Below are 57,671 nucleotides of genomic sequence, written 5' to 3' on the forward strand. Positions count from 1 at the left end.
CGGCAGCAGGGTCATGCCGATGCCGGCCACCTGCGCCGCGGCCGCCGCGCGCGCCGCCATTTCCGCGCGGTCGGCATAGGGCGCGCCGTCGGCGGCATGGTGCAGGTAGTGGAATTCGCCGACGCGGGTGAAGCCGGCTTCCAGCATCTCCACGTAGGCCTGTTCGGCGATGGCCTGGAAGCTGTCCGGATCGAGCCGGTCGAGAAAGCGGTACATCAGCTCGCGCCAGCTCCAGAAGCTGTCGCCGCGACTGCCGCCGATCTCGGCCAGCCCCGCCATCCCGCGCTGGAAGGCGTGGCTGTGCAGGTTGCCCAGCCCGGGCACGGCGATGGCCAGGCGCTGGTCGCCGGGCTGCGCCCCGGTGCCGGCGGCGACCGAAACGATGGCGCCGCCCTGGACCCCGATCCGTACCGACTGCGCCCATCCGGCGGGCAGCAATGCCTGCTCCGCCCAGAAATGCGTTGTCGTCCCGCCTGCGTTTGCCGTCACTGGACACTCTCCGATTTGCGCTATTATTGTATATACAAATAAACCGGAAAAGCCCCGCCATGCGCTGCGACACCCTCTGGCACAACGCCCACCTGATGACGCTGGACGCTGGCGACGGCGGCCTGGGCATTGTCCGCGACGGCATCGTCGCCAGCCGCGACGGTCGCATCGTCCATGCCGGCCCGGCCGCCGATGCCCCCGGATTCGAGGCGCCCCACCGCATCGACTGCGGCGGCCGCTGGATCGGCCCCGGGCTGGTCGACTGCCACACCCACTTGGTCTACGCCGGCAACCGCGCCAACGAGTTCGAACAGCGCCTGCAGGGCGTGAGCTACGCCGACATCGCCCGTGCCGGCGGCGGCATTGTCTCAACCGTACGCGCCACCCGCCAGGCCAGCGAGCAGGAACTGCTCGACGCCAGCCTGCCGCGGCTGGACGCGATGCTGGCCGAGGGCCTGACCACGGTCGAGATCAAGTCCGGCTACGGCCTGACCCTGGACGACGAACGCAAGCAGCTGCGCGTGGCGCGGCGGCTGGGCGAGGTGCGTCCGGTGGAGGTGGTGCCGACCTTCCTCGGCGCGCATGCGGTACCGCCGGGCCGCGACGCGCAGGACTACATCGACGAGGTCTGCGAGGTGATGATCCCGGCCATCGCCGCCGAAGGCCTGGCCGAGGCGGTGGACGTGTTCTGCGAGAACATCGCCTTCTCGCGCGGGCAGGCCGCGCAGGTGTTCGAGGCCGCCGCGGAGCGCGGGCTGGCGGTCAAGATCCATGCCGAACAGCTGAGCAACCAGCACGGCGCCGAACTGGCGGCGCAGCGCGGCGCGCTGTCGGCCGACCATATCGAACACCTGGACGATGCCGGCATCGCCGCGATGGCCGCCGCCGGCACCGTCGCGGTGCTGCTGCCCGGCGCGTTCTACTTCACCCGCGACACCACCCTGCCGCCGATCCAGGAACTGCGCGCAGCCGGCGTGCCGTTGGCGCTGGCCACCGACAGCAATCCCGGCACCTCGCCGCTGACCAGCCCGCTGCTGGCGATGAACATGGCCGCCACCCTGTTCCGGATGACGGTGGACGAATGCATCGCCGGCTTCACCCGCGACGCGGCGCGCGCGCTGGGCCGGCACGACCGCATCGGCCGGCTGGCCACGGGCCTGGATTGCAACCTGGCCATCTGGGACATCGAGGCGCCGGCCGACCTGGTCTACCGCATGGGCTTCAATCCCCTGCACGCCCGCGTGTTCCGCGGCGTACCAACACCGTAGGTGCGGGGCTTGCCCCGCACCTCGCGAACAGCCGTGCGGGGCAAGCCCCGCACCTACCCTGACAAACCTGGAGTAACCCGATGAATTCCCCCCTCGTGCTTCGTCCCGGCCACGTTCCGCTGGCGCAATGGCGGCAGGTCTACCGCGGCGCCCATGTGCGGCTGGACGATTCGGCGCATGCGGCGGTGCTGCGCAGCGCGCAGACCGTCGAGGCGATCGTCGCCCGGGGCGAGCCGGTGTACGGCATCAACACCGGCTTCGGCAAGCTGGCCAGCGTGCGCATCGAGCGCGAGGACCTGGAAACCCTGCAGCGCAACATCGTGCTGTCGCATGCCGCCGGCGTCGGCAAGCCGATGCCGGCCAGCGTGGTGCGGCTGATGATGGCGCTCAAGCTCACCAGCCTGGCCCAGGGCGCCTCGGGCATCCGCCCGCAGACGCTGGCGCTGCTGGAAGCGATGCTGCAGAAGGACGTGGTGCCGGTGGTGCCGTGCCAGGGTTCGGTCGGCGCCTCGGGCGACCTGGCGCCGCTGTCGCACCTGGCCACGGTGATGATCGGCGTCGGCGAAGCCTTCCTCGATGGCGAGCGCCTGCCCGCCGCCGACGCACTGGCCCGCGCCGGGCTGGAACCGCTGGTGCTCGGCGCCAAGGAAGGCCTGGCCCTGCTCAACGGCACCCAGTACTCGACCGCCTATGCACTGGCCGGTCTGTTCGAGATCGAGACCGTGTTCCAGGCCGCGCTGGTCGCCGGCGCGCTGTCGGTGGAGGCGGCCAAGGGCTCGGACACCCCGTTCGATCCGCGCATCCATGCCATCCGCGGCCAGCGCGGGCAGATCGCCGCCGCCGCCGCGCTGCGTACGCTGATGCAGGGCTCGGCCATCCGCGAATCGCACCGCGACAACGACGTGCGCGTGCAGGACCCGTACTGCCTGCGCTGCCAGCCGCAGGTGATGGGCGCGGCGCTGGACGTGATGCGGCAGGCGGCGACCACGCTGGAAATCGAGGCCAACGGCGTCTCCGACAACCCGCTGGTGTTCACCGACACCGGCGAGGCGTTGAGCGGCGGCAACTTCCACGCCGAACCCGTCGCCTTCGCCGCCGACATGCTGGCGATGGCGGTGTGCGAGATCGGCTCGATCAGCGAGCGCCGCACCGCGATGCTGGTCGACCCGGCGCTGTCCGGCCTGCCGGCGTTCCTGACCCCGAAGCCGGGCCTGAACTCCGGCTTCATGATCCCGCAGGTCACCGCCGCGGCGCTGGTGTCGGAAAACAAGCAGCGCGCCTATCCGGCCAGCGTCGATTCGATCCCGACCTCGGCCAACCAGGAGGACCACGTGTCGATGGCCGCACACGGTGCGCGTCGCCTGATCGCGATGGCCGAGAACGCCGCCAACGTGGTCGGCATCGAACTGCTGGCCGCCGCGCAGGGCTGCGACTTCCATGCCCCGTTGCGTTCCAGCGAGGCATTGGAAAAGGTGCGCGCCACCCTGCGCGCGCAGGTGCCGACGCTGCAGGACGACCGCTACTTCCACCCGGACATGCTCGCCGCCACCGCGCTGGTGCGCAGCGGTGCGCTGGCTGTTGGCCTGCACGCGGTGCTGCCGCAGGTGGAAATCTGAAAGCCCCTCTCCCACCGGCGACCGAAGGACGTCCCCATGGGAGCGAGGGGTCGGGGTGAAGGACGAACGGAGTCCGGACAGTTCAATCGTTACCGACTCCATCCACCCCTCATCCGCCCCCCGCCTTCGCGGGGGCAAGCTCTACGGGCACCTTCTCCCGGTGGGAGAAGGGAAAAGCCGTCACCTTCGCCACAACCTGCCGCCCCTGCCGAACATAGGTTTGCAGATGACCCCGATTCCCGACTGGCTCCACCTCCACCAGGGCGACGCCCCGCTGGTCGTCAGCTTCCCGCACACCGGCACCGACCTGCCCGGCGAACTGGCCGGCAATTTCGTCTCGCCGTGGCTGGCCCAGCGCGATGCCGACTGGTGGGTGCACGAGCTGTACGCCTTCGCCCGCGAACTCGGCGCCTCCACCGTGCGCTCGGCGATCTCGCGCTCGGTGATCGACCTCAACCGCGATCCCTCCGGCGCCTCGCTCTACCCCGGCCAGAACACCACCGGCCTGTGCCCGCTGACCACCTTCGACAACCAGCCGCTGTACCGCGACGGCATGGCGCCGGACGAAGCGGAAATCGCGCGCCGCCGCGATACGTACTTCGCGCCCTACCATGACGCGCTGGCCGCGCAGGTCGCGCGGCTGCGGCAAAGTCACGGCACCGTGGTGGTCTATGACGCGCATTCGATCCGCTCGCGCATCCCGCACCTGTTCGACGGCGAACTGCCGCAGTTCAACATCGGCACCAACAACGACACCACCTGCGACAACGCCCTGACCGACGTGGTCGAGAACCTGTGCGCGATGAGCGGCATGAGCCACGTGCGCAACGGCCGCTTCAAGGGCGGCTGGATCACCCGCCACTACAGCGACATCCCCGGCGGCGTGCACACGCTGCAGATGGAGCTGGGCTGCCGCGGCTACATGCGCGAACCGGTGCAGGTGGACGAGCGCAACTGGCCCACGCCCTACGACCCCGACCATGCCGCCCCGCTGCGCGACACGCTGCAGCAGGTGCTCAAGGCCTGTCTTGAATTCGCCGTTTCCCGGAGTACCCCATGAGCCGCAACGATCCGACCCGCACCATCGCCGCGCCCACCGGCACCACCCTCAACGCCAAGAGCTGGCTGACCGAAGCGCCGCTGCGCATGCTGATGAACAACCTGCACCCGGACGTGGCAGAACGCCCGCAGGAACTGGTGGTGTACGGCGGCATCGGTCGCGCCGCGCGCGACTGGGAAAGCTTCGACGCCATCGTCGAAACCCTGAAGCGGCTGGACGACGACCAGACCCTGCTGGTGCAGTCCGGCAAGCCGGTCGGCGTGTTCCGCACCCACGCCGACGCGCCGCGCGTGCTGATCGCCAACTCCAACCTGGTGCCGCGCTGGGCCAACTGGGACCATTTCAACGAGCTGGATAAAAAGGGCCTGGCGATGTACGGCCAGATGACCGCCGGCAGCTGGATCTACATCGGCGCGCAGGGCATCGTCCAGGGCACCTACGAGACCTTCGTCGAGATGGGCCGCCAGCACTACGGCGGCGACCTGGCCGGCAAGTGGCTGTTCACCGGCGGCCTCGGCGGCATGGGCGGCGCGCAGCCGCTGGCGGCGGTGATGGCCGGCGCCTCCTGCCTGGCGGTGGAATGCCGCAAGAGCAGCATCGACATGCGTCTGCGCACCGGTTATCTCGATACCTGGACCGACAACCTGGACGAGGCGCTGCGACTGATCGACGAATCCTGCAAGGCGAAGAAGCCGCTGTCCGTCGGCCTGCTCGGCAACGTCGCCGACGTGCTGGCCGAACTGCTCAAGCGCGGCGTCAAGCCGGACCTGCTGACCGACCAGACCTCCGCGCACGACCCGGTAAACGGCTATCTGCCGCAGGGCTGGACGGTCGAACAGTGGGACCAGAAGCGCGTCTCCGCGCCGAAGGAAGTCGAAGCCGCCGCACGCGCCTCGATGGCCAACCATATCCGCGCCATGCTCGGCTTCCACGCGCTCGGCGTGCCGACCGTGGACTACGGCAACAACCTGCGGCAGATGGCGCTGGAGGAAGGCGTGGCGAATGCCTTCGACTTCCCCGGCTTCGTCCCGGCCTACATCCGCCCGCTGTTCTGCCGCGGCATCGGCCCGTTCCGCTGGGCCGCGCTCAGCGGCGATCCGGAAGACATCGCCAGGACCGACGCCAAGGTCAAGGAGCTGATCCCGGACAACCCGCACCTGCACCGCTGGCTGGACATGGCCGCCGACAAGATCAAGTTCCAGGGCCTGCCGGCACGCATCTGCTGGGTCGGCCTGGGCGACCGCGACCGCCTGGGCCTGGCCTTCAACGAGATGGTCGCCAAGGGCGAGCTCAAGGCTCCGGTGGTGATCGGCCGCGACCACCTGGACAGCGGCAGCGTCGCCTCGCCCAACCGCGAGACCGAAGCGATGGCCGACGGCAGCGACGCCGTGTCCGACTGGCCGCTGCTCAATGCCCTGCTCAACACCGCCAGTGGCGCCACCTGGGTCTCGCTGCACCACGGCGGCGGCGTCGGCATGGGCTTTTCGCAGCACGCCGGCATGGTCATCGTCTGCGACGGCACCGAAGCGGCGGCCAAGCGCATCGCCCGCGTGCTGTGGAACGATCCGGCCACCGGTGTGATGCGCCACGCCGATGCCGGTTACGGCATCGCCATCGACTGCGCGAAGGAAAAGGGACTGGACCTGCCCGGCATCCTCGGCTGATCCGGTCGCGCGTTCGACCGGGGCAGCCATGCGCTGCCCCTTCTTGCAGATAACTCACCCGTAATCCCAAGGCCTGCCCGGAAAGCTCGCGACTGATGTCGCTCCCACTGCAGGAGCGACGCAGGTCGCGCCGGAGGGACCGCGATCCATCCCTCCTCCTGCGGGGTTGCAGGAGGAGGGAAAACGCCACTCACCAGCCGATGGTGAACGTCACCGTGGTCGGCGAAGGCGTATACAGCGAAGGACTGTGTCCGCCGACGTCGTCGTAGGAAAAGCCGTACGACAGGCGGTGGTGCGAAATGTCCTCGTTGTGCCAGAACCACGCGTAGTAGTTGGCGAGCTGGCCCCACGGATAGTGGTGGCCCGCGTCGTACCAGTTCGACGGGGTTTCGATCACGTGGCGGTTGAACGCCGCGGCGACCTGGGCCTGGATCTGCAGCTGCGTGTCGACGTCCTGCGGCGCGGCATTGGCGGCGTCGGCCAGCAGGCCGGCGCCGAGCAGGATCATCTGCGTGTCCGGCTTGCCGTTGATGTAGAACGTGCCGTTCTGGTTGCCGCCGGTGAAGCGGAACGTATCGCCTTGGACCCGGCCGCTGAAGGTACCCAGGTTCTGCAGGGTGAAGGTCAGGTTCTCGTTGCGGTAACGCGCCCACACCGCGTCGATGTACGGTTGCAGGTAGTTCGCGTACTGCTTGCCGTGGTTGAAGTTGCCATGGCCCGGCGCGACGATGCGGTACGGCGCGTACGGCGCCTGCCCGAGGTGCTTGAACTCGTTGGGCACGCGCGACACGTAGCGGGTGAACACCTGGTCGCGGGTCAGCTCGGCGACCTTCTCGCCGACGGTCTCGTCGTAGCCGCCCAGCCCCTGCACCCGCAGCTGCAGCGGGAAGCCGAAATGGTCCACGCGCGAAGTGTTGACGTAGATGCCGCGGTTGTCGTGGCTCTTCGGCAGGATCGCCATTTCGCCGAAGTCGAAATACACGTCCAGGTTGGGATCGGTCGGGTTCTGGATGTTGGCGCCGGCGTAGCCGATGTTGCCGTTGGCGTCGACCACCACCTTGATGTACATCGGGCTGCCGACCGCGAACAGGATGCGCGCCGAGTTGAGCGGCGCGATGGTCACCGATGGCAGGTCGGACAGGCGATGGAAATAGTTGGTGTAGCCCTCGCCGTTCTTCACCAGCGCACCGTTGTCGGCGACCGACATCGGCACCTGCCGGCCCTGCGCGTCGATCCAGACGAAGCGGTCGGTTTCCCAACTCTTGCCGATGATGGCCCAGTAGACGTCGCGGTCGCCCCACATGCCGCGGGTCTGATTGACGATGTTGAAGGTGGTCCTTTCGTTCCAGTCGCCACCGCCGCCGATGGCCTGCACCTTGAACGAGGACATCGCGTCGTTGAACCCGCGGGCGGCCAGGTTGGGCTCGTCGCCGGTCACCGTGATCGAACCGCCGCCGTAGTCGATGTCGCGGAACAGCTGCACCTGCTGGCCGGCCTGCACCTTCAGCGACGAGGCCTTGTCGTTCCACGCCGCCCCCACCCAGCTGGAGTCCGTATCGGCACAGAAACTGGCGCCGGCATAGTTGGCGTGTTCGTAGAAGCAGACCTTGCCCGTGCCCGGACCGCCACCATCGCCGCCGCCGGAGATGGTGTACGCGAACCACGGCGTGTCGTGGGCCGGCGTGCCGTTGTTGTAGGTGAACGAATAGGACAGCGACTGCCCGGCAGACACCGGGGTCACGACCTGCTCGTGGCGGCCCAGCGCACCGTTGTAGGCCATGCGGAGATTCTGCTGGTCGCCGCCGGCAAGGACATAGTGGGCGTCGACCCATTGCGTATCGACGTTCGACTTGAACCAGATCACGGCGGTATTGCCGGAGACATCGACTCCACGGCTGTAATCCGAAGACGATTGCGCGTATGCGGCGAAGACCAGAAGCGTCAGCATCAACAGGCTGACCAACCTGAGATACATGCGTTGCATTGCCGTTCCCTCCAATAGATTGGTGGCGGCGCCAGCGATCCGCCGGCGCATTTCGATGCCGTCCTTGCAGGAATCCCCCGATCCCGTAGAGCGCAGCGACCGTAGCACCGGGGGTACGGGGGAAACGTGACAGCGTTGTCAATTGCGAGCATCCGATGATCTGGAACCATGCAAGCGATTGAAATTCATGGACCTCCACAGGTCCCGGACGAGGAAGAAAAGAGACCGCCGCCGGCATTCGCGGCGCCCCGGCATGTCAACGTGGTCATTCCCCGCGATCCGGGTGCGGCGGCACTTGCCCGCCCGGCGCTGGCGTGACGCCGGGACAGGAAGGCCGGCTGCGACGACACCGCCTTCGACCGCATGCGACAAAGATCCGATGCTTCACCGGAGCGGCCGGCTCCCCGGCGGTCGCGAACTTTCCGAACGGCAACAGCGCCCGGCCTGGCCCCTTTTGCGATCCGATAGACTGCGCTCCCCGGCATGGAAGGCTTGCAATGGCGTACGACAGGATCGACTGGCATTCGGGTGGCGAATATCCGACGGACCTGCCGCCCGAGAATGGCGGCATCCATATCGGCATGTTCCTGGCCTGGGCGTTCGCGCACGGCATGGCCGGCGGGTTTCACCACGAAGAATCGGCGCACTGGCTGGAACAGCTGCAACGACGCCGCATCACCGGCCTGGATTTCCTGCTGCAGGCCTGCGACGGCAAGTTCTGGGAAGACGACCTGGACGACGAGGGCAATGCCTTCGCCATCGATTACTACCGGGCCGATTCGGCGTTCGCCCGGCAGCACGGCAGCTACCTGGACGACTACTGCGACGTGTTCAACCGCCATGCCGAGGCGAACGGTTTCGAATACGAGAGCACCTACCACGTCGAGAATACCTGGGAGAATTTCGACCGGATCGCTCCCGTGCTCGACCGGCGCCATGCGCAATGGCAGGCGTGGCGCGAGCAGGAAGGCAACCGCGCGCTCGATCCCAAAGTCCAGTTCCAGCAGGCCTGCATTGCCGTCGGCGATTCGCTGTCGGCATGCGGCTTCAAGCCGAACAAGGATGGCACGACATGGAAGAAGACCGCCGCCGACCGCGATACCACGTTCGAAGTCGTCTTCGCAGCGGAACGCTACAACACCCGCGCCAACGTGCGGGTGACGGTACACCTGCACATCACCAGCAAGAAACTCGGGCAGTGGCGGACGCAACGCACCGGCCGCAAGGAGGAAAGCGGCTACGTGCTGTCCGGCTCGCTGCGCCGGCCGCTCAAGGCCGCCAACGCCATCGTCTGGCAGGTGGCAGGCATCCAGAGAACCGAATCCCTGCGGGCGATGGCAGCCGCCATCGGACAGTACCTGCTGCCCGTAGTCGAACTGTTCGGCGAGCGCGAACGCGCACTGGAACAGCTGGCCGCCCAGGGCGGTGGCTTCACCGGCGTCTGCGATGCGGAATCCACGCCTCTGGCCTTCATGCTGTGTTTCGGCACCCAGGAGCAGGCCCAGCGTTTCTTCGCGCATTATTTCAACAGCCGTCCCGGCCCATGGCGCGGCAATATCCGCAAGACCTTCGCCCTTCTCCGGGAAGGCGGCGGGATGGACTGGGACCATCTCGCCTATTCCGGCGAACAGGACATCAAGTTGGCCTTCGCTCACGGGCTGGCACTGCCGGAAGACCTGGCAAGCCATTGATCGGCCGGGCGCGGCCTGCCCGCATTGCAAACAAGGCAACGTCGATGCGGCGATGCCGGAACCGGACCGCGACACCCGATTGCCCGGGCGCAACCGGCCTGCTTATCGTCCGCGACCGGCAAGCGCAAAGTGCCCCGCCCCGATGACAACCAGCAGCAATAGGCCGCCGACGATGGACAGGTTCTTCAGGAACCGGGTCATGCTCGCGGCCCGTTCGGCGCCTTCCATCGACCAGAACGGGTGGCCGAGCACGCCGGTGCCCAACACGAACAACACATACAGCAACGCCAGCGGCCGTACCCAGAGGCCCAGGACCAGCGCCAGCGCGACGAACAGCTCCATGGTCACCGCAACCGCGGCGGCGACCTGCGGCAGCGGCGCATGCACCGACGCCATGTAGTCCACCGCGCCGTGGAAGCCGGTCAGCTTCGACCCGCCCGAGACCATGAACAGCACCATCATCAGGATGCGGGCCAGCAGGATCAGTACGTCGCGGTTCCTTTCGATGAGGCTGTCGGGCATGGCGCCACTCCCGTTGGATTGCGCCGGCCGGGAAAACCGGCGGCGGCGCAAGACTGTGAAGGGACCAGCACGCGGGTCGTCCCGTCCGCTTCCCGTCCACACGGAAGCACCCGGGACAGCACGATGGCAGCGCCATACCGCCGCCATGCCGGCGCCCGGCGATACCGGCACATGGGTACACTGGCCCGCAACGACGGGAGGTCTCATGTACCGGTTTCTGGAGACGTTGTTCGGCGGCAACATGATCGCGGGCACGCTCAAGGCCCTGCTCTGGGTGTTCGCCTATGTCGCCCTGCTGACCTGGCTCTGCATCGGCCCCGGGCACTGATCGCCGGACCCGCAGCCGGCAAGCCTGGCCCGGTTTCCGGGCACGCCGAACGTCGCCCGGCCCTTACGCGGGATCGGCCACCAGGTGGCGCGGAAGGTCGATCGTGAACACGCAACCGGACCCGGGGATGTTGCGGACGCTGAGCACCCCGTGGTTGGCTTCCACGCTGCGGCGCGAAATGGACAGCCCCAGGCCCAGGCCGCTGTGGTCGTCGCCTTCCTGCACGAAGGGCAGGAATATCCTCTCGGCGGTGCCCGCGGCAAGGCCGCCGCAATGGTCCTCCACGTCGATCAGGATGCGGTCGGCCACGGCGTAGGCATTGAGCGTGACCTCGCTGTGCGGATGGGAGAACTTGAACGCGTTCTGCAGCAGGTTGCCTGTCGCCGAGAGCAGCAGGTCGCGGTCCACGTCGATGGCCAGCAGCGGGTCGACTTCGGACACCGTCAGCACGCAGCCCTTGACGTCCGCCTGCAGCGAGGCGGAAAGCTTGATCTCGGCGATGAAGTCCGCGAGCGAGTACAGGCGGTTCTGCACCGGAATGCCCGCGGTCATGCGGACCTCGGCAAGCGAGCGGTCTATCAGGTTGCCCAATCCGACCAGGGCGCGATCCAGCACGCCACCGGTAGCGCCCGACAGGCCGACGTTGCCCTGCTTGATGATGGAGAGGGCAAGCGTCGCGATGCACAGCTGGTTCCTCAACTCATGGGCAAAGAAGCCCAATCGCTCGTTCAATGCGACCGCCTGCTTCGCGGCCAGGGCGAAGTCGTGCTGGTAGCCGAACTCGGTGACGGCGTTGGCGATGGCATTGTCCAGGCAGCGGTTGAGCGTCGTGAACTCGTCGATCTCGATGATTTCGCCGCGTTCGAAGGCCAGGTCGGAGATCGCCTGGCAAAGGTCGCCGTAGTCGTGGACCACCTCGTTGATGGTAAAGCCGTGCTGCAGCAGTTCCCTGCCATGCAAGGCGGCAGACTCGCTGATCTCGGACAGCTGCGGTTTTCCGCCGCCGCTCGGACCGGACACCTTGCGGCTGCGCTTCGGCTCCGGCGTCCTTTCGATTTCCAGCGTCCTGATGAGCTGGTCGAGAAAGACGCTCACGCCGAAATCCAGCTCTTCGCCCATGCTGCCGGAGGGCGACCGTTGGGCCACCTTCTCCCGGCAGCGAGCGATCAACTCGGCACGATTGTCGATGAGGAACCGATGCATCATCGTCACACCATACGCGTCTTGTGCGTTGCCGGACGGGTTTGAACCGGGAAAGCCTGCCGTTCATCGGCTATCCCCTCCAATTCGCTCGCTGAACGGATCGATCGGCGCCCACGCTGGCGGCCCCCGGGCTCAGCTATTCCGCCCTCGGCGAGCGGGCCGCGCAGCTCGCACGCGAAGGCAAGGTGAAGGCGGCACTCGCCGAATTGCCGTCGGGCTGACCTTCAAAAGCCCGATCCTCGGCGAGGCGGGAAGCCGTCGCGCCCTGGCCGGGCTTCTCCCGGAGGCGTCGCGTCGTCGTTCCGGACCGGCCTTGATCTCCTGCCGCCAAACGACGGGCCCGCGGCGGTGGACCGGGGTCCGGCAACGCCACCGGTCGCTTCCAGCATCCGACGATGAGGAATCGCCCGCGGCATGAGAGACTCCGTCCCACACAGTCAGGACGACGGCAGGGGGCCAGATGATCGTTCCGGAGTTCTGGGCGGAAGCCCGCAGGCAGGTACGGCACAAGCGGCGCAGCATCACGGTCCGCCGCTTCGGCTGGTCGGACGAAAGCGAAGCGGCGGCGCAGGCGCATGCCGAGGCGCGCGTGCAGGAGGCGCTGGACGCGATCCTGGCCGGCGGGCAACTGCGCCGGCGCGAGCAGCTCAGCAACTATGGCATCGAAGGCGTGCCCATCCGCGAGCAGATCGTGTCGCGTCACGGCGACGCGGTGATCACCCGCAACAGCTACGGCGCGCTGTGCCTGAACACTCCGGATGTGCTGTTCGGCGACATCGACTTCGAGTCCCGGCCCGAAGGATGCGTGCTGCCGTTCGCGGCCAACATCGCGTTCTGGGCTGCCATCACGGTCGTGGGCGGGCTGCAGTGGAACTGGCTGGTCGGCGCGATCCTGGCAACCGCATCGACGTGGGGGCTCAACGCATTGCTGCTGGCGCGAAAGCGCCGGGCCTTTGCCGACAAGGGCGGCGCCGAAGCCCGCGCATCGGCGCGGGTGCAGGCGTTCTCGTCCACTCATCCGGACTGGCACCTGCGCGTGTACCGGACTCCCGCCGGGCTGCGGATACTCGCCATGCACGACACGTTCTCCCCCCGGGACGAGGCAGTGGCGTCGTTCTTCAACGCGCTGCACGCCGACGCGCTGTACTCGAGGATGTGCAAGGTGCAAGGCTGCTTCCGTGCGCGGCTGACGGCCAAGCCATGGCGGGTCGGCATGCGTCGCCGCATCCGGCCACCGGTGGCGGCATGGTCGCGCGAGCAGGCGCAACGCCCGGACCGCCTGGCATGGATTGCCGACTACGAGCGCAAGGCGGAAGGATTCGCCGCCTGCCGCTACCTGCACTCGCTGGGCGACGAAAGCCGACGCCATCCCAGGGCCGAGGAGGTACGCGCACTGCACGATGCCCTCACCCGCGCCGACTCCACGCTACCGCTCGCCTAGGAAACCGGCCCTGCGCCCGCGAAGCCCCATCCGGGATGCGCTAGCATGCCGGCCTTCTCCCGAGCCGACCTGCACCATGCGCCTGCTGCCCGTCCTCGCCCTGCTCATCGCCTGCACCCGCCCCGCCCTGGCCGAAGGCGTGGAGGAAGTGCGGCCGCCATCGGACGACGCACTGGCGGACATCGCCAAGCCGGAAATGCTGCACATGTTCGCCCTGGGCAACCTGGTCGCCTCCAGCTGCAGCGGCCTGTCGCTGGAGAGCGGCGATGCGGCGTTGATCGCCGCCACCGGCCAGCGGCTGGCGGAACTGCTGCAGGTCGACAGCAATGCCTACCACCTCGCCTACCTGGAACCGGCACTGCTGGAAATGGCCCTGCCCGACACCTGCGAGAAGTACGGCGAGGAAACCCGGGTGCTGGCGCAGCAGCTCAGGGCCATGGGCGGCGCCACCGGCTCCCGGCCCTGAGCGTCGCGGCACCGCGCGCTCGCACGCCTCAAGACGCGGCGCGACCCGGCCTGGCTGCGCTGTTTCCGGCCGCAACGACGCATTCGATCGCCTGTTCTCCCACCTGACGCTTGCCGCGCCGGGCGAACCGGGTGCACCCGACCTTCGCGACCGCAACACCACGCCCGGCTCCCGGCACACAGGCAACGCATGACCGCCGCCACCGCGTTCGGCTAGGCTTGTCGCCCATGCCCGCAGACATTGCTCCCTTGAGAACCGTCCACGCCACCCGCTATGTCACGCCGCTGCGCGAAGGCGGGTCGCTGCCGGCGATCGTCGAGGCCGACGACGACGGCCTGTACGTGATGAAGTTCCGGGGCGCCGGCCAGGGACCGAAGGCCCTGGTGGCCGAGCTGATTTCCGGCGAACTGGCACGCCTGCTGGGCCTGCCGATGCCCGAGATCGTGTTCGCCGAACTCGACCGCGAGTTCGCCCGCACCGAGCCCGACCCGGAGATCCAGGACCTCATCCGCGCCAGCGAGGGCCTCAACCTGGCCATCGACTACCTGCCCGGCGCGATCAACTACGACCCGGCGGCGATGCGCCCGGACCCGGCGCTGGCCTCGCGCATCGTCTGGTTCGACGCCTGCATCAGCAACGTCGACCGCACCACCCGCAACACCAACCTGATGGTCTGGCACCGCCAGCTCTACCTGATCGACCACGGTGCATCCTTGTACTTCCACCACGACTGGGCCACGGCCGCCGATGCCGCCGCCAAGCCTTTCGCGCTGATCCGCGACCACGTGCTGCTGCCGTTCGCCGACGACATCGCCGGCGCCGATGCCGAACTGTCCGCGCGGCTGGACGACGATGCCATCGACCGCATCGTCTCGCTGGTGCCGGACGGCTGGCTGCCGCCCGACCCCACCCTGCCCAGCCCGGAGCTGCAGCGCCGCGCCTACGCCGACCACCTCAAGCAACGCCTGGCGCAGCGCCAGGTCTTCGTCCAGGAGGCCCTCCGTGCCCGCGCTGCATACCTATGACTACGCGGTCATCCGCGTGGTGCCGCGGGTGGAGCGCGAGGAATTCCTCAACGTCGGCGTGATCGTCTCCTGCCCGGGCGCCGGCCACCTGGAGGCGCGCATCGAGCTGGACGAGGCGCGGCTGCGCGCCTTCGCGCCGTCGCTCGACATCGACGCGCTGCGCCCCTACCTCGATGCGATCGAAGCCGTCTGCCGCGGCGAAGCGGGCGCCGGCCCCATCGCCGCGCTGCCGCCACGCGTCCGCTTCCACTGGCTCACCGCCAAGCGCAGCTCGATCGTGCAGATATCGCCGGCGCATGTCGGCCGCACCCATCATCCGCAGCAGATCGTCGAACACCTGCTCGACCGCATGGTGCGGACGCCGCGCTGACTGCGGGATTCCGGGGGACTGCGTCTCCGGCAGGCGTTCTCCGCCGGGATACCGGCGGAGGCCCGCGATACGAGCCGGCGGGTGCCGTTGCCCGATCCGGTCGCCGCATCCGCACGGCGACCGCGTTCCGCCCGCCTGTCGGCCGCCCCCCGGTCCGGGCGCTCCGCCACGCCCGGACTCCCACGCCTCAACTCTCGGGCAATGCGTAGGCGATGACGTAGTCGCCGGCAGGGGTCTCCATGAAGTGGTGGCCGCCGGCCATGATCACCACGTACTGGCGGCCGTCGTGCTCGTAGATCATCGGGTTGGCCTGGCCGCCGGCCGGCAGCTTCGTGCGCCAAAGCTCCTTGCCGGTCTTCAGGTCGATGGCGCGGAACAGGTCGTCGGTCGCCGCGGCGATGAAGATCAGGCCGCTGGCGGTGACCGCCGAGCCGCCATTGTTGGGCGTGCCGATCTCGATCGGCAGGCCGGAGCGGATGCCGAACGGGCCGTTGCCGCGGGCGCTGCCGAACGGCCGGTCCCACAGCGTCCGGCCGCTGCGCAGGTCGATGGCGCGGATGCCGCCGTAGGGCGGCTGCTTGCACAGCAGCTTGGTGAACGGCAGCCGCCAGCCGGCGTTGACGTTGATCGCGTACGGCGTGCCGACCTGCGGATCGCCCGCGCCCTCGGCCCCGCCCATGTCGCCGCGCACGTCCTCGCGCGGCGCCCAGCCCATCCTGTCGGCCTTGGCGCGCGGCACCAGCAGGTTGTAGTTGGGCATGTCGTTGTAGTTGGCCACGATCACGCCGTGGTGCGGGTCGACCGCGACGCTGCCCCAGTCCGAACCGCCGTTGTAGCCGGGATATTCGATGGAATGGCGGTCGGCGGTCGGCGGGGTGTAGATGCCCTGGTAGCTGGCGCGGCGGAACTGGAGCCGGCAGACCAACTGGTCGATGGGGGTGATGCCCCACATGTCGCGCTCGCTCAGGTCCGGCTTGCGCAGCGTGTGGTACAGCGAGAACAGCTGCCGGGGCGAACGCTGTTCCGGCTCCACCCCGCCACCGGGCACGTCGCGCTCCTCGGCGCGGGTCAGCAGTTGCCCGCTGCGGCGGTCGAGCACGTAGATGTCGCCCTGCTTGCTCGGCAGCAGGATCGCCGGCACCGCACCGGCCGGCGTCGGGTAGTCGACCAGGGTCGCCTGCGAGCCCAGGTCGTAATCCCACACGTCCTTGCGCACCGTCTGGAAATGCCAGGCCGGCTTGCCGGTGGTCACGTCGATGGCCACCAATGAGGTGGAATAGCGGTTCTCGATCTCGCTGCGCGAGCCGCTCCAGTAGTCGGCCGCCGAGTTGCCCAGCGGCAGGTACACCATTCCCAGCGCGTCGTCGCCGGTGGCCATGGTCCACATGTTGGGCGTGCCGCGGGCGTAGGTCTCGCCGGCCGGCGGCAGCCCGTCGCGCTCGGGGTGCAGCATGTCCCAGGCCCAGCGCAGCTGGCCGGTGACCGCGTCGTATGCCTGGATCACGCCGGACGGCGCGTCGCGGCGCTGCCCGTCCAGCACCTGGTGGCCGGTGACGATCACGCCGCGCACGATGGCCGGCGGCGAGGTGATCGAGACGTAGCCCGGCGGGGTATCGCCCATGCCGACGGTGATGTCGACCTGGCCGTTGTTGCCGAAGTCCGCGCACGGCTGGCCGGTGGCGGCATCGACCGCGATCAGCCGGCCGTCGAGGGTGCCCTCGATGATGCGCGCCGCGCAGGCCGCGCGCGGCGACGGCATCGGCACCGCCGAGCCGTCCGGTTGCGCCAGGTCGGCGGCGGCATCGGCGAGCCGGGGATCGGGCGCCGGCGCCGGTGCCTCGTAATAGGCCACGCCGCGACAGGCGGCGGTATACGGGATCGATTCGTCCTTGACCCCGGGATCGTAGCGCCAGCGCTCGCTGCCGTCGGCGGCATCGAGCGCGATGAGCTGGTTGCGGGCGGTGCACAGGTAGAGGCTGTCGCCCACCTTCAGCGGCGTGGTTTCCGCGCCCCAGCGGCGGTCGGGCAGGTCGCCGGTGCGGAACATCCAGGCCTGGCGCAGCTGGCCGACGTTGTCCGGCGTGATCTGCCGCAGCGGCGAATAGCGGGTGGCGGCATTGTTGCGGCCATAGGCCGCCCAGTCGCCGTCGGCCGGACTGTCGGCCGGTTGCCGTGCGGCAGGCGCGGAGCCGGCCCGGCCGGTGTTGGGGTATGCATCGGGGAACGCGCCCGTGGCGGGGGTGACGCCATGCGGAACGAAGGCCAGGGTGAAAGCCGCCACGAACACCAGCGCCAGGCCGGCGGCGATGGCGCGCGACAGCCTGCGCGACAGCGGCCGCTCCAGGGTGGGCAACAGCAGCGCCAGCACGAAGGCCAGCGCCACGATCAATCCCAGCCGCGGCACCCAGCGCCAGTAGTTGCTGCCGGACTCCCACCAGGTCCACAGCAGCGTGCCGACGAACACCACGCCGAACCAGACCGCGCCCGAGCAGCGCCCCCGCCACAGCTGCACGCCGGCCACCAGCAATCCCACGCCGGCCAGCACGTAGTACCAGGAGCCGCCGATGGCGGCGAGCCAGGCGCCGCCAACGGCCAGCACCAGTCCCAGCAGCAGGATGACGACGGCCAGCACGGCAAGCAACCAGTGGCGGCGGTGCCGCGGCGAAGCGATCGTGGACATGGCGTTCTCCTTGTTCCCCAGCATCACCGGCCGCACGACCGCCGGACCCGCCGGCCCTTATCCCACCGCGGGTGTGAAAGCCGTGCGTTTTATGCGCCTGCCGTGGCCGGAAAACGAAAACGCCGGCACAGGCCGGCGTTCTCGTTCCACAACGGGCGATGCAGCGGCTATTCGGCCGCAGGCGGCGTGGTGGCCGCGGCTTCCGGCGTGGCGGCATCCGTCGCCTCGGCGGCGTCCTCGCTGCCCTCCTCGCCCGCATCCAGCGACGCATCCAGGCGTTCGACCGCCTGCAGCTTCTCGTCCTTGGACAGGCGGATCAGGGTGACGCCCTGGGTGTTGCGGCCCACGCGCGAGATTTCCGAACCGCGCGTGCGCACCAGGGTGCCGCCGTCGGAGATCAGCAGCACCTCGTCCTTCGGCCCCATCAGCACCGCGCTGACCAGCTTGCCGTTGCGCTCGGTGGTCTGGATGCCGATCACGCCCTGGGTGCCGCGGCCCTTGCGCGGATATTCCGGCAGCGGGGTGCGCTTGCCATAGCCGTTCTCGGTGGCGGTCAGGATGTACAGCGCGTTGTCGTCGTCGCCGTTCTCGATCACGGCATCGCCGTTGTCGATCGCGGTCTCTTCGACCTGCGCGTCATCCTCGTTCTCGTCCTCGCTGCCGCCGGCGCTCTCGGCCACGATCAGGCTGACCACTTCCTCGCCCTTGGCCATCTTGATGCCGCGCACGCCGGTGGCGGTGCGGCCCATCGAGCGGACCTTGTCCTCGCCGAAGCGCACGGTCTTGCCGTTGGAGGCGAACAGCAGGATGTCGCGCTCGCCGTCGGTCAGGCCGACGCCGACCAGCGCATCGCCCTCGTCGAGGTTGATGGCGATCTTGCCGCGCGCCAGGCGGAACGCGAACTCGCTCAGCGGGGTCTTCTTGACCGTGCCGTTGCGGGTGGCGAAGAACACGTACTGGCCCTCGGCATACTCGCGCACCGGCAGCACCGCCTGCACGCGCTCGCCGTTCTCCAGCGGGATCCAGTTGATGATCGGCCGGCCGCGCGCATTGGAGCCGGCCTCGGGCAACTGGTGCACCGGCAGCCAGAACACCTTGCCGGAGCTGGTGAAGGTCAGCAGCGTGTCGTGGGTGTTGACCAGCCACAGCTGCTCGATGAAATCCTCTTCCTTGGTCGCCGCCGCGCTGCGGCCGCGGCCACCGCGACGCTGCGCGCGATAGGCGCTGACCGGCTGGCGCTTGGCGTAGCCGGCGTGCGACAGCGTGACCACCACGTCTTCCGGGGCGATCAGGTCGAGGATGTCCAGGTCTTCCTCGCTGTGGCGGATCTCGGTGCGGCGCTCGTCGCCGAACTCGGTACGCACGTTGATCAGCTCTTCGCGGATCACCTGCAGCAGGCGGTCGGGGTCTTCCAGGATGTGGATCAGGCCGGCGATGGCTTCCAGCAGCTGCTTGTACTCGTCGGTCAGCTTGTCCTGCTCCAGCCCGGTCAGGCGGTGCAGGCGCATCTCCAGGATCTGGGTGGCCTGGATCTCGGTCAGCTGGTAGCCGCCCTCGATCAGGCCCACGCCCTTGGGCAGGTCTTCCGGGCGCGAGGCCTCGGCGCCGGCGGCACCGAGCAGCGCACCGACCAGGCCCGGGTCCCAGACCCGCGCCAGCATGCGTTCGCGCGCTTCGTTCGGGTTGGGCGACGACTTGATCAGCTCGATCATCTCGTCGATGTTGGCCAGCGCGACGGTCAGGCCTTCCAGCACGTGCGCGCGGGCACGGGCCTTGCGCAGTTCGAAGATGGTGCGGCGGGTGACCACTTCGCGGCGGTGGCGGACGAAGGCCTCGAGCATCTGCTTGAGGTTCATCAGCTGCGGGCGGCCGTCGACCAGCGCCACCATGTTGATGCCGAACACCGACTCCATCTGGGTCTGCTGGTACAGGTTGTTCAGCACGACCTCGGCCGACTCGCCGCGCTTGACCTCGATGTAGATGCGCATGCCGTCCTTGTCGGACTCGTCGCGCAGCTCGCTGATGCCTTCGATCTTCTTCTCTTTGACCAGCTCGGCGATCTTCTCGATCAGCCGCGCCTTGTTCACCTGGTACGGGATCTCGGTGACGATGATCGACTCGCGGCCGTTGTCGGCCACCTCGATGTCGGCCTTGGCGCGGATGCGCACGCGGCCGCGGCCGGTGCGGTAGCCGGCGACGATGCCGGCAGTGCCGTTGATGATGCCGGCGGTCGGGAAATCAGGGCCGGGGATGTACTCCATCAACCCGTCGACGTCGATCTCCGGATTGTCGATCAGCGCGATGCAGGCGTTGATCGATTCGGTCAGGTTGTGCGGCGGGATGTTGGTCGCCATGCCCACCGCGATGCCGGCCGAACCGTTGACCAGCAGGTTCGGGAACCGGGTCGGCATGACCGACGGCTCCAGTTCCTTCTCGTCGTAGTTCGGCTGGAAATCGACGGTTTCCTTGTCGATGTCGGCGATCAGCTCGTGGGTCAGGCGCGACATGCGGGCTTCGGTGTAGCGCATCGCCGCGGCGGAGTCGCCGTCGACCGAACCGAAGTTGCCCTGGCCGTCCACCAGCATGTAGCGCAGCGAGAACGGCTGCGCCATGCGCACCAGGGTGTCGTACACCGACTGGTCGCCATGCGGGTGGTACTTGCCGATGACGTCGCCGACGATACGCGCCGACTTGTAGTAAGGCTTGTTGCTGTGCGCGTTCAGCTCGTTCATCGCGTACAGCACGCGGCGATGCACCGGCTTGAGGCCATCGCGCGCATCCGGGAGAGCGCGCCCCACGATCACGCTCATGGCGTAATCGAGGTAGCTCTTGCGCATCTCGTCTTCCAGGTTGACCTGGATGATTTCCTTGGCGGTTTCTGCCATTCGGGTTCCGTATTCTGGTAGCGGTCCGGCCCGGAAACCGCCTGTTCAGGCGGGCATTGCCGGTCTGCGTGGCCGGCATATCCGGACGATCGGTTGAACCCATGGATTCTACCACGAACGGCCATCCGCCGCCGGCATTTGCCGGCTCGAAACAAGTACTTGCGGCCGTCGTCGGGGCCGCCCGGGCCTGCCCCGGCGATCCGCGCCCGGATCCCGCCCGCGCCCGCCCGCCGTCCGTCGGCATGCCGGGCGCATGACAGTCGTCAATTACCTTCGGCCGCCGGCGCCGGGACAATCCCCGGCATCCGCCCAAGGGAGAATCCGCATGCCGTGGAGCACGCTGGCGTTGCGCCTGGCGCTCGTCGCCATCGCCATCATCGGCATCTGGCGTGGCACGTCCATGCTGTCCGGCAGCGATGCCGGCTACGACCCCACGACCCACCTGCTGCGGGGCGCCGCCATCTCCGCGATGGTGCTGGCGCTGGTCCTGCTGCTGCTTCGGCTCGACCGCCTGCGCTGGCGCGACATCGGCCTCCATGCTGCCGCCGCCAACGCCCGCGCCTTCGCGTTGGGCGCCGGCCTGTGGCTGCTGCCCGCCCTGCTCGGCACCGCGGCCTGCATCGTGTTCGGCTGGAGTTCGATCACGCTGCTGTCCACGCCCTCCGCCCTGCTCGCCGCGCTGCCGCCGCTCGCGCTGGGCGTGTTCCTGGTCGAGGCGTTTCCCGAGGAACTCGCGCTGCGCGGCTACGTGCAGGGCCTGGTCGCGCGCCGTGCCGCGCAATGGATCGCGCTGCTGCTGCAGGCGGCGTTGTTCGTCGCCTTCGCCTGGGCGGTCGGCGCGCTCGGCTCCGCGCAGCAGTGGACGTTCATTCCCTGCCTGGCCCTGATCCTGGGCTACGTGCGCGCCATGACCGGCAACGTCTGGGCCGGCATCGGCGTGCACACCGCATGGATGACCAGCGCCCAGCTGCTGCACGGGCATGCGGCGGTGGACGGGATGCAGACCTTGCAGTTCGTCGCCTTCGCGCTGCTGCCGTCGGCCACCCTCGGCGTCGCGCTCGGCCTGCTGCGGCCGGACTTCGACTGGCGCCGGCCGGCCCCCTGAGGCCGGTGCTCAATCGCCGAACAGCGCCCGCATCGCCGCCGCGTCCGGGCGCTCGACCACGCCCTTCTCAGTGACGATGGCGTCGATCAGCTCGCCGGGAGTCACGTCGAACACCGGATTCCACGCGGCGATGCCTTCGGCGACGGTGCGGCTGCCGCCCACGCCGAACAGTTCGCCGGGATCGCGCTGTTCGATCTCGATCTGCCCGCCATCGGCGGTGTCCATGTCCACGGTCGACGACGGCGCCACCACCATGAACCTGACGCCGTGGTGGCGCGCGGCGATGGCCAGCTGGTAGGTGCCGATCTTGTTGGCGGTATCGCCGTTGGCGCAGATGCGATCGGCGCCGACGATCACCCACTGCACCGCGCCGGTCTTCATCAGGTGCGCGGCCGCCGAATCGGCGATCAGGGTGGCGTCGATGCCGTCCTGCTGCAGCTCCCACACGGTCAGCCGCGCGCCCTGCAGCCACGGCCGGGTCTCGCCGGCGAACACGCGCGCGATGCGCTCCTGCGCCATGCCGGCGCGGATCACGCCCAGCGCGGTGCCGAAGCCGGCGGTGGCCAGCGAGCCGGTGTTGCAATGGGTCAGCACGCCGCTGCCGGGCGCGATCAGGCCGGCGCCCAGCGCGCCCATGTGGCGGTTGGCGGCTAGGTCCTCGTCGGCGATCGCCTGGGCCTCGCGCTCCAGTACCTGCCGCCAGTCGCTGCCGGCGGCGGCCAGCACCCTGCGCATGCGCGCCAGCGCCCAGGCCAGGTTGACCGCGGTCGGGCGCGCGGCGTTCAGGCGCTGCAGCGCGGGCTCGAGTTTCTGCAGGGCCTGCGCGCCGTCGAGCGCGTCGATAGCGCGCGCGGCCAGCACCGTGCCCCAGGCCGCGGCGATGCCGATGGCCGGCGCACCGCGCACGGTCAGCGCGTGGATGGCCTCGGCAACGGCGTCGCTGTCCTGGCAGCGCACGTGCTCGACCACGAACGGCAGCTTGCGCTGGTCCAGCAGTTCCAGCGCCTCGCCGGTCCACAGGATCGGGCGGATATGGTCGTAGCGGGCGTAATCGATGGCATGGGAATCGTTCATCGCGGCATTGTAATCGGCGTGCGCGCCGCGCCGCTCAATTCACCGAGAACACCGCACGACAGCCGTCGTCCACCCAGACCCCATCGCGGTTCCAGCCCCAGTTCTGATCCTCGACGCAGGGCGTGCCCGACAGCTGCCGGACCAGCACCGCCTGCTGGCCGATGCTGGCGCCGCAGACCCGGCGCAGCCGGCGCTTGGATTCGCAGACCAGCTCGCGCGGCAGGTCGAGGAAACCCGAGCCATCCTCGGCGCCGACCTCGAACTCGCCCTGGCAGCCGCGCGTCACCCAGATCTCGTTGCGCTTGTAGCCCCAGCTGTGGCCTTCCTTGCACGGCATGACCGAAAGCTGCCGCAGCAACCGCACCGGTGCGCCGCGCAGCATCACCGGGCAGCCCTGCGGACGGCCGCTGGATTCGCAGCGCACCACCCGCCGTACCGGCCGGGCCGCAGGCGCGCTCGCGGCCGGGCGGAATTCGGCGCGGCAGCCCCCGCTGACCCACACGCCGGTGGCCTCGACCCCCCATTCGCTTTCGCGGATGCAGCTGCGCTCGGACAGCTGCCGTACCAGCTCGACGCCGTGCGAGGTGTCGATGTCGCAATGCACCCGCTCCATGTCGCGCGACTCGCAACGGACGACCTGGCTGTCGTAACCGGACTGGGACTGCGCCTGTCCTCCCGCGGCCGCCAGCATCGGCAACAGCAGCAGGGCCGCACCATGAAACACCCTCATTCGATTGGTCCCCGGGTCACTGAACGATGGATACCTGCACACCATCCATGGGCCGGTGTGATCAGAACATCATCGCGCGAGGCAAAGCAAGGAGCGCCGCATGAATGCACCCGGCAACCGCACGCGATCCTGCAACGCCCGGCATCCGCCCGCCTGCGCAGCCATGGGGCGGGATGCCATGCGCCTGCACTGCGCCTTGCGCGCTTCTCCGGCAGCAACACCGGCCATCGGTCCCGACAGCGTTCAGGCCCGGGCGAAATCGAACGCCAATACGTCGGCGATGCGCGGGGTGCCGCGCATCGCCATCAACAGCCGGTCCACGCCTACGGCCACGCCGGCGCAGTCGGGCATGGCCGGCAAGGCGTCCAGCAGGCGTTCGTCCAGCGGCGGCAGTACGCTGCCGCGACCACGGCGCACCGCAAGGTCGCGCTCGAAGCGTCGGCGCTGTTCGGCCGCGTCGTTGAGCTCGTGGTAGCCATTGGCCAGTTCCACGCTGCCCAGGTACAGCTCGAAACGCTCGGCCAGCGGCGGCTCCCCCGGCCGGACCTTCGCCAGCGCCGCCTGCGTCGCCGGCCAGTCGTGCACCACGGTGATGCGGTCGGCCGGGAAGAAGGGCTGGATGCGGTGGGTCATCAGCAGGTCCAGCCAGTCGTCGCGCACCAGCCCGCTGCCGTCGATGGCGACGTCGGCTAGCGGTACGCGCAACGCCTCGTCGTCGGCTTCGAACGGGTCCAGCCCGAGCGCGGCAATGAACAGTTCGCGGTAGCTCAGCACCTGCAGTTCCGCCGCGCGCTCCACCAGCGTCAGCGCCTGGCGCACCAGCGCGACGGTCTCGTCGATCAGGCGGTGGTGGTCCCAGCCGACGCGGTACCACTCGAGCATGGTGAACTCGGGATTGTGGCGGCCGCCGGCCTCGCCGTTGCGGAATACCCGCCCCAGCTCGTAACAGTCGCCCACGCCCGCGGCCAGCAGTCGCTTCAGCGGGTACTCCGGCGAGGTCCGCAGCCAGCGCCGGCGCGGGCCGGCATCGACATGGCCGTCGAACCCGGTGTGGAAGCTGTCGATGTTCGGCTCGGTGTTGCCGGCCGCCGACAGGATCGGGGTTTCCACCTCCAGCACCCCGCGCGCGGCGAAGAATTCCCGGATCAGGGCATTGAGCCGGGCGCGCTGGCGCAGCGCCTCGATCACGAGTGCACGCCCCGCACCGCGGCCGTCAGCGGCAGGGTGAGGATGTCGCGGCTGTCGTCGTTGAACCCGGCCGACAGGTACAGCGCCTTGGCGCGGGCATTGTGGTGGTTCACTTCCAGCCGCAGCACGCTGGCCCCCTGCGCCCGGGCCCAGTCGCGCGCCAGCGCCAATGCCTGCCTGCCCCAGCCGCGGCCGCGCGCGGCCGGCACCAGGTACAGCTCGTCGAGCAGCACGAAGCGTCCGCCCTGCTCCACGCTGAAGCACCAGCCCAGGGTGATGTAGCCGGCCAGCGGCAGCTCGTCCGACTCCAGCAGCAGCAAGGCGCCGCAGGCCGGTTCCTGCAGCAGCGTGCGCAGCCCCGACTCGACCTTCTGCGCGTCGTAGACGATCCCGTCCTCGCGGTAGAAGTCGCGGACCATCGGCAGTATCCGCCCGTCGTCGGCCGGAGCCGCCACGCGGGACTTCAGGGTATCGGTCATGGTTGTTTCCCGTGTTCGGCAAGGAAGGCCAGCAGCCGCGCCTCGTCCCAGACGTCCACGCCCAGCTCGGTGGCCTTGTCCAGCTTGGAGCCGGCCTCGGCGCCGGCGACGACGAAGCTGGTCTTCTTCGATACGCTGCCGGCGACCTTGGCGCCCAGCGCCTCCAGCCGTGCCTTGGCATCGTCGCGGGTGAGCGCCGACAGCGTGCCGGTCAGCACCGCCGTCTGCCCGTCGAGCGGGCCGGCAGGCTGTTCCTGCCGTTGCGGCGCGCGCGCCAGCAGTTCGGCCATCGCCTGTTCGGCGCGCAGCAGCAGCTGGCCATGGCCCTCGCTGTCCAGCCATTGCGCCAGGCCACGGGCGGTGTCCTCGGGCAGGCCGGCGGCGACGAAGCTGGCCTGTTCGGCGTCGAGGATCTGCGCCGCACCGGGCAGCGCCGCGACCAGCTTCTCCGCGCGCAGGCGGGTGATGCCGGGAATCTCGGCCTCGACCAGCAGCTGCGCCAGGTCCAGCCCTTCGCGCAGCCTGGCCGTGGGCGCATGGGCATCGCCGATGCGGACCTGGCCGACCTGCAGCAGGTCGTCGATGGCCTGCTGGTTGCCGGGTTGCTCGAAGAAATGGCCGAGCGAACGCGCGACCTCCCCGCCGATGTCCGGCACCCGCTTGAACAGCGGCCACGGCAGGTGGCGGATCAGTTCCAGGTCGCCGAACCACTGTGCCAGCGCCTTGGCGGTGCTCTCGCCGACGTGTTCGATGCCCAGCGCGAACAGCAGCCGTTCCAGCGTGGCGTTGCGGCTGGCGTCGATGGCGGCGACCAGGTTGTCGGCCCAGCGGGTGGCGATCTTCTTCGGGTTCCAGGCGAACGCGGCCGGCATCGCCAGCGCCTGCGCGCGCCAGCCCGGGTCGTTGCCGTCGAGCTTGAGCAGCGCGTTGAGCCAGGCGCCGCTGCCGTCCGGCGGCAGGTGCGGGGCGATGCTGCTGGCCAGTGCCGAGGGGTCGGCAGCGTCGAGCGCCAGCTTGAGCAGCAGCAGGGTGTCGCGCTGCAGCCGGTACAGGTCGGCCACGCCGCGCACGATGCCGGCGTCGACCAGGGTCTCGATGTACTTGTCGCCCAGCCCGTCGATGTCCATCGCCCGGCGCGAGGCGAAGTGGCGGATCGTCTCCTTGCGCTGCGCCGGGCAGCTCAGCTCGCCCGAGCAGCGCCACACCGCCGCCCCTTCCTCGCGCACGATCTCGGCGCCGCACACCGGGCAGTGGCCGGGCATGGTCCATGGCTCGGTGGCCGGCGGGCGCTGCGCCAGCACCACGCTGACCACTTCCGGGATCACGTCGCCGGCGCGGCGCACGATCACGCTGTCGCCCACCCGCACGTCCAGCCGCGCGATCTGGTCGGCGTTGTGCAGGGTGGCGTTGGTGACCACCACGCCGGCCACCTGCACCGGCGCCAGCCGCGCCACCGGGGTGGCGGCGCCGGTGCGGCCGATCTGGATCTCGATCGCTTCCACCGTGGTGGTCTGTTCCTGCGCCGGGAACTTGTGCGCCAGCGCCCAGCGCGGCGCGCGGGAGACGAACCCCATCGCCTCCTGCCCGGCGCGGTCGTCCAGCTTGTAGACCACGCCGTCGATGTCGAACGGCAGGCCATCGCGGCGTGCGCCGATGTCGCGGTAGTAGCCCAGCAATCCATCGACGCCGATCACCACCTGGCACAGGTCGCTGATCGGGAAGCCCCACTGCCGCAGCTGCGCCAGCGTCGCCGAATGCGTCGGCGGCAGTTCCCCGCCCTGCACTTCGCCGGTGCCGTAGGCGAAGAAGCTCAGCGGCCGCTGCGCGCTGATCTTCGGGTCGAGCTGGCGCAACGAGCCGGCGGCGCCGTTGCGCGGGTTGGCCAGTACCTTGCCACCGTGCAGCCGCGCCTGTTCGTTGTAGCGCTCGAAATCGGCACGCGGCATGTATACCTCGCCACGAACCTCCAGCACCTGCGGCCAGCCACTGCCCTGCAACTGCTTCGGAATCACCGCGATCTGCCGCAGGTTGGCGCTGACGTCCTCGCCGGTGGTGCCGTCGCCGCGGGTGGCCCCCTGCACGAACGCGCCATCCTCGTAGCGCAAGCTGATCGCCAGGCCGTCGAGCTTGGGCTCGGCGGAGAACGCCAGTTGCGCCCGGCCCAGGCGCTCGTCGATGCGGCGCACGAAGTCGTGCACCTCCTCGTCGCTGAAGGCGTTGCCCAGCGACAGCATCGGTCGCGCATGAACCACTTCGGGAAAACGCGAGGACGGTTTGCCGCCCACCGCCTGGCTGGGCGAGTCGGCGGTGGTCAACTCCGGATGCGCCGCCTCCAGCGCTTCGAGTTCGCGCAGCAGGCGGTCGTAGTCCGCGTCCGGGATCAGCAGTTCGTCGCGTTCGTGATAGGCACGGCCGGCCGCGGACAGCTGCTGGCGAAGTTCGGCGATACGCTGCCGGGCGATGGCGTCGGAAGTCATGCGCCGATTTTAACCGTGTGCGGGTCGGTGTCGCTCCATCGCCCGGCACGGGAAACCGGCGAAAGCATGTAGGAGCGACATCAGTCGCGACGGGGCCTTACCGGGAAAGCCCCGTCGCGACTGATGTCGCTCCCACAGTGGTCTTGCGGCCGCTTACCAGCGCGGCGACTTGGTCAGCGGCGGCGCCTGGTGCTGGCGGTCGTAGGCGCGCAGTTCGTCGCGGATATGCGCGATGCGCTGGCGGCCCAGGGCGTTGCGGCTGTCGTCCAGCACCACGCCGTCGAGCAGTTCGGCCATGCGCTGCACCGTCGGCAGCATCTTCTCCCAGGCGTCGAGCGCGGTCAGCGGCGCCGGCAGGGTCAGGAAGAAGGCGATGGCCGGGGTCTGCATCTCGCGGATGCCGGCCATGTCGAAGCTGCCCGGCTTCATGATGCTGGCCATGCTGAAGATCGGGCCGCGCTCGGGATGACCCTCGACCAGCCGGTGGAACACGTTCATGTGCCCGAACACCAGCCCGGTCTTCTCCGCGGCCACCACGATGTCCTCGCCGCGCAGCACCTCGCCGGCGCGGGCGGCCACGTACAGCGACACGATCTTGTCGAAGTCCTGGCTGACCCGCTTGCCCAGTTCGCTGGCCGGCGGTGCATCCACGTCCGGCAGGCCCAGTTCGGGCTGGCTCACGCCTTCGCCGGTGCCCAGGTCGGCAGCGGCCGGAGAAACCCCGTCGTGTTCGCCCAGCACCGGCTCGTGGCGGGTGCGTTCGCTGTCGGCCGGTTCCTTGCGGCGGCCCTGCGCGGGCTTCTTCGGCCGCCCGAACAGGAAGATCGCGGCAATCAACAGCAAGCCAGCGGCCAGGATGCCGATGCGCAGCAGTGCCATGTCGGACATTCAGTAGGGTCTCCGGCGTGAATTCATCCAGGCAAGAATCGCATGTCAGGCCGCGCCCGCCAAACGCGCGGCTTCCTCCAGGTCCACGCTGACCAGGCGGCTGACGCCCGGCTCGCGCATGGTCACGCCGGACAGCTGGTGCGCGGCCTCCATCGTCGCCTTGTTGTGGCTGACGAACAGGAACTGCACCTTCTCGCTCATCTCCTTGACCATGTTGGCCAGGCGGCCGACGTTGGCCTCGTCCAGCGGCGCGTCCACCTCGTCGAGCAGGCAGAACGGCGCCGGGTTGAGCTGGAAGATGGCGAACACCAGCGCCACCGCGGTCATCGCCTTCTCGCCGCCGGACAGCAGCGAGATGCTGGACACGCGCTTGCCTGGCGGCCGCGCCATGATCGCCACGCCGGTATCGAGCAGGTCCTCGCCGGTCAGTTCCAGATAGGCGTGGCCACCGCCGAACAGGCGCGGATACAGCGCCTGCACGCCGGCATTGACGCGGTCGAAGGTGTCCTTGAAGCGGCCGCGGGTCTCGCGGTCGATCTTGCGGATGGCCTCCTCCAGCGTTTCCAGCGCGGTGTTCAGGTCCACATTCTGCGCTTCGAGGTACTCGGCCCGCTGCGAGGCCTCGCCGTACTCGTGGATCGCGGCCAGGTTGACCGGCTCCAGCCGGCGCATGCGGCCGTCGATCTGGTTGACCGCCTGTTCCCAGTCGCCGACGCGCGCATCCTCGGGCAGGGTGTTGACCACGTCTTCCAGCACGAAACCGGCCTTGGTCACCGCCGCCGCCAGCTGCTCGGCACTGAGCACCAGCGCCTGCTGGTCCAGCTTGCGCTGGGAAATGCGCTCGCGCTGCGCCAGCGCCTGTTCGTCGCGCTGGTGGCGGGTGTGCTCGTAGCTGCGCAGTTCGCTGTCGATGCTGTCCAGCAGCGTGCGCGCTTCGCCCAGCACGCGGTCGGCGCGCACGCGTTCGCCCAGCGCGTTCTGGTGTTCGGCCTCCAGCGCCTGCACCGGCGAATCGCCCTCGTCCAGCTGCGAATGCAGTTCGCCCAGGCGCGAATCCAGCTGGCTGCGCTGGGCGCCCATGCGCTCCAGCGCCTGGCTCAGCGAGGCGATCTGGGTGCGCTGCGACTCCAGCGTCAGCGCCAGCGCGTGCATGCTGTCGCGCACGTTGCGGGCGGCGTCGCGCGCCAGGTCGCGGGCCTCGGTGAGCTGGCGGCGCTCGCTTTCCAGCGCCTGCCGGGTGGACTCCAGGTCGCCCATGCTGGTGACCGCGTCCTCCAGCCGCGAACGCGCCTCGCGCGCCTGCTCGCGGCTGCCGTCCAGGGTTTCCAGCAACTGCGCCAGTTCGCCCTCGATGCGATCGATGCGGGCATGCGCGGCCTCCACCTTGCCCTGCTGGCTCTGCAGCTGGCCGGCCAGTTCGGACACGCTGCGGTGCGCCTGGTACAGGGCGCGCTGCGCTTCCTCGCGGTGCTGCTCGGCCGCCAGCAGCTGCTCGCGGAAATCGGCCAGCCGCTGCTCCAGTTCCTCCTCCCGCTCGACCAGGGTCTCGATCTGCCCGCGCAGGGCGACGATCTCGCGCTCGCGCAGCAGCGCGCCCTGCTTGGCCGCGCCGGAGCGCGTCACCCGCACCCAGCCCTCGCCCAGGCGTTCGCCGCCGCGGGTGATGACCGAATCGCCCTCGCCCAGCCGGCGTTGCAGATCGCGCGCCTCGGCCAGGGTCTCGGCGCCGTGCAAGCGTGCCAGCAGACGGCGGATCGCGGTCGGCCCCTGCACCCGGGCCGCCAGCGAGGTCGGCGCGAATTCCGCCGCATCCTGCTCCGCGGACACCAACGCGATGCGGCCTTCGCCGAGCTCGCCCAGCGCGTCGACCAGGGTTTCCGGCGATTCGACCAGCACCCCCTCGATCAGCTGGCCCAACGCGCTTTCCACCGCGTTTTCCCAGCCGCTTTCCACGGTGATGCGCTCGCCCACGCGCGCGGCCGAATCCAGCCCGCGCGCCTTCAGCCAGGCCACCGCCGCGCCCTGTTCCTGGCCCAGCGCGGCCTGCTGCAGGGTCTCCAGCGACGACAGCCGGCCGCGCGCGGCCTGCGCCTGCTTGCGCACTTCGGCCAGTTCGGACTGGCTGGCGCGCTGCTGCTCCTGCAGCGCCGCCACCGCCTGCCTGCGTTCCTCGACCTGTTCGTTGAGGCCGTCCAGCGAGGTCTTCTGGGTCTCGTGCTGCAGCTGCAGCTGCTCGAACGCCCCGGCCAGCGCTTCCAGGTCCAGCCCGGCGCGCTCGGCCGCCAGCGCTTCGCGGCGGCGATCGGCTTCCAGGATCTGCCGGTCCAGGTAATCGACGCGGGTGCGCTCGACCTCGCCGGCACGCGACGCCTCGGAGGTCTGCCGGGTATGCGACTCCCAGCGCTGCTGCCAGTCGGCCAGCCGGGCCTCGGCCTCGCGCAGCGCCTCCTGGCGGAATTCGTTGTCTTCCTGCAGCTGCTCCAGCTGCGGCTCGGCCACCTCCACCGACTCGCGCAGCACCGCCAGCCTGGCCTCGTCGCCGCTGATGTGCTGGCCCAGCTCGGCCAGCGCCTGCCGGGCCTCGTCGCGGGCGCGGTGCAGGCGCTGCGACATCTCGCGCTGGTGCTGGATCTGCTGCTCGATGCGGGCCAGGGTGCTGCCGACCTGGTAGACGTCGGCCTGCGCCTTGGCCAGCGCCTCGGCGGCCTCCTCGCGGCGCATGCGGCCGGTCTCGATCCGTGCCTCGGCCTCGCGCTGCTCGGCGATGAACTGCTGCAGCCGGGTCTCTTCCTGCGACAGCGCCTCGCGCAGTCCCGCCAGGCGCCCGTCCAGGCCGCGGTATTCCAGCGCCTTCCACTCGGCGTCCTTGACCCGGCGCTCTTCCTGCAGCGCCTGGTACTGCTCGGCCTGCCGCGCCTGGCGCTTGAGGTGCTCGAGCTGCTTGCCGATCTCCTCGCGCAGGTCGTTGAGCCGGTCCAGGTTCTCGCGGGTGTGGCGGATGCGGGTCTCGGTCTCCTTGCGCCGCTCCTTGTACTTGGAGATGCCGGCGGCCTCTTCCAGGTACACGCGCAGGTCTTCCGGCCGGGCCTCGATGATCTGGCTGATCATGCCCTGCTCGATGATCGAGTAGCTGCGCGGGCCCAGGCCGGTACCGAGGAACAGGTCGGTGATGTCGCGGCGGCGGCACTTGGTGCCGTTGAGGTAATAGGCGCTGGTGCCGTCGCGGCTGACCAGGCGCTTGACCGAGATCTCGTTGAACGCGGCGTACTCGCCGGAGATGGTGTGGTCGGAATTGTCGAAGATCAGCTCGACCGTGGCCTGCGCCACCGGCTTGCGCGCCGACGAGCCGGAGAAGATCACGTCGGTCAGCGAATCGCCGCGCAGGCGGCTGGCCGAACTCTCGCCCATCACCCAGCGCACCGCATCGATGATGTTGGACTTGCCGCAGCCGTTGGGACCGACCACGCCGGTCATGTTGGTCGGCAGGTGCAGCGTGGTCGGATCGACGAAGGACTTGAAGCCGGCGAGCTTGATCGTGGAAAGACGCATGAGGTCGGTGGTTTTCCGGGCGGTGGCGGTCGGGGGCCAGCGCCGATGTTGGGTATCCGGATCAGGTTTCGCCAGCAACCATTTGATATCCAATGGATTTCATCAAGGCTGAAAGCGACGCGAATGCCTGAGTATAGCGATACCGCCGCGCCCCCGGCAGGCGCCGTACGGCCCGGTCCGCAAAACAAAACGGGCACCTTGCGGTGCCCGTCTCGTCACAACCGTGAAGCGGTGATCAGGCTTCGGCTTCGATCACGACCTTGACGGTGGTTTCCACGTCGGCATGCAGGTGAACGATCACCTCGTACTCGCCCACGTTGCGGAAAGCACCTTCGCCCAGGATCACTTCGCTCTTTTCCAGCGGCAGGCCGATGGCGGTGAAGGCCTCGGCGATGTCGCGCGGACCGACCGAGCCGTACAGCTTGCCTTCGGTCGAAGCGTTGGCGGCGATGGTCACGCTGGCGCCTTCCAGCTTGGCCTTGCGGGCTTCGGCATCGTCGTGGATGGCCTTGGCCTTGGCTTCGTACTCGGCGCGCTTGGCTTCGAACTCGGCGATGTTGGCGGCGGTGGCCGGCACGGCCTTGCCGGTCGGGACCAGGAAGTTGCGGCCGTAGCCCGGCTTCACGTCGACCAGTTCGCCCAGACCACCGAGGTTGGTCACTTTCTGCAGAAGAATCAGCTTCATGTAATTGCTCCGTTATTCGTTAGCGACGGCCAGCGGCCGCCGCAACGTTTGCTGTCCGAATAGGACGGGGAAAGACGCCAGGAAAGCCATCGGGAGGATGCCTTCCTGCAGAAAGCCCGCACATGGAAGGTGCGGGCTGTCCCGGGGGACCCGGATCAGACGTCGTGGTTGTCGGTGTACGGGATCAGGGCCAGGAAACGGGCGCGCTTGACCGCGGTGGCCAGCTGGCGCTGGTACTTGGACTTGGTGCCGGTGACGCGGCTCGGGACGATCTTGCCGTTCTCGGTCAGGTACTGGCGCAGGGTATTGAGATCCTTGTAGTCGATCTCCTTCACACCTTCGGCCGTGAACTTGCAGAACTTGCGGCGACGGAAGAACTTGGACATGGGTGTGCTCCTTAAGCGGCAGAGGCGGCGTTGTCGCCGTCGGCTTCGGTTTCGGCGGCCGGGGCGGCTTCGCCTTCTTCGTCGTCACGACGACGACGCTCGCCACGCTCGGGCTTGTCGCCCTTCTCGTCCTTGCTCTTCATGATCAGCGACTGCTCGGTGTCCGGGCCATCGCGCTTGATGACCAGGTTGCGCAGCACGGCATCGTTGAAGCGGAAGCTTTCCACCAGCTCGTTCAGCACGGCCTGGTCGGCTTCGATGTTCAGCAGCACGTAGTGGGCCTTGACCAGGTTCTGGATCGGGTAGGCCAGCTGACGGCGGCCCCAGTCTTCCAGGCGGTGGATCTTGCCGTTGCCGTTCTCGACCAGCGCCTTGTAGCGCTCGATCATGGCCGGGACCTGCTCGCTCTGGTCCGGATGGACCAGGAACACGATTTCGTAATGACGACTCATGTTTTTTCTACCTTTCGGATGTGGCCCTCGCGGGCCGGACAGCCCCCCGGCAACCATGAAGGCCAGCCGGTGGAGCAAGGGAACCCGCACCGAACAGGCGCAGGAAGCCGGAAATTATGGCAGTTCAGCCACTTGCCCGCAAGCAACCCCGGGGCGCGGCAGCCGCCGCGGGGCTGAAGGGTGGCCGGCTTGCGCGGCACTGCCGCTCACGGCGTGCCGCGTCGGGCCGGAGGAAGGACCTCCCCGGAGCCGGGGCCCATGGGTCCGCTCCGGCAAACCCATGGGAGCCCCGAGCCTGCCTCCGCAGGCTCAGGCCTTGTCGGCCTCGGTGGTGAAGCTCTCGCCGCACCCGCACTCGGCGGCGGCGTTCGGGTTCCTGAACGTGAACGTCTCGCTCAGCCCGTGCTTGCCGAAGTCGATCTCGGTGCCGTCCACCAGCGGCAGGCTGTCGGCATCGACGTAGATGCGCACGCCGTCCTGCTCGAACACGGTGTCGCCGTCCTTCTGTTCGCGCGCCAGGTCGGTCACATGCCCCCAGCCGGAACAACCGGTGCGGGTGATGCCGAAACGCAGACCCAGCGCGCCCGGGGTCTGTTCGACGAAGCGCTGCACGCGGGCGGCGGCGACTGGGGTGAGGTGGACAGCCATGGCAGGGGGAACTCCAGCGGATTGCGGCAATTATAGGGAGGGAAAGGTGTCGACGGTTGCCGCTGCCGGCGGCGCGAGAAATGCCTCGCAAGCGCGCTGCCGCAACCGTTAGACTTCCGTGTCCAAGAGATCGAGTCGATCGGCAGAGGATTCAAGTCATGACGGTGGTCAGCGTTGAGCATGCGCTTGCGGGAAAGATTCCGGCGGGCGGCGAGGTAACGGTCCGTGGCTGGGTGCGCACCCGGCGTGATTCCAAGGCGGGCCTGAGCTTCGTCAATGTCAGCGACGGCTCCTGCTTCGCGCCGATCCAGGTGGTCGCTCCGGCCGACCTGCCCAACTACGAATCGGAAGTGAAGCGCCTGACCGCCGGCTGCTCGGTGATCGCCAGCGGCAAGCTGGTGGCCTCGCAGGGCCAGGGCCAGAGCTTCGAGATCCAGGCCGAGAAGCTGGAAGTGGTGGGCTGGGTCGAGGACCCGGAGACCTACCCGATCCAGCCCAAGGCGCATTCGCTGGAGTTCCTGCGCGAAGTGGCGCACCTGCGCCCGCGCACCAACCTGTTCGGCGCGGTCACCCGCATCCGCAACTGCCTGGCCCAGGCCGTGCACCGTTTCTTCCACGAGAACGGCTTCAACTGGATCAGCACCCCGATCATCACCACCTCCGACGCCGAGGGCGCCGGGCAGATGTTCCGCGTGTCCACGCTGGACCTGGTCAACCTGCCGCGCACCGACAAGGGCGAGGTCGATTTCAGCCGCGACTTCTTCGGCAAGGAAACCTTCCTGACCGTGTCCGGCCAGCTCAACGTCGAGGCCTACTGCCTGGCGTTGAGCAAGGTCTACACCTTCGGCCCGACCTTCCGCGCCGAGAACTCCAACACCACCCGCCACCTGGCCGAGTTCTGGATGATCGAGCCGGAAATCGCCTTCGCCGACCTGGCCGAGGACGCACGCCTGGCCGAGCAGTTCCTGAAGTACCTGTTCCGTGCGGTACTCGATGAGCGCGGCGACGATCTGGCCTTCATCGCCGAGCGCGTGGACAAGAACGCCATCGCCAAGCTCGAGGCGTTCATCAACTCGCCGTTCGAGCAGATCGACTACACCGACGCGGTCAAGCTGCTGCAGGACTCGGGAAAGAAGTTCGACTTCCCGGTCGAATGGGGCCTGGACCTGCAGACCGAGCACGAGCGCTGGCTGACCGAAGAGCACGTCGGCCGCCCGGTGGTGGTGACCAACTACCCCGAGCACATCAAGGCCTTCTACATGCGCCTGAACGACGACGGCAGGACCGTCGCGGCGATGGACGTGCTGGCCCCGGGCATCGGCGAGATCATCGGCGGCAGCCAGCGCGAGGAGCGCCTGGACGTGCTCGACGCGCGCATGGCGCAGTTCGGGCTGGACCCGGCCCACTACGGCTGGTACCGCGACTTCCGCCGCTACGGCTCGGTGCCGCACGCCGGTTTCGGCCTGGGCTTCGAGCGGCTGGTGGTGTACGTGTGCGGGCTGAGCAACATCCGCGACGCCATCCCCTACCCGCGCGCGCCGGGCAGCGCCGAATTCTGACCCAAACCATGGAGGCGCTACCCGCATGTCCCTGTTCTTCGCGCTGTGCTTCGTGGGCGTCGCGATTGCCGGGTTCAGCGCCTTCGTCATCTTCTGGCCGTTGACCCTGGTCCACATCCGCGACCGCCACCCGGCGCTGGCCGAGCGCTTCGGCGCCGGCGCCTTCCTGCGCCCGGACGCATTGCGCTGGCTGCTGATGCGCGATTACCGCCAACACCCCGACCGTTCGCTGTCGGGGCTGGCGACACCGGCCTGGGTGTCGCTGCTGACCCTGCTGGCCGGACTGGGCATGGCCGCCCTGCTCTGGCTGCTCTCCCTGGTACAGACATGAACGACGATTCCTCCCACCGCGACCAGTGGTGGCTCGCCAGCCTCGGCAACACCCTGATCTGGGCACGGCTGCGGGTACGCCCGGCCGGCACCGCCGAGGTGCTCGACAGCGACGGCAACACCCTGAGCTACGACAGCGAGGACACCGCCCGCGCGCAGCTGTTCGACGCCGAGTTCGTCGCCTTCGACGGCCTGGACGAGGAAGACGCATTGGTGCGTGGCTTCTCCCTGCATGAAGTGCAGCCGCCGCAGGCGGGCAACGACGACGAGCTGCGCGGGCGCATGGTGCAGAGCCTCGGCGGGCGCGCCTGAGGTCCCGTGTTCACCCCGGCCGCCTTTGCCGAGACCGAGCTGGAGTGGCTGGACCGGCTGTTCGTCCACGATCCGTTCGCCACCCTGCTCACCACCGGCGCCGACGGTCTGCCCTGCCCGAGCCTGCTGCCGGTGTTGTACCGGCGCGATGCAGACGGGATCCTGATTGAAGGCCACTGGGCCAGGCCCAATCCGCAGGCCGGCCACGCCGGGCCGGCACGACTGCTGGTACACGGGCCGCACGCCTACGTTTCTCCTTCCTGGTATCCGGACAAGGAAAGTGCCTCGCGCGTTCCCACCTGGAACTACGCCGCCGCGCAACTGGAGGGGCGGCTCGAGCCGTTCACCGACAACGCATCGCTGGCCGGGCTGATGCAGCGCATGAGCGCCCGCTTCGAAGCCGGTGCCGGCAGCGACTGGACGTTCGACCCGACGCATCCACCGCATGCGGCCCTGCTGCGCGGCATCGTCGGTTTCCGCTTCCGGCCGGACGCCGTGCAGATCAAGCTCAAGCTCAGCCAGAACCATCCCGACGCCAACCAGCATGCCGTGATCGCCGCGCTCGCCGGAGCAGCCGGCGACGACGCGCGCCAGCTCGCGCAATGGATGCGACGGCGGCGCGGCGAGGATGCAGCGGCCGGCTGAACCCGAAATCCCGGCCGGTGGCGGCAATGCCCTCCATCCTGCAGGAAACCCCTCCCCTCCGACTTTTCCGGAAAACCGCATGATCAGCATCAAGCAGCTACTGAAGAACAACAGCGAATGGGCCAGCAAGGTCCATGCGGAGGACCCCAGCTTCTTCGATCGCCTGTCGCGCCAGCAGAGCCCGGAGTACCTGTGGATCGGCTGCTCCGATTCGCGCGTGCCGGCCAACCAGATCATCGGCCTGCCCCCGGGCGAGGTGTTCGTCCACCGCAACATCGCCAACGTGGTGGTGCACACCGACCTGAACTGCCTGAGCACCATCCAGTTCGCGGTGGAACTGCTCAAGGTCAAGCACATCCTGATCGTCGGCCACTACGGCTGCAGCGGCGTGCACGCCAGCCTCACCCACCGCCGCGTCGGCCTGGCCGACAACTGGCTGCGGCACGTCGGCGACGTCGCGCAGAAGCATGCCGAGTTGCTGGCGCGCATCGAGGATCCCGAACTGCGCCACGCCCGCCTGTGCGAGCTGAACGTGATCGAGCAGGTGATGAACGCCTGCCACACCACCATCGTCCAGGACGCCTGGGCGCGCGGCCAGAAACTGACCGTGCATGGCTGGGTCTACAGCCTGCGCGACGGCCTGGTGCGCGAGATGGGTATCGACGTCGCCGCCGCCGAGGATCTGCTGCCCGCCTACGAGAAGGCACTGGCCAGCGTGCCCAAGCAGGGCAAGCGCGACTGACGCCCCCGCCACCTCCAGCACCGGATACGCCCATGCTCGCCAACCCCATCAACCTGCAGGCCTGGATCGATGAACACCGGCACCTGCTCAAGCCGCCGGTCGGCAACAAGATGATCGACAACGGCGACTTCATCGTGATGGTGGTGGGCGGGCCGAACTCGCGCACCGACTACCACTACGACGAGGGCCCGGAGTGGTTCTACCAGCTCGAAGGCGAGATGGTGCTCAAGGTGCAGGAGGAGGACGGGACGGTACGCGACATCCCGATCCGCGCCGGCGAGATCTTCCTGCTGCCGCCGCGGGTACCGCACTCGCCGCGGCGCCCGCCCGGCGGCGTCGGCCTGGTGGTCGAGCGCAAGCGCCTGCCGCACGAGCGCGACGGCGTGATCTGGCACTGCGAGCGCTGCAACCACAAGCTGCACGAGGAGTTCTTCCACCTGGAGAACATCGAGACCGACCTGCCCCGGGTGTTCGCGCGCTACCACGCCAGCCCGGAACTGCGCACCTGCACGCGCTGCGGCCACCTGGATCCGCTGCCGCAGCCGGCGACGAACGGCTGAACCACGGCATTGCGGCGGCGGCCGCAACCTGCGGGCGGCGGGTAAACTGCCGGTTGGTTCCGACACGCACTCCGCCGATGACCGACACGCTGTCCCGCACCCACGCCATCGCCCTCGACGCCGCCGATCCGCTCAGGCAGCTGCGCGGCGAGTTCATCTTTCCGCAGCACCAGAACGCCGACCAGACCTATTTCGTGGGCAACTCGCTCGGCCTGCAGCCGCGCGGCGCCAAGGCGATGGTGCAGGAGGTGCTGGACCTGTGGGCGCAGCACGCGGTCGAAGGCCACTTCACCGGTCCCACCCGCTGGATGAATTACCACCGGCTGGTGAGCGAGCAGCTGGCGCGGGTGGTGGGCGCGCTGCCGTCGGAAGTGGTGGCGATGAACACGCTCAGCGTCAACCTCAACCTGATGCTGGTCAGCTTCTACCGCCCCAGCCGCGAGCGGCCTGCGATCCTGATGGAGGCCGGCGCGTTCCCCACCGACCGCCATGCGGTCGAATCGCACATCCGCTTCCACGGCTTCGACCCGGCCACCGACCTGATCGAGCTGCAGCCGGACGAACCCAACGGCACGATCTCGATGCAGGCGATCGAGCAGGCCATCGCCGAGCACGGCCCGCGGCTGGCGCTGGTGCTGTGGCCGGGCGTGCAGTACCGCAGCGGGCAGGCGTTCGACCTGGCCGCGATCACCCGGCTGGCGCGGGCACAGGGCGCCAATGTCGGCTTCGACCTGGCGCACTCGGTCGGCAACCTGCCGCTGTCGCTGCACGACGACGCTCCCGACTTCGCGGTGTGGTGCCACTACAAGTACCTCAACAGCGGCCCGGGCGCGGTCGCCGGCTGCTTCGTCCACGAACGCCACGCGCGCGACACCAGCCTGCCGCGCTTCGCCGGCTGGTGGGGCCACGAGGAAGCCACCCGTTTCCAGATGGCGCCGCAGTTCACCCCGGCCCTCGGTGCCGAAGGCTGGCAGCTGAGCAACCCGCCGGTGCTGGGGCTGGCGCCGCTGCGGGCGTCGCTGGCGCTGTTCGACCAGGCCGGCATGCCGGCGCTGCGGCGCAAGTCGCTGCAGCTCACCGGCTACCTGGAGGCGCTGGTGCGTGCGCGCCTTGCCAACGTGCTGCAGATCGTCACCCCGGCCGAGCCGGAACGCCGCGGCTGCCAGCTGTCGCTGCGCGTGGCCGGCGGCCGCGAACAGGGACGCTCGCTGTTCGAATACCTGCAGTCGGTGGGCGTGCTGGGCGACTGGCGCGAGCCCGACGTGATCCGCATCTCGCCCGCCCCGCTGTACAACCGCTACCGCGACGTCTACCACTTCGTCGAGGAAGTGGAAGCATGGGCGGGCGTCTGAACCGATACGGACCACTGACTTGATCGCCGAACCCTCGCGCTCCCTCACCCTGATCGGCGCCGGGCTGGCCGGTTCGTTGCTGGCCATCCTGCTGTCGCGCCAGGGCTGGCGCATCACCGTGTACGAGCGCCGCGGCGATCCGCGCATCTCCGACTACGAGTCCGGCCGTTCCATCAACCTGGCCCTGGCCGAACGCGGCCGCAACGCCCTGCGCCAGGCCGGCGTGGAAGAGGCGGTGATGGCCAAGGCGGTGATGATGCGCGGGCGCATGGTGCATCCGCGCGAAGGCGGCGAACAGCTGCAGCGCTACGGCCGCGACGACAGCGAAGTGATCTGGTCGGTGCACCGCCGCGACCTCAACATCACCCTGCTGCAGCTGGCCGAGGAGGCCGGCGCGCGGATCCACTTCCACCGTCGCCTGCACACGGTGGACTTCGATGCCGGCTATGCGCGCTTCATCGACGACCGCAACGACCATCCGCACGACATCCACTTCTCCACGCCGTTGATCGGCGCCGACGGCGCCGGCTCGGCGCTGCGCGCGGCGATGAACCGCAAGTCGCCGCTGGGCGAGGACACCGAGTTCCTGGACCACTCCTACAAGGAGCTGGAAATCCCGCCGGCCGCCGACGGCGGTTTCCGCATCGAGCCCAACGCCCTGCACATCTGGCCGCGCGGCCGCTACATGTGCATCGCCCTGCCCAACGACGAAGGCACCTTCACCGTCACCGTGTTCCTGCCCAACGAGGGCGACCCGGCCTTCGCCACCGTCCGCAGCGGCGCCGAGGCCGAGGCGCTGTTCGCCCGCGATTTTCCCGATGCGCTGCCGCTGATCCCGAACCTGCGCCGCGACTGGGAACAGCATCCGCCGGGACTGTTGGGCACCCTGTACCTGGACCGCTGGCACCTGCAGGGCCGCGCGGTGCTGCTGGGCGACGCCGCGCATGCGATGGTGCCGTTCCACGGCCAGGGCATGAACTGCGCGTTCGAGGACTGCGTGGCGCTGGCCGACAAGCTGCTCCACTGCGATTCGGCCGCCGCGGCCTTCGCCGCGTTCGAGGCCGAGCGCAAGCCCAATGCCGCGGCGATCCAGCGGATGGCGCTGGAGAACTACCTGGAGATGCGCGACCACGTCGCCGACCCGGCGTTCCTGCTGCAACGCGAACTGGAACAGGCGCTGCAGGCGCGCTGGCCGACCCGCTTCGTACCGCACTACACCATGGTCACCTTCCTGCACACCCCGTACGCCGTCGCGCTGGAGCGCACCGGGATCCAGCGCCGGATCCTGGCCGACGCCACCGCCGGCCACGACAGCCTGGAGCACATCGACTGGGCGGCGCTGGAGCGCATCGTGCACGAACGATTGCCGGTGCTGGAGGGCGCGCACTGATGTCCGCGCGCCGTGCCTCCCTGGATGTTCCGGCCGCCCCGGAACGATGCCGTCGCCACGGCCGACGGATGACCCGCCGACGGTAGAGCCGCCCATGCCCGAAACCTTCCTCTTCTACGATCTCGAAACCTTCGGCCAGGACCCGCGCCGTACCCGCATCGCCCAGTTCGCGGCGGTGCGCACCGATGCCGGACTGCAGGTGGTCGACGAGCCGGTGAGCTTCTTCGTCAAGCCGGCCGACGACCTGCTGCCCTCGCCCGTCGCCAGCCTGATCACCGGCATCGCCCCGCAACGCGCGCTGGCCGAAGGGGTGAGCGAGGCCGAGGCGTTCGCCCGCATCAACGAGCTGATGTCGCACCCGCAGACCTGCACGCTGGGCTACAACACCCTGCGCTTCGACGACGAGTTCGTCCGCTACGGCCTGTTCCGCAACTTCTTCGATCCCTACGAGCGCGAGTGGCGCGGCGGCAACTCGCGCTGGGACCTGCTGGACATGCTGCGGCTGGCGCGCGCGCTGCGCCCGGAGGGCATCGAATGGCCGCTGCGCGAGGACGGCGCCACCTCGTTCAAGCTCGAACACCTGGCGCTGGCCAACGGCGTGCGCGAGGGCGACGCCCACGAGGCGCTGTCCGACGTGTACGCCACCCTCGGCATGGCGCGCAGGTTCCGGCAGGCGCAGCCGCGCCTGTGGGACTACGCGCTGAAACTGCGCGACAAGCGCTTCGTCGGCGGCCTGCTCGACGTGGTGGCGATGGAACCGGTGCTGCACGTCTCGATGCGCTACCCGGCCAGCCGCCTGTGCGCGGCGCCGGTGCTGCCGCTGGCCCGCCACCCGCACATCAACAACCGGGTGATCGTGTTCGACCTGGAAGGCGACCCGCAGGCGCTGCTGGAACTGTCGCCGGAAGAGATCGCCGCGCGCCTGTATACCCGCGCCGCCGACCTGCCCGAAGGCCAGCAGCGGGTGCCGCTGAAGGAAGTGCATCTGAACAAGGTGCCGGCGCTGGTGGCCTGGAACCACCTGCGTGCGGCCGATTTCGAGCGCCTGGCCATCGACCCGGCCGCCGTCCTGGACAAGGCCGCGCAGCTGCGCGCGATCGGCCCGGAACTGGCGGAGAAGGCGCGCCGGGTATTCGCCGGGCAACGCCCCGCCGGCCCGGTCGATGTCGACGCCTCGCTGTACGACGGCTTCCTGGCCGACGGCGACAAGGCGCTGATGCCGAAGGTGCGCACCGTCCCGCCGCAGGCGCTGGCCGAACTGGAAGGCCGCTTCCGCGACCCGCGCCTGCCCGAGCTGCTGTTCCGCTACCGCGCCCGCAACCATCCGCAGACCCTGGATGCCGGCGACCGCGCCCGCTGGGACGACTATCGCCGCCAGCGCCTGCTCGGCGACGATGCGCTCGGCGAACAGAACCTGGCCCAGTACTTCGTGCAGATCGACGAACTGCGCGCCACCCACACCGATGACGCCCCGAAACTGGCGCTGCTGGACCAGCTCGCCGACTGGGGCCACGACCTGCAGCAATCGCTATGACCGCCTATTTCAGCGACGCCAGTTTCAAGTTCCTGCGCGGCCTGGCCCGCCACAACGACAAGGCCTGGTTCGCCGAGCACAAGCCGCAGTACGAGGAGCACGTGCGGCAGCCGTTCCTGCGCCTGATCGCCGACCTGCAGCCGGACCTGGCCAAGGTCAGCGGACGGTTCCGCGCCGACCCGCGCACCGTCGGCGGCTCGCTGTTCCGCATCTACCGCGATGCGCGCTTCTCCAACGACAAGTCGCCGTACAAGAGCTGGCAGGGCGCACGCCTGTTCCACGAACGCCGCAAGCAGGTCGCCGCGCCTTCGTTCTACATCCACCTGCAACCGGGCAGCAGCTTCGTCGGCGCCGGTTTGTGGCACCCCGAGCCCGACACCCAGCGCCGCATCCGCCACTTCATCTTCGACAACCCCGGCAGCTGGAAGGCCGCCGCGCACGCACCGAAGCTGCGTCGCCGGTTCGATTTCGACCAGAGCGAGAAGCTGGTGCGGCCGCCGCGCGGCTTCCCGGCCGATTTCGAGTTCATCGACGACCTCAAGCACCGCAACTGGGTGTTCTGGCGCCCGCTCGAGGATGCCGTCATGACCGGCCCGCGGCTGCGCCAGACCCTGGCCGCCGACCTGGTCGCGCTGGGCCCGTTCGTCGACTACCTGTGCGCCGCGCTCGACCTGGAATTCTGAGCGGCCTGAACATCCGTTTCACGCACCGCCCCGCCGATTGCGGCACCCTGAAGCGGTCGTGTCCGCCCGGTAACCGCCATGGCCAGCATCCACCACCAGATATGGATAGACGCACCGGTCGCCACGGTCTACGGCGCATTGGTCGACGCCGAAGGCCTGGGCCGCTGGTGGGCGCCACACAGCGAAAGCGAGGAGGACGGTACGCGGGTGCTGGCGCACAGTCCCGGCCCGGCCCATGGGCTGGTGCGGATGAAGGTACTGGAGGCCCTGCCCGACCGCCGCATCCGCTGGGAGATCGTCAGCGACCACCCGCTGCAGAGCCCGGCCTCGGCATGGACCGGCACCCACGTCTGCTTCGACCTGTCGCGGCGCGCCAGCCTCGGCCACTGGCGCGGCATGGACAAGGAAGGCGAACCCTTCACCGTGGTCGAGTTCCGCCATATCGGCTGGGACCCGGAAAACGAGTTCCTGGGCTTCTGCAGCCAGGCCTGGGCGGAAACCCTGCTGATGCTCAAGCAGTGGGCCGAAGCGCAGACCCGCCACGACTGAACGCCGGTCCCCGGAGCGATCGATGAAGAAATGGCTGTTGCCGCCGCTGCTGTTGCTGCTCGCCCTGGCGACCTATGTCGTCGCCGGCCCCTGGCTGGCCATCCGCGGCATCGGCCAAGCGATCGAGCGGCAGGACACCGGCAGGCTGTCCCGGCACGTCGACTTCCCCACCTTGCGGGTCAACATGAAGGCCCAGCTCGGCGACTACGTGGTCCGCCGCGCCGGGCCGGAGATGCAATCGAGCCTGCTGGGCACGGTGGCGCTGTCGCTGGCCGGCAACCTGGCCGGGGCCGGGGTCGACACGCTGGTCACGCCGGCCGGCATCGCCGCCCTGTTGCAGGGCCGCACCCTGTGGAAACGCGCGAGCGGCGATACCGTCGGCGGCGACACCTATGCCCCCACCACCCCGGCGCGCCCGCTCAAGGACGCCGAGCACCACTACGAATCGCCATCGCGCTTCACCGCCACCGTGCACACCGCCGACGGCAGCCCGGTGGTGTTCGTGCTCAGCCGCCAGGGCCTGCGCTGGCGGCTGACCGATATCCGCCTGCCGCTCGATACTCCCGAACAGTATCGCTAGAGCGCGTTGTCGAACCGGATGCATGCGGCGTTTCCGCCGTCGCTGCCGTGCGGGCGGGAAACGCTCCGCGACAGCGCAAACCGCCGGTCGCCCGGCGACCTGCACTGCGATCCAGGCGAACGTCGCCGGGTGAGCAGCCGGCCGGTGCCGGAAGCGCCTCCCGCCCGGCCAACCATGACCGGCCATGACCGGCCATTCGGCTGTTGAAAAGCGCTTCGGCTGTTGAAAAGCACTTCGGCTGTTGAAAAACACATGGAGCAGCCAACAGAACCGTTGCCGTCATCCCGCGTAGGCGGGGATCCAGTGCCTTGGCCTTTCCTGGGCGAAAGTCGCTGGGTGAGCAGTGCCTCGCACTGTTGTGAAGCATCTCCCGTCTACGCGGGGACGATGTTTTTTTACCCGCCCCTGGGCCGTCGAAAAAGCGCCTCGCGGTGACGATCATCGGCCCCGGCATCCGAAGCGAGGATGCGCCGCCCCCCCGGCGGCGCCATGCCAGCGGTCGTGGAAACGGGAGAACCGCCTCCCCGGCGGCCGGCTCAACGCGACGCGTTGCGCCCCCAGGCCGCGGCCAGTCGCTCGAAACCCGAACGCAACTGCCCACGGGCGCGCCACGGCAATGCGGCCAGCCCCGCGGCGACCGTGCCCGGCTGCGGATCTCCGTTCCAGGCGATCACCACCTGGTTGCTCATGCCCGGCTCGTCCAGCCTCAGCGCACGCCCGTCGAAGCTGCGCCGCAAGCGCGCGAAATGCTGGCGGGCATCGGTGGCGTAGAGATTGCCCGCCATCACGCCGTCCGCCGTCAGCGCGGCGCGGCAATCGTCGTAGAACTCCCGGGTCGACAACGCCGGCGGGATGCCCTGCACGTCGTAGGCATCGACCAGCAGCAGGTCGTAGCGGCCGCGATGGTCGCGCAGCCAGCGCGCACCGTCACCATGGACGACCTGCAACCGCTCGCTGTCCGCCGGGATGCGGAACCGGTCGCGCAGCGCCAGCACGCCCGCGTCGCTTTCCACTGCCTCGATCCGCGCCTGCGGCAGGTGGCGATGGCAGAACTTCGCCTGCGCGCCGCCGCCCAGCCCGATGATGCCGATGCTGCGCGGAGCAGGGTGCAGCCACAGCGCCGACAGCATCGTGCGGGTATAGCCGACATGCAGCCGATCCGGGCTCCAGCGCAGCATCCGGGTCTGGGTGACCTCGCCGCGGAACTGCAGCTCGAGGTAGCGCCACGTCCGGCGAACGTACGCCGGCCCGCTCATTCCTGGCGGACGAGGTTGGCGATGCCGTGCGGCACGTGTCCGGCGGCCACGCTCTGGTGCTGGCGGGCGCTGTCGATGTTGTGCTGCGAATCGTCGAAGAAGATGTCGGCGCCGAAGGCTTCCAGGAACGGCCCCTTGTGGCGGCCACCGAGGAACAGCGCCTCGTCCAGGCGCACGCCCCATTCGCGCAAGGTGCGGATCACCCGCTCGTGCGCCGGCGCCGAGCGCGCGGTGACCAGCGCGGTGCGGATCGGCGCCGCGTCGCCGGCCGGGAACGCCGCCTGCAGCGCATGCAGGGCCGAAAGGAAATTGCGGAACGGGCCGCCGCTCAGCGGCTCGTGCGCGCGCTCGCGCTCATGGCGGCCGAACGCCTCCACTCCCTGCTCGCGCGAGATCCGCTCGCTCTCGTCGCCGAAGATCACCGCGTCGCCGTCGAAGGCGATGCGCAGCTGGCTGGCCGGTCGCCCGGTATCGACCGGGTTGGCGGCCGCCTCGATGGCCTCGCCCGGCGGCTTGGGCAGGATCGTCGCCGCGGCGATGCCATGCACCAGCGCACGCCGTACCGACTCGGGATTGGCCGACAGGAACAGGTCGGTGCCGAACGGCTTGACGTACGGCCAGGTCGGTTCGCCGGCGGTGAAGGTGGCGCGGACGATGCCCAGGCCGTAATGCTGGATCGAGTTGAAGATGCGCAGCCCGGTATCGGCGGAATTGCGCGACAGCAGGATCACCTCCACCCGCGGCGTCTCCTCCGGGGCGCCCTGGTTGAGCGCGAGCAGCTTGCGCACCACCGGGAACGCCACGCCGGGCCGCAGCACGTCGTCCTCGTGCTGGCGCTGGTATTCCGCATAGGCCTCCACGCCCTCGGCCTCGAACAGCGCGTGGCTCTCCTCGAGGTCGAACAGCGCCCGCGACGTCACCGCCACGGTCAGGAGTCTTGGTGTGTTGTCGCCCATGGATGCCGGACCGGAAGAAAGGATCGTGTGGCCGCGATTCTAGCCGCTGCCGGTCGCAGCGGCTGCGACCCCGCCGCGCCGGCGCCTCAGAACATGAACTGTTCGCTGAGGATGCGCTCTTCCAGGTTGTGTTCGGGATCGAACAGCAGCGTCACCCGGCGCTCGCGCGATTCGCGGATCGTCACCTCGACCACGTCGCGGGTCTCGTGCGAATCGGCGGTCACGCTGACCGGGCGCTTGTAGGGATCGAGCACGCGGAACCGCACTTCGGTATCGGCCTTGAGGATGGCCCCGCGCCAGCGCCGCGGCCGGTAGGGTGCCAATGGCGTCAACGCGATGGTGTGCGACCCCAGCGGCAGGATCGGGCCGTGCGCCGAGTAGTTGTAGGCGCTGCTGCCGGCCGGGGTGGAAACCAGCACGCCGTCGCAGATCAGCTCCTCCACCCGGGTCTGGCCGTTGAGGTCGATGCTGATGTGCGCGGCCTGGCGGGTCTGCCGCAACAAGGAAACGTCGTTGTAGGCCAGCGAACCGGTGGTGGTGCCCGATTCGGTCTGCGCCAGCATCTCCAGCGGATGCAGGTGCGCCGGTTCGGCCTGGGCCAGGCGCGCGACCAGGTCGTCGTCGCGGTACTGGTTCATCAGGAAGCCCACGGTGCCGAGCTTCATCCCGAACACCGGTTTGCCCATGCCGCCATGGCGGTGCAGGGTCTGCAGCATGAAGCCGTCGCCGCCCAGCGGGCACAGCACGTCGGCCTGCTCGGGCTCGCAGTCGCCATAGCGCGCGGCCATGTCCGCGCGGGCGCGTTGCGCGGGTTCGGCAGCGCTGGCGAGAAAGGCGATTCGTGGGGAAACGGTCATCGTCGGCTCCGGCGTAGGTGGCGAGCATAACCCGGCGCCGGAAAGACGACAGCCCCGCCGGGGGCGGGGCTGTCGTTGCGACATCGTGCGATGGCGGCGGCGCGCGCATCGTGCGCAGACCGCCGCCGCGGGGCCTCAGCTTCCGTGGGAAGCCAGCTGCCCCAGGCGCTGCACCGCCACCGACACCGTCGGGTAGTCGAGCGTCTTCTGCTCGGCCAGTTCCTGCAGCATCGACAGGGTGAAGCGCAGGCTGCTGTCGTCGCGGCCGATCCAGGCCGCGACCTTGGCTTCGGCGCTGCCGCCCTTCACCGACAGCACCTGGCTGGCCAGGGTGCGCTGGTGCGCGGCCAGTTCGTCGCGCAGCACGCCGCGTGCCACCGCATGCCAGCGGCCATTGACCTCGAGCGCGTCGATCTGCTCGAACAGCCACGGCAGCTGCAACGCGTCGCCCAGGCGGAAGTGGATCTTGGACACATCCACCGGCTTGAGCTTGCGGGTCCGGGCCAGTTCGATGATGTCGAACGCCGGTTCCAGGAAATGCAGCTCGGCCAGCTGCTGCGCCAGCGCCGGCGGCAGCCCCTTGTCCTTCCACTGCTGCACCAGCGCCTCGTAGGTGGGGCGCTGCGAATCCGGCAGCACGCCCGAGGCGACGCGGATGTCGTTGAACGGGCCCTGGTAGCGGTTGACCGCCTCGGTGATGCCCGGCATCGCGCCGGGGCGGAACAGCAGCCAGCGCACGAACGAGCGCTGCAGCTTCCAGATCACTTCCAGCGCATCGACCTGCACCGACTCCGGCACCTTGCCGTCGAGCGCGTCGATCTGCGCCCACAGCGCCCGCGCGTCCAGCGTCTCGCGGCTGATGGTGTAGGCCTTGGCGACCTCGGCCACGGACCGGCCGGTGTCCTCCTGCATGCGCATCAGGAAGGTGGCGCCCATGCGGTTGATGGTCTGGTTGGTCACCGCGGTGGCGATGATCTCGCGCTTCAGGCGGTGCCGCTCCATCGCGTCGGCGTACTTCTTCTGCAGCGGTGCCGGGAAGTAGCGCAGCAGCTCCTTGGACAGGTACGGGTCCTCGGGGATGTCCGATTCCAGCAGCTGCTGGAATGCCACCAGCTTGGAATAGGACAACACCACCGACAGTTCCGGACGGGTCAGGCCCAGGCCACGCGCCTTGCGCTGGGACAGTTCGGCGTCGGACGGCAGGTACTCGATCTGGCGGTCCAGCAGGCCCTGCTGCTCCAGCGTGCGGATGAAGTGCTGCTTGGAACCCAGGCGCTTGGCGCTCATCCGCTCCATCAGGCTGATGGCCTGGTTCTGGCGGTAGTTGTCGTTGAGCACCAGGCTGGCGACCTCGTCGGTCATCGACGCCAGCAGCTTGTTGCGCGCGTCCATGGTCAGCTTCTTCGAGCGCACCACGTCGTCGAGCAGGATCTTGATGTTCACCTCGTGGTCGGAGGTGTCCACGCCGGCCGAGTTGTCGATGAAGTCGGTGTTGAGCAGTACGCCGGCCTGCAGCGCGGCTTCGATGCGGCCGAGCTGGGTCATGCCCAGGTTGCCGCCCTCGCCCACCACCTTGCAGCGCAGCTCGCCGCCGTTGACGCGCAGCGCGTTGTTGGCGCGGTCGCCGACGTCGCTGTTCTGCTCGCTGGAGGCCTTGACGTAGGTGCCGATGCCGCCGTTCCACAGCAGGTCCACCGGCGCCTTGAGGATCGCGCTCATCAGTTCGTTCGGCGACAGTGCCTTGACGTTGTCGTCCAGGCCCAGTGCCGCGCGTACCTGCGGGGTGATCTCGATCGACTTGAGCGAACGCGGGTACACGCCGCCGCCCTTGCTGATCAGCTTGGCGTCGTAGTCGGCCCAGCTCGAGCGCGGCAGCTTGAACAGGCGCTCGCGCTCGACGAACGAGGTGGCCGAATCCGGGTTCGGGTCAAGGAAGATGTGGCGATGGTCGAACGCGGCCACCAGGCGGATGTGGCGCGACAGCAGCATGCCGTTGCCGAACACGTCGCCGGACATGTCGCCGACGCCGACCGCGGTGAAGTCCTGGCTCTGGCTGTCGTGGCCCAGCGCACGGAAGTGGCGCTTGACCGACTCCCACGCGCCGCGCGCGGTGATGCCCATGCCCTTGTGGTCGTAGCCGACCGAGCCGCCGGAAGCGAACGCATCGCCCATCCAGAAGCCGTGCGCCACGGCCAGGCCGTTGGCGATGTCGGAGAAGCTGGCCGTGCCCTTGTCGGCCGCCACCACCAGGTACGGGTCGTCCTGGTCGTGGCGCACCACGTCCAGCGGCGGCACGATCTTGTTGTCGACGATGTTGTCGGTGATGTCCAGCAGGCCCTGGATGAACAGCTTGTAGCAGGCCACGCCCTCGGCGAACCAGGCGTCGCGGTCCAGCGCCGGGTCCGGCAGGCGCTTGGCGTAGAAGCCGCCCTTGGCGCCGACCGGCACGATCACCGTGTTCTTCACCATCTGCGCCTTCACCAGGCCCAGCACCTCGGTGCGGAAATCCTCGCGCCGGTCGGACCAGCGCAGGCCGCCACGGGCGACCGCGCCGAAGCGCAGGTGGGTACCTTCCACGCGCGGGCCGTAGACGAAGATCTCGCGGTACGGACGCGGCTTGGGCAGGTCGGGCACCAGCGCCGGGTCGAACTTGAAGCTGATGCAGTGGCCGTACTCGCCGTCCCGGGTCTGGTAGTAGCTGGTACGCAGGGTCGCGTCGATCGCGCCGATGAAGCTGCGCAGGATGCGGTCCTCGTCCAGGCTGGAGACGCGGTCCATCAGCTTGAGCAGCGCATCGCGGGTGGCTTCCATCTGTGCCGCGCGGCTGCCCTTGCGGGCATCGATGACCGGCTTGAGCGCCTTCAGCGTGGCCTCGTCGCCGGCGGCCAGCACGCCCAGCTGGGCGCTCAGGCGGGCCTGGCCCTCGGCGATCTGGGCCTTGCTCTCGTTGCCGGTGGCCGGGTCGAAGCGGGCCTCGAACAGTTCCACCAGCAGCCGCGCCAGCAGCGGATAGCGGGCGAAGGTGGCTTCCACGTAGCTCTGCGAGAACGGCACGCCGGTCTGCAGCAGGTACTTGCAGTAGCCGCGCAGCATCGATACCTGGCGCCAGTCCAGCGCCGCGGCCAGCACCAGCCGGTTGAGGCCGTCGTTCTCGGCGTCGCCGTGCCACACCCGGGCGAAGGCTTCGCCGAAGGCGGCGTCGACGCTGGCCGCGTCGATCTGGCCGGCCACCGACTCGACCTCGAAGTCCTGGATGTAGACCGGGGCGTCGTCCACCTGCAGCAGGTAGGGACGCTCGGCGATCACGCGCAGGCCCATGTTCTCCATCATCGGCAGCGCGTCGGACAGCGGGATGTCGTCCAGCTGGCGATACAGCTTCAGGCGCAGGCCGTTGCCGCCGTCGCGCGGCACCGACTGCAGGCTCAGCCGCAGGTCGTCCGGGCCGGTCAGCGCGGCCAGCTGGCTGACGTCGTTGGCGGCGACCTCGGTGGTGGAATCCTCGATGTAGCCGGCCGGCAACGCACGGCCGATGCGGGTGGCGATGCTCAGCCCCGCGGTCTCGCCGTGGCGGGCCACCAGCGCTTCGCGCAGGTCGTCGTTCCAGTTGCGCAGCACGTGCGCCAGGCGCTCTTCCAGGTCGGTGGTGTCGAACTCGAGGACCTGGCCGGCCTTCGGGCGCACGATCAGGTGCACCTGCGCCAGCGGCGATTCGCCCAGCACCACGCTGCTGTCGATGTACTCGCCCTGCAGCGCGTCCTTGAGCATGGCCTCGATGCGCAGGCGCACGTCGGTGTTGAAGCGCTCGCGCGGCAGGTAGACCAGCGCGGAGATGAAGCGGCTGAACTTGTCGCGGCGCAGGAACAGGCGGCTGCGCACGCGTTCCTGCAGGCCGAGGATGCCGATCGCGGTGCGGTACAGCTCGTCCTCGCTGGACTGGAACAGCTCCTCGCGCGGCAGCGTTTCCAGGATGTGGCGCAGCGCCTTGCCGCTGTGGCTGCTGGAGGTCAGCCCGGACTTGTTCATCACGTATTCGTGGCGCCGGCGCACCAGCGGGATCTCCCACGGGCGACGGTTGTAGGCGCTGGAGGTGAACAGGCCGAGGAAGCGCTGCTCGCCGATGATGCGGCCCTTGGCGTCGAATTCCAGCACGCCGATGTAGTCCATGTAGCCGGAGCGATGGATCCGCGAACGGGCGTTGGTCTTGGTCAGGATCAACGCGTCCTTCAGCCCGGTGGTGGTGTTCAGGCCCTGCGCGGCCAGCGTCTTGACCGGGCGCGCGGCGGACTTGTCCTTGCCGCGCATCAGGCCCAGGCCGGTGTCGTTCAGCGGCGCCAGCACTTCTTCCTTGCCCTGCTTCTCCACCTTGTATTCGCGGTAGCCGAAGAAGGTGAAGTGGTTGTCCGCCGCCCAGCGCAGGAACTCCTGCGCCTCCCGGCGTGCGGTATCGTCCACCGGCAACTGGCGGCTGCCCAGGTCTTCGGCCAGCGCGCCCATCTTCTCGCGCATCGGCGCCCAGTCCCTGACGATGCCGCGCACGTCCTCCAGCACCTTGCGGATGTCGGCTTCCACCTTGGCCATGTCGGGTGCCGGCTGGCGGTCGATCTCCAGCAGCATCATCGACTCGGGCCTGCCCTCGCCCACGGCCGTCAGCTTGCCGGCCCGGTCGCGCTGCACCAGCAGCACCGGGTGGCCCAGCACGTGCACGCCGATGCCGCGCTCGGCCAGCGCCATGCTCACGGTGTCGACCAGGAACGGCATGTCGTCGTTGACGATCTGCAGCACGGTGTGCGGCGACTCCCAACCGTTGCCCTTCAGGGTCGGGTTGAACACGCGCACGTTGGCCTGGCCGGCCTTGCGCACCCGCGCGAACTCCAGCATGTCCGCGGCCAGGGCCGCCCAGCCGTCGGCCGAATGGTGCGGGAACTCGTCCGCTTCCATGCGCTTGTAGAAGTCCCCGGCAAACGCCACTGCCTGCGCCTGGGCAGCCGCCGGATAGCGCTTCCGCAAAGCCGTGAACACCGGTTCTAGAGAAAAGCCGACAGGCGATACGATCTGCTTGTCGGCCGGTTTGGGTTTGGACTTCGCGGACTTGGCAACGCTATTTTGCGGTTTCATGGCGGAGCGAGGGGTGATGCTCGGTTTGGGGAAAACGAAATTGTAGCCCTCCTGCATCAAACTGCCTTGCTGCAGGACGGCAATATTCATCTGCGATTTTTCATCTCCGGCAAACCGCATGAAGAAAAAATCCGCCGCGCCGTCGGCTACCGATGCGCACGCATGATTGCCGCCGCCGCAAACCGCCGCCCCTCCACGCTGCCGCTCGTCCGCTCGCCGCCGCACGGCCGCTGCCGGCGGCCGCAACAACTGCTGTATTAATTCTGAACTGGACGGTATAGTCCACCCCCTGTGCAAACGCCCCCCGTCATCGACAGCGCCATGGACGCGCGCGACCAACGCGTGTTCGATGCCGTGCGCGACCTGCTCGCGGTCCAGGGCATGCGTTTGAGCATGGACGCGGTCGCCACCCAGGCCGGGTGTTCGAAACAGACGCTCTACAGCCGCTACGGCTGCAAGCGCGATCTGCTGCGCCGGGTCATGCAACAGCACGTGTCCACCGCCACCGCCGGTCTTTCGGTGGAGGAAGGCTCCGACCTGCGGGAAACCCTGCTCGGTTTCGCCATCGGTTATCTCGAAAACAAGAGCCGGCCGCAGGTGCTCCAGGCCCGCCAGCTGCTGCTGTCCGAGGCGCGGGCATTCCCCGAGGAAACCCAGGCGCTTTACCGCGGCGGCGCCGTCGCGCTCCACGCTCACATTGCTGAATGGATGGCAACCGCCATTCGCCAGGGCCGCCTGCGTCATGACGACCCGCACTTCATGGCCGAACTGCTACTCAGCATGATCGCCGGGCTGGATTTCGAACGACGGTGCTTCAACGCCCCCCATCGCGACGACGCGGCTTCGCGGCGTCGCTGGGCCGAGTTCTCCATCGACGGCTTCCTGCGCGCGTTCGCGCCGGAGCCGGCTACCCAGATGACGTCGCACACCAATACGCAAACAAACACTCCCCGGAGTTATTCCTGATGATCGCCCCGCTCCGCAATCTCGCCCTTACCTGCGCCGTCGTCGTCGCGCTGGCAGCCTGCAAACAGCCGGAACAATCCGCTCCGCCGCCGCCGGAAGTCGGCGTGGTCGAGGCGAAACCGCAATCGTTGCCGCTGCAGCGCGACCTGGTCGGCCGGCTGTCGCCATTCCGCTCGGCCGACGTGCGCGCCCGCGTGCCCGGCGTGCTGCTCAAGCGCGTGTACGAGGAAGGCAGCGAGGTGAAGGAAGGCCAGGTCCTGTTCCAGATCGACCCGGCGCCGTTGCGTGCCGCGCTGGCCGCGGCCGAAGGCCAGCTGGCGTCGGCGCAGGCGAACTACGCCAACGCCAAGTCGATGGCCGAGCGCGCCCGCACCCTGGCGCCGCAGTCGTTCGTGTCCAAGTCCGACCTGGACAACGCCGAGGCCGCCGAGCGCAGCGGCGCGGCCGCCGTGCAGCAGGCGCGGGCCGAGGTCACCAGCGCCAGGATCAACCTGGGCTACGCCAGCGTGACTTCGCCGATCAGCGGCCGCGCCGGCAAGCAGCACGTCACCGAAGGCGCGCTGGTCGGCCAGGGCGACGCCACGCTGCTGACCACCGTCGACCAGATCGATCCGCTGTACGTCAATTTCTCCATGGGCGTGGACGAGCTGTCGCAGCTGCGCCAGGCGCAGAGCCAGGGCGCGGTGGCGCTGGAAGGCAATGGCAAGTCCACCATCCAGGTGCTGCTGGCCGACGGCAGCACCTATTCGCACCCGGGCACGCTGGACTTCTCCGACACCACCGTCGACCCGGCCACCGGCGCGGTCTCGCTGCGTGCGCAGCTGCCCAACCCCGACCGGGTCCTGCTGCCGGGCGCATTCGTCACCTTCCAGGCGACCCTGGGCCAGCGCAACAACGCCTACCTGGTGCCGCAGCAGGCGCTGCAGCGCGATACCGCCGGCGGCTACGTGTTCGTGGTCGGCGAGGACGGCAACGTGGCCCGCAAGAACGTCATCGTCGACGGCCAGCAGGGCAGCGACTGGCGGATCTCGGCCGGGCTGGAGCCGGGCGACCGGATCGTGGTCGCCGGCGTGCAGAAGGTGAAGGAAGGCGCGCCGGCCAAGGCCACCCCGTGGCGGCCGCAGGCCGATGCCCAGCCGGACGCGCAGCAGCCCGACGCCGACGCGCCGACCCAGCCGCAGCAGTAACGGACCGCTCCCATGCCTAAATTTTTCATTGAACATCCGGTCTTCGCCTGGGTGGTCGCGATCCTGATCTCGCTCAGCGGCGTGATCTCGATCCTCGGCCTGGGCGTGGAGTCGTATCCCAACATCGCTCCGCCGCAGGTAACGGTCAGCGCCACCTACCCCGGCGCCAGCGCCGACACCACCGAGAAGTCGGTCACCCAGGTGATCGAGCAGCAGCTGACCGGCATCGACCACCTGCTGTACTTCAACTCCTCCTCGTCGTCCTCCGGCCGCGCCAACATCACCCTCACCTTCGAGACCGGCACCGATCCGGACATCGCCCAGGTGCAGGTGCAGAACAAGGTGTCGCTGGCGACGCCGCGATTGCCCACGGAAGTGACCCAGCAGGGCGTGGTGGTGGCCAAGGCCAACGCCGGCTTCCTGATGGTGGTGGCGCTGCGTTCGGAGAATCCGTCAATCGACCGCGATGCGCTCAACGACATCGTCGGTTCGCGCGTGCTCGACCAGATCTCGCGCATCCCCGGCGTCGGCAGCACCCAGCAGTTCGGCGCCGAGTACGCCATGAACATCTGGCTCAACCCGGAGAAGCTGCAGGGCTACGGGCTGTCCGCCAGCGAGGTGTTGGCGGCCATCCGCAACCAGAACGTGCAGTTCGCCGCCGGCTCGGTGGGTTCGGACCCGGCGCCGGACGGCCAGGTGTTCACCGCCACGGTATCGGCCGAAGGCCGCTTCAGCTCGCCCGACCAGTTCGAGGACATCATCCTGCGCGCCGACCAGGACGGCTCGATGGTGCGCCTGAAGGACGTCGCCCGCGTCGCCTTCGGCGCCTCCAGCTACGGCTTCGACACCCAGTACAACGGCAAGCCCACCGGTGCGTTCGCGATCCAGCTGCTGCCCGGCGCCAACGCGCTCAACGTGGCCGAGGCGGTACGCGCCAAGATGGACGAACTGCAGCCCAGCTTCCCGCAGGGCGTGGAGTGGTTCTCGCCGTACGACAGCACCACCTTCGTCAAGATCTCGATCCAGGAAGTGGTCAAGACCCTGTTCGAGGCGGTGCTGCTGGTGTTCCTGGTGATGCTGATCTTCCTGCAGAACCTGCGCGCCACCATCATCCCCACGCTGGTGATCCCGGTGGCCCTGCTCGGCACGTTCCTGGGCATGAGCATGATCGGCTTCACCATCAACCAGCTGACGCTGTTCGCGATGGTGCTGGCGATCGGCATCGTGGTCGACGACGCGATCGTGGTGATCGAGAACGTCGAGCGCATCATGAGCGAGGAAGGCCTGCCGCCGAAGGCCGCGACGCAGAAGGCAATGACCCAGATCACCGGCGCGGTGGTGGCCATCACCGTGGTGCTGGCGGCGGTGTTCATCCCCAGCGCGCTGCAGGGCGGCGCCGCCGGCGAGATCTACAAGCAGTTCGCGCTGACCATCGCCATCGCGATGGGCTTCTCGGCGTTCCTGGCGCTGGGCTTCACCCCGGCGCTGTGCGCGACCTTCCTGAAGCCGACCCACAACGAGAACCCGAACTGGGTGTTCCGCACCTTCAACAAGTACTACGACCGCGTCAGCCGTACCTACGTGGGCCACATCGGCAGCGCGATCCGCCACGCGCCGCGCTGGATGGTGATGTTCGTGGTGCTGGCGGCGCTGTGCGGCTTCCTGTTCACGCGCATGCCCGGCAGCTTCCTGCCCGAGGAGGACCAGGGCTACGCGCTGGCCATCGTGCAGCTGCCGCCCGGCTCGACCAAGTCCCAGACCAACGAGGCCTTCGCGCAGATGCGGGCCATCCTGGAAAAGCAGGACGCCTACATCGGCATGATGCAGGTGGCCGGCTTCAGCTTCCTGGGCTCGGGCGAGAACGTCGGCATGGGCTTCATCCGCCTCAAGCCGTGGGACGAGCGCAAGGTCACCGTGCCCGAGTTCATCCAGCAGATGAACGGCGCCTTCTACGGCATCAAGGAAGCCGGCATCTTCGTGGTGAACCTGCCCACCGTGCAGGGCCTGGGCCAGTTCGGCGGCTTCGACATGTGGCTGCAGGACCGCGGCGGCGCCGGCTACGAACAGCTGACGCAGGCACGCAACGTACTACTGGGCAAGGCCGGCGAGCGCTCGGACCTGCTCACCGGCGTGCGCCCCAACGGCCTGGAGAACGCACCGCAGCTGCAGCTGCACGTGGACCGGGTGCAGGCGCAGGCGATGGGGCTGTCGGTCACCGACATCTACAGCTCGATCCAGCTGATGCTGGCGCCGGTGTACGTCAACGACTTCTTCTACCAGGGTCGCATCAAGCGCGTGACCCTGCAGGCCGACGCGCCGTACCGCACCGGTGCCGAGTCGCTGCGCAGCTTCTACTCGCCCAGCGCGCTGGCCAGCAGCGACAGCGGCACGCCGCTGATGATCCCGCTGAGCAACGTGGTGAAGTCGGAATGGATCTCCAGCCCGCCCTCGCTCAGCCGCTACAACGGCTATTCGGCGATCAACATCGTCGGCTCGCAGGCGCCGGGGCGCAGCTCCGGCGAGGCGATGCAGGCGATGGAGGAGATCGTCGTCAACGATCTGCCGGCCGGCTTCGGCTACGACTGGAGCGGCATGTCCTACCAGGAAATCCTGGCGGGCAACTCGGCGACGCTGCTGCTGGTGCTGTCCATCGTGGTGGTGTTCCTGTGCCTGGCGGCGCTGTACGAGAGCTGGTCGATCCCGGTCGCGGTGCTGCTGGTGGTGCCGCTGGGCGTGCTGGGCGCA

General features: G+C 68.9%; 48 protein-coding genes (2 of these 48 running past the window's edge). 27 read left to right on the forward strand and 21 right to left on the reverse strand.

The window, feature by feature from the left end:
• A protein-coding gene (locus tag OK345_RS13040; RefSeq protein ID WP_265128415.1) for a formimidoylglutamate deiminase crosses the window boundary here: on the reverse strand, positions 1-489 show its beginning. 888 nt of this gene lie to the left of the window's left edge; 489 of the gene's 1,377 nt are visible here — the first part of the coding sequence; the start codon lies at positions 487-489; the stop codon falls past the left edge of the window.
• A 59-nt stretch (positions 490-548) separates the two neighbouring features.
• Here OK345_RS13040 and hutI point away from each other — a divergent pair, with 59 nt between their 5' ends.
• The 4 genes from hutI to hutU all read left to right on the forward strand — a co-directional run bounded on the left by hutI (position 549) and on the right by hutU (position 6,097).
• On the forward strand, positions 549-1,757 hold the full coding sequence (hutI, locus tag OK345_RS13045) for an imidazolonepropionase (protein ID WP_265128416.1): 1,209 nt from the start codon (positions 549-551) through the stop codon (positions 1,755-1,757).
• A gap of 80 nt (positions 1,758-1,837) precedes the next feature.
• Complete coding sequence (gene hutH / locus OK345_RS13050; protein ID WP_265128417.1) at positions 1,838-3,373, forward strand: histidine ammonia-lyase; 1,536 nt, start codon at positions 1,838-1,840, stop codon at positions 3,371-3,373.
• A 226-nt stretch (positions 3,374-3,599) separates the two neighbouring features.
• Positions 3,600-4,433, forward strand: a complete 834-nt coding sequence (hutG, locus tag OK345_RS13055; RefSeq protein WP_265128418.1) for an N-formylglutamate deformylase — start codon at positions 3,600-3,602, stop codon at positions 4,431-4,433.
• Positions 4,430-6,097 (forward strand): urocanate hydratase, encoded by a 1,668-nt coding sequence (gene hutU, locus OK345_RS13060; RefSeq protein WP_265128419.1) that lies wholly within the window; start codon positions 4,430-4,432, stop codon positions 6,095-6,097. The genes hutG and hutU overlap by 4 nt, the downstream gene beginning before the upstream one ends.
• Positions 6,098-6,287: 190 nt before the next feature.
• Here the strand turns inward: hutU and OK345_RS13065 are convergent, their stop codons facing one another.
• Entirely contained in the window at positions 6,288-8,081 is a 1,794-nt protein-coding gene (locus tag OK345_RS13065; protein WP_265128420.1) for a beta-1,3-glucanase family protein, read from the reverse strand.
• Between the two features lie 314 nt (positions 8,082-8,395).
• On the opposite strand from OK345_RS13065, the gene OK345_RS13070 reads away from it, so the two are divergent.
• Positions 8,396-9,772 (forward strand): DUF7832 domain-containing protein, encoded by a 1,377-nt coding sequence (locus OK345_RS13070; protein WP_265128421.1) that lies wholly within the window; start codon positions 8,396-8,398, stop codon positions 9,770-9,772.
• 102 nt (positions 9,773-9,874) lie between these two features.
• Here OK345_RS13070 and OK345_RS13075 read toward each other — a convergent pair whose 3' ends face one another.
• Positions 9,875-10,294 (reverse strand): DoxX family protein, encoded by a 420-nt coding sequence (locus OK345_RS13075; RefSeq protein WP_265128422.1) that lies wholly within the window; start codon positions 10,292-10,294, stop codon positions 9,875-9,877.
• A gap of 205 nt (positions 10,295-10,499) precedes the next feature.
• Between OK345_RS13075 and OK345_RS13080 the strand changes: the two genes are divergently transcribed.
• Complete coding sequence (locus tag OK345_RS13080) at positions 10,500-10,622, forward strand: hypothetical protein (protein ID WP_265128423.1); 123 nt, start codon at positions 10,500-10,502, stop codon at positions 10,620-10,622.
• Between the two features lie 63 nt (positions 10,623-10,685).
• Here OK345_RS13080 and OK345_RS13085 read toward each other — a convergent pair whose 3' ends face one another.
• Positions 10,686-11,717, reverse strand: a complete 1,032-nt coding sequence (locus tag OK345_RS13085) for a sensor histidine kinase (protein WP_265128424.1) — start codon at positions 11,715-11,717, stop codon at positions 10,686-10,688.
• Between the two features lie 568 nt (positions 11,718-12,285).
• Between OK345_RS13085 and OK345_RS13090 the strand changes: the two genes are divergently transcribed.
• The 4 genes from OK345_RS13090 to OK345_RS13105 all read left to right on the forward strand — a co-directional run bounded on the left by OK345_RS13090 (position 12,286) and on the right by OK345_RS13105 (position 15,127).
• Complete coding sequence (locus tag OK345_RS13090; RefSeq protein ID WP_265128425.1) at positions 12,286-13,266, forward strand: longin-like domain-containing protein; 981 nt, start codon at positions 12,286-12,288, stop codon at positions 13,264-13,266.
• Between the two features lie 76 nt (positions 13,267-13,342).
• Entirely contained in the window at positions 13,343-13,732 is a 390-nt protein-coding gene (locus tag OK345_RS13095) for a hypothetical protein (RefSeq protein WP_265128426.1), read from the forward strand.
• 248 nt (positions 13,733-13,980) lie between these two features.
• Entirely contained in the window at positions 13,981-14,757 is a 777-nt protein-coding gene (locus OK345_RS13100; RefSeq protein ID WP_265128427.1) for a HipA family kinase, read from the forward strand.
• Positions 14,735-15,127, forward strand: a complete 393-nt coding sequence (locus OK345_RS13105) for a DUF3037 domain-containing protein (RefSeq protein ID WP_265128428.1) — start codon at positions 14,735-14,737, stop codon at positions 15,125-15,127. The genes OK345_RS13100 and OK345_RS13105 overlap by 23 nt, the downstream gene beginning before the upstream one ends.
• A 187-nt stretch (positions 15,128-15,314) precedes the next feature.
• Here OK345_RS13105 and OK345_RS13110 read toward each other — a convergent pair whose 3' ends face one another.
• On the reverse strand, positions 15,315-17,807 hold the full coding sequence (locus OK345_RS13110; RefSeq protein WP_265128429.1) for a membrane-bound PQQ-dependent dehydrogenase, glucose/quinate/shikimate family: 2,493 nt from the start codon (positions 17,805-17,807) through the stop codon (positions 15,315-15,317).
• A gap of 167 nt (positions 17,808-17,974) precedes the next feature.
• Complete coding sequence (gene gyrA, locus OK345_RS13115) at positions 17,975-20,692, reverse strand: DNA gyrase subunit A (RefSeq protein ID WP_265128430.1); 2,718 nt, start codon at positions 20,690-20,692, stop codon at positions 17,975-17,977.
• 325 nt (positions 20,693-21,017) lie between these two features.
• Between gyrA and OK345_RS13120 the strand changes: the two genes are divergently transcribed.
• Positions 21,018-21,797, forward strand: a complete 780-nt coding sequence (locus OK345_RS13120) for a CPBP family intramembrane glutamic endopeptidase (RefSeq protein WP_265128431.1) — start codon at positions 21,018-21,020, stop codon at positions 21,795-21,797.
• Between the two features lie 9 nt (positions 21,798-21,806).
• Here the strand turns inward: OK345_RS13120 and mtnA are convergent, their stop codons facing one another.
• The 11 genes from mtnA to OK345_RS13175 form a co-directional block, all read right to left on the reverse strand.
• Positions 21,807-22,871, reverse strand: a complete 1,065-nt coding sequence (gene mtnA, locus OK345_RS13125) for an S-methyl-5-thioribose-1-phosphate isomerase (protein ID WP_265128432.1) — start codon at positions 22,869-22,871, stop codon at positions 21,807-21,809.
• Between the two features lie 34 nt (positions 22,872-22,905).
• Positions 22,906-23,601: a DUF3011 domain-containing protein gene (locus OK345_RS13130; RefSeq protein ID WP_265155062.1), complete on the reverse strand. Its 696-nt coding sequence runs from the start codon at positions 23,599-23,601 to the stop codon at positions 22,906-22,908.
• 243 nt (positions 23,602-23,844) lie between these two features.
• Positions 23,845-24,789, reverse strand: a complete 945-nt coding sequence (gene epmA, locus OK345_RS13135) for an EF-P lysine aminoacylase EpmA (RefSeq protein WP_265128433.1) — start codon at positions 24,787-24,789, stop codon at positions 23,845-23,847.
• The gene (locus OK345_RS13140) at positions 24,786-25,268 is read right to left on the reverse strand and encodes a GNAT family N-acetyltransferase (RefSeq protein WP_265128434.1); all 483 of its coding nucleotides are present in this window, start codon (positions 25,266-25,268) and stop codon (positions 24,786-24,788) included. The genes epmA and OK345_RS13140 overlap by 4 nt, the downstream gene beginning before the upstream one ends.
• Positions 25,265-27,745 carry an NAD-dependent DNA ligase LigA gene (gene ligA, locus OK345_RS13145; protein ID WP_265128435.1) on the reverse strand — a complete coding sequence of 827 codons (2,481 nt, stop codon included), beginning with the start codon at positions 27,743-27,745 and terminating at the stop codon, positions 25,265-25,267. Before ligA ends, OK345_RS13140 begins: the two co-directional genes overlap by 4 nt.
• A 153-nt stretch (positions 27,746-27,898) precedes the next feature.
• Positions 27,899-28,633, reverse strand: a complete 735-nt coding sequence (gene zipA, locus OK345_RS13150; RefSeq protein ID WP_265128436.1) for a cell division protein ZipA — start codon at positions 28,631-28,633, stop codon at positions 27,899-27,901.
• A 45-nt stretch (positions 28,634-28,678) separates the two neighbouring features.
• The gene (gene smc / locus OK345_RS13155; protein WP_265128437.1) at positions 28,679-32,182 is read right to left on the reverse strand and encodes a chromosome segregation protein SMC; all 3,504 of its coding nucleotides are present in this window, start codon (positions 32,180-32,182) and stop codon (positions 28,679-28,681) included.
• A 235-nt stretch (positions 32,183-32,417) separates the two neighbouring features.
• Positions 32,418-32,867: a 50S ribosomal protein L9 gene (gene rplI / locus OK345_RS13160; RefSeq protein ID WP_265128438.1), complete on the reverse strand. Its 450-nt coding sequence runs from the start codon at positions 32,865-32,867 to the stop codon at positions 32,418-32,420.
• A gap of 155 nt (positions 32,868-33,022) precedes the next feature.
• Positions 33,023-33,253 (reverse strand): 30S ribosomal protein S18, encoded by a 231-nt coding sequence (gene rpsR, locus OK345_RS13165; RefSeq protein ID WP_002804494.1) that lies wholly within the window; start codon positions 33,251-33,253, stop codon positions 33,023-33,025.
• 11 nt (positions 33,254-33,264) lie between these two features.
• Entirely contained in the window at positions 33,265-33,705 is a 441-nt protein-coding gene (gene rpsF, locus OK345_RS13170) for a 30S ribosomal protein S6 (RefSeq protein ID WP_265128439.1), read from the reverse strand.
• A gap of 309 nt (positions 33,706-34,014) precedes the next feature.
• A complete protein-coding gene (locus OK345_RS13175) occupies positions 34,015-34,353 on the reverse strand; it encodes a HesB/IscA family protein (protein ID WP_265128440.1) in 339 nt (112 codons plus the stop codon).
• Positions 34,354-34,511: 158 nt separating this feature from the next.
• On the opposite strand from OK345_RS13175, the gene asnS reads away from it, so the two are divergent.
• The 12 genes from asnS (at position 34,512) to OK345_RS13235 (ending at position 44,589) form a co-directional block, all read left to right on the forward strand.
• The gene (asnS, locus tag OK345_RS13180; RefSeq protein WP_265128441.1) at positions 34,512-35,912 is read left to right on the forward strand and encodes an asparagine--tRNA ligase; all 1,401 of its coding nucleotides are present in this window, start codon (positions 34,512-34,514) and stop codon (positions 35,910-35,912) included.
• Positions 35,913-35,937: 25 nt separating this feature from the next.
• Positions 35,938-36,243, forward strand: a complete 306-nt coding sequence (locus tag OK345_RS13185; protein WP_265128442.1) for a hypothetical protein — start codon at positions 35,938-35,940, stop codon at positions 36,241-36,243.
• Positions 36,240-36,554, forward strand: coding sequence for a hypothetical protein (locus tag OK345_RS13190; protein ID WP_265128443.1), 315 nt, complete (start codon positions 36,240-36,242; stop codon positions 36,552-36,554). Before OK345_RS13185 ends, OK345_RS13190 begins: the two co-directional genes overlap by 4 nt.
• Positions 36,555-36,560: 6 nt before the next feature.
• Positions 36,561-37,199, forward strand: a complete 639-nt coding sequence (locus tag OK345_RS13195; RefSeq protein ID WP_265128444.1) for an FMN-binding negative transcriptional regulator — start codon at positions 36,561-36,563, stop codon at positions 37,197-37,199.
• A gap of 79 nt (positions 37,200-37,278) precedes the next feature.
• The gene (can, locus tag OK345_RS13200) at positions 37,279-37,941 is read left to right on the forward strand and encodes a carbonate dehydratase (protein WP_265128445.1); all 663 of its coding nucleotides are present in this window, start codon (positions 37,279-37,281) and stop codon (positions 37,939-37,941) included.
• 32 nt (positions 37,942-37,973) lie between these two features.
• Positions 37,974-38,501 carry a 3-hydroxyanthranilate 3,4-dioxygenase gene (locus tag OK345_RS13205; protein ID WP_265128446.1) on the forward strand — a complete coding sequence of 176 codons (528 nt, stop codon included), beginning with the start codon at positions 37,974-37,976 and terminating at the stop codon, positions 38,499-38,501.
• 77 nt (positions 38,502-38,578) lie between these two features.
• The gene (gene kynU, locus OK345_RS13210; RefSeq protein ID WP_265128447.1) at positions 38,579-39,853 is read left to right on the forward strand and encodes a kynureninase; all 1,275 of its coding nucleotides are present in this window, start codon (positions 38,579-38,581) and stop codon (positions 39,851-39,853) included.
• A 19-nt stretch (positions 39,854-39,872) separates the two neighbouring features.
• Positions 39,873-41,243: an FAD-dependent oxidoreductase gene (locus OK345_RS13215; protein WP_265128448.1), complete on the forward strand. Its 1,371-nt coding sequence runs from the start codon at positions 39,873-39,875 to the stop codon at positions 41,241-41,243.
• A gap of 94 nt (positions 41,244-41,337) precedes the next feature.
• Complete coding sequence (sbcB, locus tag OK345_RS13220) at positions 41,338-42,777, forward strand: exodeoxyribonuclease I (RefSeq protein WP_265128449.1); 1,440 nt, start codon at positions 41,338-41,340, stop codon at positions 42,775-42,777.
• Entirely contained in the window at positions 42,774-43,460 is a 687-nt protein-coding gene (locus tag OK345_RS13225) for a DUF2461 domain-containing protein (RefSeq protein ID WP_265128450.1), read from the forward strand. Before sbcB ends, OK345_RS13225 begins: the two co-directional genes overlap by 4 nt.
• A 78-nt stretch (positions 43,461-43,538) precedes the next feature.
• Positions 43,539-44,009 (forward strand): SRPBCC family protein, encoded by a 471-nt coding sequence (locus OK345_RS13230; RefSeq protein WP_265128451.1) that lies wholly within the window; start codon positions 43,539-43,541, stop codon positions 44,007-44,009.
• Positions 44,010-44,031: 22 nt separating this feature from the next.
• On the forward strand, positions 44,032-44,589 hold the full coding sequence (locus tag OK345_RS13235; RefSeq protein ID WP_265128452.1) for a DUF2939 domain-containing protein: 558 nt from the start codon (positions 44,032-44,034) through the stop codon (positions 44,587-44,589).
• 536 nt (positions 44,590-45,125) lie between these two features.
• On the opposite strand, the gene OK345_RS13240 is transcribed toward OK345_RS13235, so the two are convergent.
• From OK345_RS13240 to OK345_RS13255, 4 genes are all read right to left on the reverse strand, one after another.
• Entirely contained in the window at positions 45,126-45,845 is a 720-nt protein-coding gene (locus OK345_RS13240; protein WP_265128453.1) for a fused MFS/spermidine synthase, read from the reverse strand.
• Positions 45,842-46,801, reverse strand: coding sequence for a 5'-nucleotidase (locus tag OK345_RS13245; RefSeq protein WP_265128454.1), 960 nt, complete (start codon positions 46,799-46,801; stop codon positions 45,842-45,844). The genes OK345_RS13240 and OK345_RS13245 overlap by 4 nt, the downstream gene beginning before the upstream one ends.
• Before the next feature lie 86 nt (positions 46,802-46,887).
• Positions 46,888-47,658: an NAD kinase gene (locus tag OK345_RS13250; RefSeq protein WP_265128455.1), complete on the reverse strand. Its 771-nt coding sequence runs from the start codon at positions 47,656-47,658 to the stop codon at positions 46,888-46,890.
• A gap of 135 nt (positions 47,659-47,793) precedes the next feature.
• Positions 47,794-52,773 carry an NAD-glutamate dehydrogenase gene (locus OK345_RS13255; RefSeq protein ID WP_265128456.1) on the reverse strand — a complete coding sequence of 1,660 codons (4,980 nt, stop codon included), beginning with the start codon at positions 52,771-52,773 and terminating at the stop codon, positions 47,794-47,796.
• Positions 52,774-52,839: 66 nt separating this feature from the next.
• Between OK345_RS13255 and OK345_RS13260 the strand changes: the two genes are divergently transcribed.
• The 4 genes in view from OK345_RS13260 to OK345_RS13275 are tightly spaced (at most 60 nt apart) and all read left to right on the forward strand, a layout consistent with a single transcriptional unit that may run on beyond the window.
• Positions 52,840-53,034: a hypothetical protein gene (locus tag OK345_RS13260; protein ID WP_265128457.1), complete on the forward strand. Its 195-nt coding sequence runs from the start codon at positions 52,840-52,842 to the stop codon at positions 53,032-53,034.
• A 60-nt stretch (positions 53,035-53,094) separates the two neighbouring features.
• Positions 53,095-53,739: a TetR/AcrR family transcriptional regulator C-terminal domain-containing protein gene (locus tag OK345_RS13265; protein WP_265128458.1), complete on the forward strand. Its 645-nt coding sequence runs from the start codon at positions 53,095-53,097 to the stop codon at positions 53,737-53,739.
• Positions 53,739-54,926, forward strand: coding sequence for an efflux RND transporter periplasmic adaptor subunit (locus tag OK345_RS13270; RefSeq protein ID WP_265155061.1), 1,188 nt, complete (start codon positions 53,739-53,741; stop codon positions 54,924-54,926). The genes OK345_RS13265 and OK345_RS13270 overlap by 1 nt, the downstream gene beginning before the upstream one ends.
• 12 nt (positions 54,927-54,938) lie before the next feature.
• A protein-coding gene (locus tag OK345_RS13275) for a multidrug efflux RND transporter permease subunit (protein WP_265128459.1) crosses the window boundary here: on the forward strand, positions 54,939-57,671 show its 5' portion. It continues 435 nt past the right edge of the window; 2,733 of the gene's 3,168 nt are visible here — the first part of the coding sequence; its start codon is at positions 54,939-54,941; its stop codon lies off the right edge, out of view.

It is taken from the genome of Xanthomonas chitinilytica (assembly GCF_026107455.2).
GTDB classification, from domain to species: domain Bacteria; phylum Pseudomonadota; class Gammaproteobacteria; order Xanthomonadales; family Xanthomonadaceae; genus Stenotrophomonas; species Stenotrophomonas chitinilytica.

Coding starts and splice junctions, on each gene's coding strand:
- hutI (WP_265128416.1), top strand. CDS start 549: ATGCGCTGCGACACCCTCTGGCACAACGCCCACCTGATGACGCTGGAC.
- hutH (WP_265128417.1), top strand. CDS start 1,838: ATGAATTCCCCCCTCGTGCTTCGTCCCGGCCACGTTCCGCTGGCGCAA.
- hutG (WP_265128418.1), top strand. CDS start 3,600: ATGACCCCGATTCCCGACTGGCTCCACCTCCACCAGGGCGACGCCCCG.
- hutU (WP_265128419.1), top strand. CDS start 4,430: ATGAGCCGCAACGATCCGACCCGCACCATCGCCGCGCCCACCGGCACC.
- OK345_RS13065 (WP_265128420.1), bottom strand. CDS start 8,081: ATGCAACGCATGTATCTCAGGTTGGTCAGCCTGTTGATGCTGACGCTT.
- OK345_RS13075 (WP_265128422.1), bottom strand. CDS start 10,294: ATGCCCGACAGCCTCATCGAAAGGAACCGCGACGTACTGATCCTGCTG.
- OK345_RS13080 (WP_265128423.1), top strand. CDS start 10,500: ATGTACCGGTTTCTGGAGACGTTGTTCGGCGGCAACATGATCGCGGGC.
- OK345_RS13090 (WP_265128425.1), top strand. CDS start 12,286: ATGATCGTTCCGGAGTTCTGGGCGGAAGCCCGCAGGCAGGTACGGCAC.
- OK345_RS13095 (WP_265128426.1), top strand. CDS start 13,343: ATGCGCCTGCTGCCCGTCCTCGCCCTGCTCATCGCCTGCACCCGCCCC.
- OK345_RS13110 (WP_265128429.1), bottom strand. CDS start 17,807: ATGTCCACGATCGCTTCGCCGCGGCACCGCCGCCACTGGTTGCTTGCC.
- gyrA (WP_265128430.1), bottom strand. CDS start 20,692: ATGGCAGAAACCGCCAAGGAAATCATCCAGGTCAACCTGGAAGACGAG.
- OK345_RS13120 (WP_265128431.1), top strand. CDS start 21,018: ATGCCGTGGAGCACGCTGGCGTTGCGCCTGGCGCTCGTCGCCATCGCC.
- mtnA (WP_265128432.1), bottom strand. CDS start 22,871: ATGAACGATTCCCATGCCATCGATTACGCCCGCTACGACCATATCCGC.
- OK345_RS13130 (WP_265155062.1), bottom strand. CDS start 23,601: ATGAGGGTGTTTCATGGTGCGGCCCTGCTGCTGTTGCCGATGCTGGCG.
- OK345_RS13140 (WP_265128434.1), bottom strand. CDS start 25,268: ATGACCGATACCCTGAAGTCCCGCGTGGCGGCTCCGGCCGACGACGGG.
- ligA (WP_265128435.1), bottom strand. CDS start 27,745: ATGACTTCCGACGCCATCGCCCGGCAGCGTATCGCCGAACTTCGCCAG.
- zipA (WP_265128436.1), bottom strand. CDS start 28,633: ATGTCCGACATGGCACTGCTGCGCATCGGCATCCTGGCCGCTGGCTTG.
- smc (WP_265128437.1), bottom strand. CDS start 32,182: ATGCGTCTTTCCACGATCAAGCTCGCCGGCTTCAAGTCCTTCGTCGAT.
- rplI (WP_265128438.1), bottom strand. CDS start 32,867: ATGAAGCTGATTCTTCTGCAGAAAGTGACCAACCTCGGTGGTCTGGGC.
- rpsR (WP_002804494.1), bottom strand. CDS start 33,253: ATGTCCAAGTTCTTCCGTCGCCGCAAGTTCTGCAAGTTCACGGCCGAA.
- rpsF (WP_265128439.1), bottom strand. CDS start 33,705: ATGAGTCGTCATTACGAAATCGTGTTCCTGGTCCATCCGGACCAGAGC.
- OK345_RS13175 (WP_265128440.1), bottom strand. CDS start 34,353: ATGGCTGTCCACCTCACCCCAGTCGCCGCCGCCCGCGTGCAGCGCTTC.
- asnS (WP_265128441.1), top strand. CDS start 34,512: ATGACGGTGGTCAGCGTTGAGCATGCGCTTGCGGGAAAGATTCCGGCG.
- OK345_RS13185 (WP_265128442.1), top strand. CDS start 35,938: ATGTCCCTGTTCTTCGCGCTGTGCTTCGTGGGCGTCGCGATTGCCGGG.
- OK345_RS13190 (WP_265128443.1), top strand. CDS start 36,240: ATGAACGACGATTCCTCCCACCGCGACCAGTGGTGGCTCGCCAGCCTC.
- can (WP_265128445.1), top strand. CDS start 37,279: ATGATCAGCATCAAGCAGCTACTGAAGAACAACAGCGAATGGGCCAGC.
- OK345_RS13205 (WP_265128446.1), top strand. CDS start 37,974: ATGCTCGCCAACCCCATCAACCTGCAGGCCTGGATCGATGAACACCGG.
- kynU (WP_265128447.1), top strand. CDS start 38,579: ATGACCGACACGCTGTCCCGCACCCACGCCATCGCCCTCGACGCCGCC.
- sbcB (WP_265128449.1), top strand. CDS start 41,338: ATGCCCGAAACCTTCCTCTTCTACGATCTCGAAACCTTCGGCCAGGAC.
- OK345_RS13225 (WP_265128450.1), top strand. CDS start 42,774: ATGACCGCCTATTTCAGCGACGCCAGTTTCAAGTTCCTGCGCGGCCTG.
- OK345_RS13230 (WP_265128451.1), top strand. CDS start 43,539: ATGGCCAGCATCCACCACCAGATATGGATAGACGCACCGGTCGCCACG.
- OK345_RS13235 (WP_265128452.1), top strand. CDS start 44,032: ATGAAGAAATGGCTGTTGCCGCCGCTGCTGTTGCTGCTCGCCCTGGCG.
- OK345_RS13240 (WP_265128453.1), bottom strand. CDS start 45,845: ATGAGCGGGCCGGCGTACGTTCGCCGGACGTGGCGCTACCTCGAGCTG.
- OK345_RS13245 (WP_265128454.1), bottom strand. CDS start 46,801: ATGGGCGACAACACACCAAGACTCCTGACCGTGGCGGTGACGTCGCGG.
- OK345_RS13250 (WP_265128455.1), bottom strand. CDS start 47,658: ATGACCGTTTCCCCACGAATCGCCTTTCTCGCCAGCGCTGCCGAACCC.
- OK345_RS13255 (WP_265128456.1), bottom strand. CDS start 52,773: ATGAAACCGCAAAATAGCGTTGCCAAGTCCGCGAAGTCCAAACCCAAA.
- OK345_RS13265 (WP_265128458.1), top strand. CDS start 53,095: ATGGACGCGCGCGACCAACGCGTGTTCGATGCCGTGCGCGACCTGCTC.
- OK345_RS13270 (WP_265155061.1), top strand. CDS start 53,739: ATGATCGCCCCGCTCCGCAATCTCGCCCTTACCTGCGCCGTCGTCGTC.